The following is a 55,395-nucleotide window of genomic DNA, read 5'->3' on the forward strand; positions in this document are numbered from 1 at the left end:
CCGGTCGCCCTCTCCTCGATCGTGACGACGCTGAGCGCGCCGACGGTGTCGCAGCTGACGTACGACCATGTCCGGGCCCTCGTCCACGAGGTGCTCGTGGTGCCCGACCGGGAGGCCGTGCGAGGCTGCCTCGACCTCGCCGAGCACGCCAAGGTCTGGGCCGAGCCCGCGGCGGGCTGCCTGCTGCCGGCCGCCCGGCACGTCCGGGAGCGGATGGGCCCGGACGTCCGGCTCGGCCTGGTGGTGTGCGGCGGCAACGCGGCGGTCGCCGACGTCATGTCCTGGGCGGACCGGTTCGGACTGCGCTGACACGCGCCCCGGTCCCGGCCGTCGCGGTATGGGGAGATCCGGTCGGACAGCCGGGCATCTCCCGCGGATCAGGGGTACCAGAGGGGTCTACGTCCCGATGTCGTCCTCGGAGGGCCGAATTCGTGAACGCGTTGGTGCACAAGAGTCTGGTGGTGCAGTTGCAGGCGCACGGCACGGAGCGCTTCCCCGTGCTGGCGCACTTGGAGTACGACGCCGACGACCCGTTCGCCGTCACGGTCGTCTTCGCCCACGACGGGCGGGTGCTCGCCCGGTGGAAGGTGGACCGGGGCATGCTCGGCGAGGGGCTGACGAAGCCGGTCGGCGTCGGCGACGTCCGCTTCCGCCCCGTCGCGGACGGCCCGTCGGAGGAGCTGTGCATGGAGTTCTACGGCGACGCCCACGCCGACGGGGGCCGGCAGCACGCGGCGGTGTTCATGTGGGCGTCCGCCGTCGCGGCCTTCCTGAGGGAGACCCATGCCGTGGTGGCGCCGGGCGAGGAGGAGGCCGGTGTCGACGACTTCCTCGCGGAGGTGCTCGCGGGGAGCTGAGCCGGGGCCGCTCGTTCGGATCACGCCGGGCCGCGGGCCCTGGCACAGTGCCTCACCGGGTGGTGTGGCGGCGCCGGGTCCACAGGGGCAGCGCGAACCAGCACAGCAGATACCAGGCCACCACCCCGGCGACCAGCCAGGACACGAACCCGCCGTGCGTCGCCACCCTGAGGATCAGCAGCAGGGAGGAGGTCATGGTGGCGAGCAGCAGGAGGAGACCGACGAAGGTCAGCCGTGAGGCCCAGGCCACGGCCTGGGGCTTGACCCGGCGCCCGGAGACCAGGCGGTGCAGGGACACCGGGCCGGTGAGCGCGCCGGTCGTCGCGGCGCCGAGGACGACGGTGACGACGTAGATCACCTGGTCCGTGTGGCTCAGGTGGTCGTACTTCGGCTGGAACACGACGGTGAGCAGGAAGCCGAAGAGGATCTGCACACCCGTCTGGGCCACCCGCACCTCCTGGATGAGCTCCGCCCATCTGCGGTCGGCCCGCTCCTCCTCGGTCTCGTGGCGCCCCCAGCGCCCCGCGTCACCGCCTCCCGTCACCGCCATTCCGCCTCCCGGCTTCCGGCCCCCGGGGCCGGCCCGCGTCCCGGGCCGGCCCCTGTGTCATGCGGGTTCCCCGGCGAGCGGTCCCCGACCCGCCGCTACCAGCGGGTCTCCACCTCGTCCTTGATCCGGCGCTCGTAGAGGTCCCGGATCGCCGCGAGGGTCTCCTCGCCCAGCGGGGGCAGCTTCGCGGCGGCGGCGTTCGCGCGTGCCTGCTCCGGCGAGCGGGCGCCCGGGATGACCGTGGTGACGCCGGGCTGCTGGATGATCCAGCGCAGCGCGAGCTGGGCCGGGGTCCACCCCTCGGGGGCGAGCGCGGCGAACTCGGCCGCGGCCTCCACGCCCGTGGCGAAGTCGACGCCGGAGAAGGTCTCGCCCTGGTCGAAGGCCTCGCCGTGCCGGTTGAAGGTGCGGTGGTCGTCGGCGGCGAAGACGGTGTCCTTGGTGTACTTGCCCGACAGCAGCCCGGACGCGAGCGGGACCCGGGCGATGATGCCGACGCCCGCCTCCCGCGCCGCGGGCAGCACCTCGCGCAGCGGCTTCATGCGGAACGGGTTGAGGATGATCTGCACGCTCGCCACGTTCGGCCGGGCGATCGCCGTCAGCGCCTCGGCGCAGGTCTCCACGCTGACGCCGTAGGCGGCGATCCGCTCCTCCTCCACCAGGGTGTCCAGCGCGTCGAACACCGCGTCGCTGGAGTACACGGAGGTGGGCGGGCAGTGCAGCTGCACCAGGTCGATGCGGTCGACGCCCAGGTTGCGCCGCGAACGGTCGTTCCAGGCGCGGAAGTTGTCCAGGACGTAGTTCTCCGGAACCTGCTCGACGCGCCGGCCCATCTTGGTGGCGACCAGCACGTGGTGGTCCGGCCGGCTGCCGAGGAAGGTCGCGATGGCCGACTCGCTGCGCCCGTCGCCGTAGACGTCGGCCGTGTCGAAGAAGGTCACCCCCGACTCGGCGGCCGCCTCCAGTACGGAGACGGCTTCCTTGTCGTCCACGTCGCCCCAGTCGGCGCCCAGTTGCCAGGTGCCGAGCCCGACGACCGACGCGTGCTGGTGCGACCTGCCGAATTCACGTTCGTCCATGGCGACAGTCTGTCATCAGCCGTCAGCCCGCGCGGAGCGGGCCGCTCCGGGTGCTCACCCGGGCAGGGGCGCCGGCGGCGACCGCGGGGGCCGGCCCCCATACGTGCCGAACGGGCTATCCGGCGGCCGCCGTGCGGCACTCCGGGTGGCCCCAGCCCTGGTCGTTGCGGGCGATGGACTCGCCGGCCGCGTAGGAGCGGCCGCACGCGCAGCGGCCGGGGAACTTCGCCTTGATCGTGCGGGACGACGCGCCGCCGGCGCGCGGCCGCGCCGCCTTGGTCCCGTTCGCGCGGCGGCGCGGGGCGGCGGACGCGGGGGCGGTGGCCGGCGGCTCCGGCGAGCCGAGGGCGCTGCCCGCGGACTGCTGTGCGCTCGCCGCCTGGCTGGCCGCCCGGTCGGCGAAGTCGTTCAGCGGGTCGCCGTCGACCTGGTGGGCGGGTACGTAGCGGAAGTCGACCGAGCGGCCCTGGAGCAGCTCGTCGATCCGCACGACCAGTTCCCGGTTGGCGACCGGCTTGCCCGCGGCCGTCTTCCAGCCGTTGCGCTTCCAGCCGGGCAGCCAGGTGGTCACGGCCTTCATCGCGTACTGCGAGTCCATCCGCACCTCGAGCGGCACGTCCGCGTCGGTCGCCGTCAACAGCCGCTCCAGCGCGGTGAGTTCGGCGACGTTGTTGGTGGCGGTACCGAGCGCTCCCGCCTCCCAGCGGGCGGGGGTCCGGGCGTCGTCCGAGACGACCCACGCCCAGCCCGCCGGACCCGGATTTCCCTTCGACGCCCCGTCGCAGGCGGCCACCACACGTTCACGCATGGGCCCGATCATGCCACGCCGGCCGGGCCCTCCGGACCGCCGCCTAGGACACGTCCGCGGCCTGCGGCTTCTCCCCCTGCGTCGTGGTGATGTCGATCACCGAGAAGTTCGCACCCTGCGGATCGGTGAGCGCCGCGAACCGGCCGAAGGGGCTGTCGTGCGGGCCGAAGCGCAGCACGCCGCCCCGCCCGGTCGCGGCGGCGACCGCCTCGTCGCAGTTCGCGACGGTGAAGTAGACGTTGACGTACGACGGCACCTCGGGCGGGAAGTCCTCCGTCATCGTCATCCGGCCGAGGACGGTCTCGCCGCCCACGTCGAACAGCCGGAAGTCGATCGCCTCGTCCTGGAGCTGTTTGGCGGTGTAGCCGAAGACGGCGGAGAGGAAGGTGTCGGCCTTCGCGGGCTCGCGGGTGAAGACCTCCGCCCAGCAGTAGGCGCCGGGCACCGCGGTCGCCTCGAAGCCCTCGTGGGTGCCGCCCTGCCAGACACCGAACACGGCGCCGCTGGGCTCCCGGGCCAGGCACATGGTGCCGAAGTCGCCGACCTGCATGGGCTCCATCAGCACCTCGCCGCCCTTGTCGCGGATCCTGCGGACGGTGGCGGCGGCGTCCGGCGAGGCGAAGTACAGGCACCACTGCGACTGCCCCTCCTGCCCGGGCATGGGCGGTACGACGGCGGCCACCGCCTTGCCGTCCGCGTAGGCCTGGGTGTAGTTGCCGTACTCCGACGAGGACTCGCCGAAGGTCCAGCCGAGGACGTCGGCGTAGAAGCTCTTGGCCCCCTCGAGGTCGCTGAACATCGCATCGGCCCAGCAGGGGGTTCCCTCGGGTCGTACCGCCATGGCCGCCGCCCTCTCCCGTTCGGTGATGTGTCCCGCCTTCACGCTAGTGACTCCCGGGACCGGTCGCGCGCTGAGCGGGCTCGCCTGTTCCACACTGGGACGGACAGAGGTGTACCGGACAGGGGTGGACCGGGCGGCCTTCGGCGGACGGGGCGCGACATGGCGGACGGCGGAATGACGGACGGCACGATGCGGGCGTGGACGGTGACCGGGCCCCGGCCGGTGGAGGAGGGCCCTCTGCGGCTGACGGCGAAGCCGGTTCCCGTGCCGGGGGACGACGAGCTGCTGGTGCACGTGCGGGCGTGCGGCGTGTGCCGCACCGATCTGCACGTGACCGAGGGTGATCTGCCGGTGCACAGGGCCGGGATCACACCCGGCCACGAGGTCGTGGGCGTGGTCGCGGGTCGGGGGCGGGCGGTGAACGGCTTCGCGCCCGGCGACCGGGTGGGCGTGGCCTGGCTGCGCCGCACCGACGGCACCTGCGCGTACTGTCTGCGCGGTGCCGAGAACCTGTGCCCGGACTCCCGGTACACCGGCTGGGACGCCGACGGCGGCTACGCCGAATACACGACCGTCCCGGCCGCCTTCGCCTACCGGCTGCCCGGCGAGGTCGACGACGTCGCGCTCGCGCCCCTGCTCTGCGCGGGCATCATCGGCTACCGGGCGCTGCGCCGGGCCGCCCTGCCGCCCGGCGGGCGCCTAGGCCTGTACGGGTTCGGCGGCAGCGCCCACCTGTGCGCGCAGGTGGCACTCGCGGAGGGCGCCAGGGTGCACGTCATGACCCGCGGGGCGGCCGCGCGGCGACTCGCGCTGGAGCTGGGCGCGGCCTCGGCCCAGGACGCGTACGCGGTGCCGCCCGAGCCGCTGGACAGCGCGATCCTGTTCGCCCCCGTGGGCGATCTGGTGCCCGTGGCGCTGCGGGCCCTCGACCGCGGCGGTGTCCTGTCCGTGGCCGGCATCCACCTGAGCGACACACCGCCGCTGCGCTACGAGAGCGAGCTCTTCTACGAGAAGGAGCTGCGCAGCGTCACCTCGAACACACGCGAGGACGGCCGGGACTTCCTCGCCCTGGCCGCCCGGCACGGGGTGCGCGCCACCACGCACACCTATCCGCTCTCCCGGGCCCCGCAGGCACTGGAGGACCTCAAGGCCGGCCGCTTCGACGGGGCCGCGGTGCTGGTGAACGACCTGCCCTGACCGAGGGCCCGCACCTCGCGCCCGGCCCGTGCGCTGGATGTCGGGGCCGGTCCACTCCCCCGGATGGGTGGACCGGCCCCGTCGCCCGCCGTCACTCGCCCGCGTACGCCCTTTCCAGGGCGGCGATGTCGAGCTTGCGCATGGCGAGCATCGCCCGCGTGGTGCGGGCCGCCTTCTCGGCGTCGGGGTCGCCGATCATGTCGATGAGCCTGTCCGGGATCACCTGCCAGGAGACGCCGTACTTGTCCTTGAGCCAGCCGCAGGGGCCGGGCTCGCCGCCGTTCTCGGTGAGCTTGGTCCAGTAGTGGTCGATCTCCTCCTGGTTCTCGCAGTGGATCTGGAAGGAGATCGACTCGTTGAAGGTGAACTGGGGCCCGCCGTTCAGCGCCACGAACTTCTGGCCGTTGGCCACGAAGTCGACCGCGATCACCGATCCGGCCGGGCCGGGCCCGGCCTCGGTGTAGCGGCCGATCCGCCCGACGGCGGAGTTCTTGAAGATCGATACGTAGTGGTGGGCGGCTTCCTCGGCCTGGCCGTCGAACCAGAGACAGGTGGTGAATCCTTCGGTGGCCACGGGTTCCTCCTGGGGTGTGCGACGCGGTCATGTGTATCGACCCGCCCGCGTCGCGAAACTCATCGGCGGTTCCGGAAGAAGTCCGCGGCCGCTTCGGCGGGCCGGAACCAGTGCCGCGGCAGGCAACGGCCGCCGGTGAAGGAGCGGCGTCGGCACTAGCATCGCCCGCATGACGACGTCACCGCCCGCCGGCGGCATCCGGCCCTTCCGGCTCAGCGTCCCGCAGAGCGATCTGGACGACCTCCACGACCGCCTCGACCGCACCCGCTGGCCGGACGAGCTGCCGGGCGCGGGCTGGGACTACGGCGTTCCCGTCGACTACCTGCGCGAGCTCGTGCGGTACTGGCGGCACGAGTACGACTGGCGGGCGGCCGAGGCGCTGCTGAACCGGTGGCCGCAGTTCACGACCACGATCGACGGGGCGGACGTGCACTTCGTCCACGTCCGCTCCCCGGAGCCGGACGCCACCGCGCTGGTGGTCACGCACGGCTGGCCGGGCTCGATCGTCGAGTTCCTCGACATCGTGGGCCCGCTCACGGACCCGGCCGCCCACGGCGGCGACCCGGCCGACGCCTTCCACGTCGTGCTGCCGACCATTCCGGGCTTCGGACTGTCCGGGCCCACCACCGAGCGGGGCTGGGAGGCCGGACGGGTCGCCGACGCGTGGGCCGAGCTGATGCGGCGGCTCGGCTACGAGCGGTTCGGCGCGCAGGGCGGCGACTGGGGCGCGATGATCTCGCGCGAGCTGGGCCGCGCCCACCCCGGCCGGGTGATCGGCGTGCACCTGAATCTGCTGCCGGGCGCGCAGCAGTCCACCGAACCGACCGGGGAGGAGCTGGCCGGGCTCGGCTCGGAGGAGCGGGAGCGGACGCTCGCGTCGTGGCGGCGCTGGGAGGCCTGGCAGCGGGAGGGCACCGGCTACGCGATCCTGCACGCGACCCGCCCGCAGACCCTGGCGTACGCGCTGACCGACTCGCCGGTCGGCCAACTCGCCTGGATCGTCGAGAAGTTCCGCGAGTGGACGGACTCCGAGGAGCTGCCCGAGGAGGCCGTCGACCGGGACCGGCTGCTCACCGACGTGATGCTGTACTGGCTGACCGGGACGGCCGGTTCGTCCGCGCGGATCTACTACGAGCGGGCGCACGCCTCCGGCCGCGCCGCCGCGCCCGCCGAGCCGTCGACCGCGCCGACCGCGCTCGCCGTCTTCCCGGCCGAGCTGCAACTGCCGTTGCGGCACCGGGCGGAGCGCACCGAGAACATCGTGCGGTGGACGCGGTTCGACCGGGGCGGGCACTTCGCGGCGATGGAGGAGCCGGACCTGCTGGTCGCGGATGTGCGCGCGTTCTTCCGGCAGTTGCGCGAGAAGGGCTGACCGGCCGCTCTGCCGGTGGCGAATCTGCCACGGGCAGAGAAACCGCACGCGGCGACGGCTCCGGGCCGACAGTGGGGTCGACGGCATCCGTGCCACGACAAGGAGATCCGATGACCCCACCGACCGCGCTGCTCTCACCCGGCGCGCTCGCGCCGCGCGCCGAGGAGCACGACACCCCGCCCAGCCGGTTCGACGACGACCTCGCGGCCGGGCTGCTCGCCCAGCGGATCGTGTTCCTGGGCACCCAGGTCGACGAGGTGTCGGCCAACCGGGTGTGCGCCCAGCTGCTGCTGTTGTCGGCCGAGGACCCGCACACCGACATCGCCCTGTACATCAACAGCCCCGGCGGATCCGTCACCGCCGGGCTGGCCGTCTACGACACGATGCGGCTCATCCCGAACGACGTGTCGACACTGGCGATGGGATTCGCCGCCAGCATGGGCCAGTTCCTGCTCGCGGTGGGCGCGCGCGGCAAGCGGTTCGCGCTGCCGAACGCGCGGATCATGATGCACCAGCCGTCGGCGGGCATCGGCGGCACCACCGCGGACATCGAGATCCAGGCGGAGAACCTGGAGCACACCAAGCGGACCATCGAGCGGATCACCGCCGAGCACACCGGGCAGAGCGAGGAGACGATCTCGCGGGACGGCGACCGGGACCGCTGGTTCACCGCCGAACAGGCCAGGGAGTACGGGATGGTGGACCGGGTGGTGGAGTCGCTCGCCGACATCCGCCCGGCCAACTCGCGCCGACGGATGGGGTTGTGACATGGGGTCGTACACGGTTCCGTACGTGGTCGAGCGGACCGCGCAGGGTGAGCGGTCCTACGACGTGTTCAGCAGGCTGCTGAACGAACGCATCGTCTTCCTCGGCACCGAGATCGACGACGGTGTCGCGGGCGTCGTCATCGCCCAGCTGCTCCACCTGGAGTCGGCGGCCCCGGACCAGGAGATCGCGATCTACCTCAACTCGCCCGGAGGATCGTTCACTTCGCTGATGGCCATCTACGACACGATGACGTTCGTGCAGGCGCCGATCTCCACGTTCTGCGTGGGGCAGGCGGCCTCGACCGCGGCGGTGCTGCTGGCGGGCGGGGACCCGGGGCGGCGGTTCGTACTGGAACACGCCCGGGTGCTGCTGGGGCAGCCGGCCACCGGCGGCCGGCAGGGCACGGTCTCCGATCTGGCGCTCCAGGCCAGGGAGATGAGCCGGATCCGCTCCCAGGTCGAGGAGGTGCTGTCCCGGCACACCGGTCACGACGCGGCGACTCTGCGCGCGGACATGGACCGCGACAAGGTGTTCACCGCCGAGGAGGCGGTGGCGTACGGGCTGGCCGACGAGGTGCTGAGCCGGCGCCTCGCACGGGTCTGACCCGCGCGGGCAGGCGCCTCGCACGGGTCTGACCCGCGCGGGCAGGCATCTCGCACGGGTCCGGCTCGCGACTCCGAGGCGCCCGCCCGGGTGCGGCCGTCAGGCGGCCAGGCACAGTCCGTCGTGACGGGGGGCGGACGGGCCGCGGCCGCGCACGGCGCCGCTTCGCGCGGTCCGCGCCAGCTCGTCCTGGGCGAGTGAGAGCAGGTCGCCGAGGCCGAAGCCGAGCGCCTGCGCCGCGGCCGCGAGGACCTCCGAGGAGGCCTCCTTGCGGCCGCGCTCGATCTCCGACAGATACGGCATCGAGATCCGCGCCGCGTCCGCGACGTCCTTGAGTGTGCGCTCCTGCGCCCGCCGCTCGCGGCGCAGGACGTCGCCGACGAGATCGCGCCAGAGAGGTTCCCTGGGCGCGGCCGCCGGGGCGCTGCCCTGGGCGGGACGTCCGGATGCCGGACGGGACGGCCCCGGGCGCGCGGCCGGCGGGCGCAGGGGGATGACACGGGCTTGGTTCGGCGCTCGTTCGCTCATCCCCTCAGCGTAGAAGTCCCGGACACGGGCGGAGGGGAGGGAGGTTGCGCCCTGGGTGAATTCGCGGCCAGAACTCCCACCTCGTACCGGCGAATTCGCGCCGCCCGGCACACGAAGGGCATGCGCCGGGTCACTCCGGGTATCCGCAGCTCCAACGGCCCGGCAGGCAGGGAGCGGAGCACGACCCCCGAGGCCGGCGGCGCGCATACATTCCGGCGGGCCGGGTACCCGGGGGTCGCGCAACCGCTCGGTGCCGCCGGCGCCGGAACAGACGTACGCAGGCCGACGAGGCAGAGGGCGAGCCGTGACTTACGTGGGAGAGGCGATGGACACCACCGTGATCCGGTCCGGGGCAGCGGTCGAGCAGACCCAGCAGGCCGTGACGGGTGGCGAACCGCTGCCGGGGGTGGCGGATCCGCGGTCGGTCGCTCCGCGTGACGCGCGCGAGCTGTCCCGCCACTTCTTCCGGCGTCTGACGGAACTCGACGAGGGCACGCACGAGTACCAGTACGCCCGCAACACGCTCATCGAGATGAACATGTCGCTGGTGCGGTTCGCGGCCGGCCGGTTCCGCAACCGCGGCGACGACATGGAGGACATCGTCCAGACCGGGATGATTGGCCTGATCAAGGCCATCGACCGGTTCGAGCTGTCGCGCGAGGTGGAGTTCACCTCCTTCGCCCTGCCCTACATCGTCGGCGAGATCAAGCGGTTCTTCCGCGACACCACGTGGGCGGTGCACGTGCCGCGGCGGCTTCAGGAGCTGCGGGTGGAACTGGCCCGGGCGCGCGAGGAGCTGTCCAGCCGCCTGGACCGTGACCCGACGGTGGGCGAACTCGCCACGCTCATGAACATCTCCGAGGACCAGGTGGTCGAGGCCCAGATCGCCTCCAACGGCTACAACTCCGCGTCGCTGGACGCCGCTCTCACCGGTGAAGGACCCGAGGACGGCGAGGCGGTGCTCGCCGACTTCATCGGCGTGGAGGAGGACGGGATCAGGCTGGTCGAGGACTTCCACTCCCTCGCGCCGCTGGTGGCCGGGCTCAGTGAACGCGACCGGCAGATCATCCATCTGCGGTTCGTGGAGGAGGCCACCCAGGCGGAGATCGGCGAACGGCTCGGCTGCTCGCAGATGCACGTGTCCCGGCTGATCAAGCGGATCATCACCCAGTTGCGCCAGGGCATGCTCGGCGAACTGGGCTGCGCCTGACGCCTCCTGCCGTACCCCCGCCAGACCCCGGGGGCCGCCCGCGCGGGCCGCGCGCCGGTCACTCGCCGCCGAGTTCGACCAGCGCGCGGACCCGCTTGCCCACCGGGACGCGTTCCACGGTCACTTCCCGCGCCAGCGCGTGCACGATCTCCAGGCCGTGCCGGCCCACGCGCCGCGGATCCCGAGGGAAGCGCCGGGGCAGTACGGCGCTGCTGTCGTACACGCACACGTTCACCGCGCTGTCCGTACCCTCCAGTTCCAGGATGTACGGCCCGTCGCTGTGCCGGTCGGCGTTGGTGACCAGTTCGCTGACCACCAGCAGGAGCGCGTCGCCGCAACGGCGGCCGATCTCGGCGCACCACTCGGTCCTGAGCTGGTCCAGGAAGTGCGCGGCGAAGGAACGCGCCTCGGCGATGCAACCCGGTTCGCCGGTGTAGTGCGTCGCCCGCCGGAGCGGTTCCACGGGAACGTCGAAGCCAGTCGCTATCACTGCCCCGTCCAGTTGGTCGGTCATGCGTGTCTCTCTCGGAAGCCGGCCAGGCCGGACACTGCTGCATGTGTGCTGTTACCCCGAGCCGCGCCCGGCAGTCCCCGCCCGCCGGCCGACGCGGACGGACCTTCCGGCAGGCGCGGCGCCGGGGCCCTGCATAGCGTTGCGGTGTGAGCCCCGTGAGCCCCCCGGTCCCGTCCGCGGCCCGCCACGGCTGGGCACAGGCCCTGGCCACAGTACTGGCCGCGGTGGCGGGCATGGGTGTGGTCGCCGCGCTCGGGCTGTGGGCGGCCGGCGCGGCGGGCCTCCCCGACAACGCCTTCCCCCGGGTGGTCGCCGCGACCCTGGTGACGGCGGTCGGCGGCAGCGTGGAGCTGTCGGGCGACGCGGGCGACCTCGCCCGGACCCACGCGGGCATCACGGTGATGCCGCTGTCGGTCACGCTAGCCGGCGCGCTCGTCTTCGCCGCGGGCTTTCTGCGTCCGCTGCGCCACCGTGCGGTGGCCGGGACGCGGGAACTGGCTGGGTGGGCCGCCCGGATCGCCCTCCTGTGGCTGCTCGCGCTGATCGGTCTGGCGCTGGGCGCCCGGCAGACCTTCGCCATCGACCTGGGCGACGGGGTGCTCGGCGTCATCGGCGGCCTGTTCGGCGCCGCGCCGGAGGTCGGCTTCGCCGCGCGGGAGACGCCGACCGTGGTCTTCGGGCTGCTGTGGCTGGCGGGCGTGCTGGTGCTGGCCCTGCTGGTGGCACCCGGGGCACCGTTGCCTTCGCGGCTGCTGCGATGGCGGGAGTCGGTGCGTCCGGCGGCGTACGCCATGGTGGCCCTGCTGCTCGCGTGCGTGGCCGTGGGACTGGTCGTCGCACTCGTGACGGCGGGCACCCGCGGGCGCCCTGCGGAGCACTTCGCCGTGATCCTGCTCGGGCTGCCGAACGTGGTCTGGCCGGTGTTCACCATCGGCCTGGGGGCCACCTGGGACGGCCGGGTGGACGGCCCGTTCGGACTGCCGATGCCGCACCTGCTCGACGAGGTGCTGCGCACCCCGGACGTCTCCACGCTCAACCTGGGCACGCTCGCCGAGCACGACGGGCGGGTGTGGTGGCTGGTGGCCGTGGACGCGGTGCTGCTGCTGGGTGCCGCGTTCCTGATGGCGGCGCGTTCCCCGGCCGGGACGCCGGCCTGGCGGCACGCCCTGCGCATGGCCGTCGCCCTGGTGCTGACGGTCCTGACGATCTGTGTCGTGGGCCGGATCTCCGCGCACTACGGTCTGTCGCTCCTCGGCATCGGCGAGGTGGGCGGCAACCTCTCCGGAGAGCTGCTGCTGCGTCCCCGGTTCTGGAGCGCGCTGGGTCTCGCCGCCCTGTGGGGTCTGGTCACGGGCTTCCTGGGGGCTCTGCCGGCGCACCGGTCACGTCACCGGGCGGTCAGACCATCGGCATGACGAGCGCGGGCAGGGTCCGGTGCATGCGCAGGGCGTCCACCGACTCGGCGAGCAGTTCGTACTCCGTGGTCTCGTCACTGGCGGCGATCCGCACCAGCCTTCCCTCGGTCAACTCCTCGGCCGCGATCTCCTGTTGAGTCACGTCGGCGCACCAGGCCCGCAGGATGCCGGGGACGTCGGGCACGGACTCCGGCACCGGGACCAGAGCGCCCGGCGGGACATGGGGGGTGTCGGGGCCGGGGTCGAGCCGCTCGGCGATCCAGGAGGCGCGGTCGCGCAGCCACCACAGGGCCAGGGCCAGGGTGGGCGCCCGGTAGGTGCCGAGCGGTACGCCGATGCGGCGGCCGTCGCACACCCCGTACGCGGTGACGTGGCACAGGAATTCGTCGTGCACTGCTCCTCCCCCGTAGCGTCGCCGGCCCGGCCGGCCGGCCCGCCTCGCCCTGCGTACGGCTTTTATGCGGTGAAGTGCCCCTGAATTCGAGTATGTTCACTACTGAACCACTGTCACCACGACTTTCCAGCCAGTCTCCTGGCATATTCATCACGCCAGGTGGCCGAAAGCGCGACAGTCCGTGACCGCGCGGGCATGACCCGCGCGGTAATCGACCCCGGCGGCACCCGCGCGGCAGGGTGGTCCCATCGGGTCGCCGATCACCGGGACCCGGGCTCCGACCAGCGTTCACGACCTCGATGGAGGCTGATTCAGCATGTCCGCACAGTCCGACCGGTACACGATCGCCGTCACCCGCTACTTCGAGGCCTGGAACGCGCCGGACGCCCAGGCCCGGGCGAAGGCGGTGGCCGACGCCTGGACCCCGGACGGCAGCTACACCGATCCTCTGGCCGACGCCGGCGGCCACGAGGAGATCACCGCCGTCATCACCGCCGCCCGCGAGCAGTTCCCCGGGTTCGCCTTCCGGCTCACCTGCGCCGTCGACGGGCACCACGACACGGCGCGCTTCACCTGGGAGCTGGTGAGCGGGGCCGGGGGTACCCCCTCCGGGGGAGGCTCCGCGCCGGTCGCCGGGTCCGACGTGGTCACCCTGGACGGCGACGGCAGGATCCGGACCGTCCTCGGCTTCCTCGACCGGGTGCCCGCCGGGGCATGAGGCGACCGGGTGCCCGCCGGGGCATGAGGGCCGGCCCCGACGGAGCGTCCGCCGGGGCCGGTACGAGCGCGCGTCCGGCCCGTGTCGTGGGCCGGAGGTGTCCTGGGCCCTGTCGTCAAACTCCCGCCTGCCACGCGACGCCTGGCACGCCCTCCCCCAAGCTCTTCGAGCAGGGGGGACCCCCAGCCGCGTTGCCGAACCGCCCGCGCGGCCCGCCCGTCGGGCGGACGACGGGAACGTGACGACAGGACCTACGGCGCGACGACCGCGTCGATGCGCGCCAGCTCCTCCGCGTCGAAGTGCAGGGACCGCGTCGCGGCGACGCTGTCCTCCAGCTGCCGCGGGCTGCTCGCGCCGACCAGGGCCGAGGTGACCCGTCCGCCGCGCAGCACCCAGGCCAGCGCCATCTGCGCCAGGGACTGCCCACGGGACTTGGCGATCTCGTCCAGCGCGCGCAGCCTGCCCACCAGCTCGCCGGTCAGCGCGGCGGAGTCGAGGAAGGGGCTGTCGCTCGCCGCCCGGGAGTCCTCGGGGATGCCGTCGAGGTAACGGGCGGTGAGCAGGCCCTGCTCCAGCGGGGAGTAGGCGATGGAGCCGACCTGAAGCTCGTCCAGGGCGTCCAGGAGGCCCTCGTGCTCGGGGCGCCGGTCCAGCATCGAGTAGCGGGTCTGGTGGATCAGCAGCGGGGTGCCCAGTTCGCCCAGGATCCGGGCGGCCTCACGGGTCTGCTCCGGGGAGTAGTTGGAGACGCCGACGTAGAGCGCCTTGCCCTGCTGGACCGCCGAGTGCAGGGCACCCATGGTCTCCTCCAGCGGGGTGTCCGGGTCGGGGCGGTGCGAGTAGAAGATGTCGACGTACTCCAGGCCCATCCGCTTCAGGCTCTGGTCGAGCGAGGACAGCAGGTACTTGCGGGAACCCCATTCGCCGTACGGGCCGGGCCACATCAGGTAGCCGGCCTTGGTGGAGATCACCAACTCGTCGCGGTACGGCGTGAAGTCGGCGCGGAGCGCGTCGCCGAGGGCGGACTCGGCGGCGCCGGGCGGCGGGCCGTAGTTGTTGGCCAGGTCGAAGTGGGTGACGCCGAGGTCGAAGGCGCGGCGCAGGATGGCGCGCTGGGTGTCGACCGGGCGGTCCGGGCCGAAGTTGTGCCACAGGCCGAGCGACAGCGCGGGGAGCTTCAGGCCACTGCGTCCGGTGCGCCGGTAGGGCATGTCCGCGTAGCGGTCGGGGTGGGCGGTGAACAACGCGACTCCATCAGGGTTGGCACGGGGGTGAACGGTTCCGGCGGAACCGGTGTCCCCACTCTCGCGCGCCCCATGGGCAGCGGTCCAACAGGAGAATCCGATGGGATTCAACGGTTAGGCTGCTCAATCATGGAACTGCGTCATCTCCAGCACTTCGTCGCGGTCGCCGAGGACCGGCACTTCACACGGGCGGCGGAACGCCTGATGGTCTCCCAGTCGGGGCTCTCGGCGTCGATCCGGGCGCTGGAGCGGGAGTTGCAGACCTCCCTGTTCGTGCGCACCACGCGCCGGGTGACGCTCACGGAGGCCGGGCGCGCGCTGCTCGGCGAGGCGCAGCGGATCCTGACGCAGGTGCGGGCGGCGCACGAGGCGGTGGCGGCGGTGCAGGGCGTGCTGCGCGGCACGCTCTCGCTGGGCACCGAGCAGTGCATCGCCGGGGTGCATGTGGCCGGGCTGCTCGCCGCGTTCCGGCGGCGGCATCCGGATGTGGAGATACGGCTGCGGCAGACGGGTTCGGGCGCGCTGGCGGAGGAGGTCGCGGCCGGCCGGCTCGACCTGGCGTTCGCCTACCGGACCCGCGCGGACACCGACCAGTTGCGCTCGGTGTCCCTGGCCGGCGAGCCGATGACGGTGCTGTGCCACCCGGGTCACCGTCTCGCGTCGGCCGAGGCCGTCCTGACGCCGCGGGACCTGGACGGCGAGGTCTTCGTCGACTTCCACCCGGACTGGGGGCCGCGCCGGACCACCGACGCCGCCTTCGCCGCCGCGGGCGTCCGGCGCACGGTGGCCCTGGAGGTCAACGACGTGCACAGCCTGCTCGACCTGGTCGACGAGAACCTGGGCATCGCCGTCGTCCCCCGGCACTTCCGGCACAAGCGGCCCTCGCTCACCGCGCTGCCGCTCAAGGGCGCCGCGGAGACGGAGTACGAGACCGTCGCCCTGCTGCCGTCCGAACAGGCCACCAGCCCGGCGGCCCGCGCCCTGATCACCCTGCTCGGGCCGGAAGAGCCCGGCACCGTCTGACGGAGTCCGGGTTCCGGGCGCGGGACGGGGAGCGATGCGCCAAGGTGGACGTATGCACGCGAAGGACATCCTCATCGAGGGCTACGGCCGCATCCGCGAAGAGGTCCATGCCGTCGTCGACGGCCTGCCGGCCGCGTGGCTCAACGCCCGTCCCGCCTCCGACGCCAACTCCGTGACCTGGCTCGTCTGGCACCTCACGCGCGTGCAGGACGACCATGTCGCCGACGCCTTCGGTCTCGACCAGGTGTGGCTGGCGCGGGACTGGCAGAAGCACTTCGGCCTCCCCCTGAACCGCCGCGACACCGGCTACGGGCACAGTCCGGCGCAGGTCGCGGAGGTCCGGGTCGACTCCGGTGAGCTGCTGACCGGCTACTACGACGCCGTGCACGAGCAGACCCTGACGGCCCTGCGCCAACTCACCGCCAAGGATCTGGAAAGCGTCGTCGACGAGGGCTGGGACCCCCCGGTCACGCTGGGCGTGCGCCTGGTCAGCGTCCTGTCCGACGATCTCCAGCACGCCGGACAGGCCGCCTACGTCAGGGGGCTGCTTCAGAGCGCGGACTCGTAGCCCGGCAGCACCACGTCGCGGATCAGGCTCACCCGCTCGTCGAAGGGGATGAACGCGCTCTTGACGGCGTTGACCGTGACCGTGCGCAGGTCCTCGACCGTCCAGCCCGCCTGCTCGACCAGCAGGGACATCTCGCGGGTCATCGTCGTGCCGGACACCAGGCGGTTGTCGGTGTTGAGGGTGACCCGGAAGCCGAGGTCCTTCAGCTCCGTGATGGGGTGCTCGGCGATCGAGGTGGCCGCGCCGGTCTGGAGGTTGGAGGTGGGGCACATCTCCAGGGCGATCCGGCGGTCGCGCACCCAGCCGGCCAGCCGGCCCAGCTTGCCGTCGACGATGTCCTCGGTGATGCGCACGCCGTGCCCGATGCGCAGGGCGCCGCACACCTGGAGGGCCTGGTGGATGCTGGGCAGGCCGTGCGCCTCGCCGGCGTGGATGGTGAACGGCACGCTCTCGCGGCGCAGATGCTCGAACGCGTCCAGGTGGTCGGCGGGCGGGAAGCCGTCCTCGGCGCCGGCGATGTCGAAGCCGACGACACCGGCGTCGCGGTGGGCGACCGCCAGGTCGGCGATCTCACGGGTGCGGTCGAACATCCGCATGCCGCACAGCAGGGTGCCGACCCGGACGGGCGTGCCCTGGGCCGCCGCCTTGGCCATGCCCGCCGCGAGGCCCTCCTGGACGGTCTCCACGACCTCGGAGAGGGTCAGCCCGCCGTTGACCATCAGTTCGGGGGCGTAGCGGACCTCGCCGTAGACGACGCCGTCCTCGGCCAGGTCCAGGACGTACTCCTCGGCGGTGCGCAGCAGGCCCTCGCGGGTCTGCATCACGGCGAGGGTGTGCTCGAAGGTGGCTATGTAGCGGACCAGGTCGCCGGAGTTGGCCGCGTCGTAGTACCAGGCGGCGAGCTCGGCGGGGTCGTTGGTGGGCAGGGTGTGGCCGACCGCGTCCGCGAGTTCGACGACGGTGGCGGGGCGCAGGCCGCCGTCGAGGTGGTCGTGCAGCACGGCCTTGGGGAGCCGGCGGAGGGTGTCGGTGTCGATGCGGGGCGCGGTCATGGGGCGTTTCCTAGGGCAGTCGAGCGGTGGTGGTGGTGGTCGGCGGGTCAGTCGGCGTCGGGGGCGGGCTGGAGCAGGTCCCAGCGGTTGCCGTACAGGTCCTCGAAGACGGCGACCGTGCCGTACGGCTCCCGGCGCGGCTCCTCCAGGAAGGTCACGCCCGCCGCCCGCATCCGGGCGTGGTCGCGGGCGAAGTCGCCGGTGTGCAGGAAGAACCCGACGCGCCCGCCGGTCTGGTCGCCCACCCGGGCGCGCTGGGGTCCGGTCCGGGCGCGGGCCAGCAGCAGGGCGGTCCCGGTCCCGTCGCCGGGTTCGACGACGACCCAGCGGGAGCCGTCCGGGCGCGGGGCGTCCTCGGCGAGACGGAAGCCGAGCGCTCCGGTGTAGAAGCGGATCGCCTCGTCGTAGTCGTCGACGACGAGGGTGATCAGGGCGATGCGTCTCATCGGAGCCTTTCGGAGCGGGCGATCGTCGGGTGAGGTTATACGTAAAACTTCTTGGGCGCCAGTCATCCCGGGCTTCGGTCGGCAGGGGTTGTGAACTGCTGGCGTTTGACAGTGGCTGGGCGTGTTCTGGTGCATATGAGTGTGCGTGGCGTGCGTGAAGGCGCGCGGTCTTTGGATGCGACCGGGAGTTCTGGTTTCGAATGCGTGACCTTTGACCGGGGGTGGTCGTTGGGTGCGGTGACGGGTTCGTCGGCATCGGGTGGGGGGGTGGGCGGGCTGCGCGAGGTGGCGGCGCCGTTCGTGGTGCCCGGCCCGTCCGGGGTGGCGATCCGCTCCAGCCTCAAGGCCCTGACCGGGCAGGACGAGACGGTCCTGCGCCAGGTCGGCGCTCTGCTCGGCTCGCTGGCCTCCCGCGACCTGAAGGCGCGCTGCGCGGCGGGGTCGGCCCATGACGGTGAGCAGTGGGCGCGGCGCAAGCGGGCGTTGACCGGCGTGTCGTCTTCGCGGTGGGCGGGCAGTATCACCAAGTCCTCGCACGATCCGGGCTTTGGCCCGGCGCGGTCAGCTCGCCCACATTCAAGGTCTGCGGGCAGGCGTCGAGACGATCAGGCACCGGCTCGCACAGCCCATCGGGGCCAAGGGTGTCAAGGGGGCGCCGGGCGGTTACCGCTCCCGGCAGGAGCGGTTTGCCAAGTCCCGGCGGCTGCGCGTGCTTGAGGACCGGCTGGAGCAGGTACGGGCCGACTGGCAGGTACGGGCCGACTGGGAGGCCGGACGGGTGCGGGTGGTGCGCGGCGGCAAGAAGCTGCTCCGCACCCGGCACCACCTCCAGGCCGCCGGGCTGACCGAGGCGCAGTGGCGGCCGCGATGGGAGGCCGAGAGGTGGTTCCTGCAGGCCGAGGGTGAGTCCGGCAAGCGGTACGGCAACGAAACGATCCGCATCACCCCCGGCGGTGAGGTGAGCATCCGGCTTCCGGCGCCGCTGGCCGGGCTGGCCAACGCGCCGCACGGCCGGTACGTGCTCGCCTGCCGGGCCGTCTTCCGCCACCGCGGTGAGCAGTGGGCCGACCGCATCGCCGTGAACCGGGCAGTGGCCTACCGCATCCACTACGACACCGACCGTAACCGCTGGTACGTGACCGCTTGCTGGCCGAACTCGCCGGTCAGGACTGTGCCCTTGGAGACTGCTCGTGCGGGTGGGCTGGTCGGGGTGGACATGAACGCCGACCACCTGGCCGCCTGGCGCCTGGATGAGCACGGCAACCCCGTCGGCGAACCCCGCCGCTTCGACTACCAGCTGGACGGCACCGCACACCACCGCGACGCACAGGTGCGCCATGCGCTGATTCGTCTGCTGCACTGGACGGCGCGGCGCGGTCTGGCCCTTGCGGTCGAGGACCTGGACTTCGCCGCCGAGAAGACCCGGGAGAAGCACGGACGCCGCAAACGGTTCCGCAAACTGATCTCCGGGATGCCCACCGCCCACCTGCGGGCGCGGCTGGTGTCGATGGCGGCCGAGCTGGGCGTCACGGTCGTCGCCGTCGACCCGGCCTACACCAGCCGCTGGGGCGCCCAGCACTGGCAAAGGCCCCTGACCACCACAACGCGCAAGACCACGCGGCACGACGCTGCCGCCGTGGCGATCGGACGACGCGCCCTGGGACACCCGATCAGGCGTCGGACGGCACCGCCCCCACTGCACCGGAGCGATGCGGTGGGGCATCGGACCGCCCTGGCCGTATCGGGCAGCCCGGGGCGTGAGGGGCCCCGCCCCCGCATTCCCGGACCACGGACAGGATCCGCCGGCGCCGGACGCGGAGCGAAAGCGGGCGACCAGTGTGCCCACAACCGTTCGGGGCACATGGCTGAGCACGAGTCCTGGCACCAGGACTCACTCCCGCTCAGTCTCTAGGAACGGTTCAGCGGGAGGTGTCGCCCTGGGCGACCTCGACCCGGTGATGGAAGTCGATCATGCCGGTCGCCGAGGCGGCGAAGGAGACCGCGGCGCAGGCCATCAGCAGCGCGGCGATCCGGGTCGCGGCGCGGCGCGTGACGTGCGGGGCGGCCAGGAGGGCCTTGACGCGGTGCGGGACCGGGCCGGAGGTGGCGGCGGGCGCGAACTCCGGGCGCACGGAGCGGGCGTCCTGGCCTGCCAGGGCGGCGCGCGCGATGGCGCGGGCGGTCAGCCGGCGGTCTCCGACGGCCGCGGCCGCGGCCTCGTCGGCGGCGCGCTCGGCCGCGAGGCGGATCGCCCCGCGGACGCGTCGCAGCGCGGGATGGCAGTGGGCGGCGAGCTCGGCGGCGGCCAGGAAGTAGTGGTGCCCGCCCCGGTTGTGGGCCCGCTCGTGGGCGAACAGCGCCTCGCGCTCGGCCGCGTCGAGGGTGCGGAGCATCGCGGTGGTGACGACGATGCGGTGCGGGCGGCCGGGCAGCGCGTAGGCGTCCGGGTGCGGGGAGTCCACCACGCACAGATCGCCCGCGGCGGGCCTTCGGCCGGCCTCCGTGTGCGCGCTGCGGAAGGCGCGGAACTCCCTGAGCGCGGCGCGCCCGAGCGTCCACGCGCATACGGCGAGCACCCCGACGGAGATCGCGGCCGCCGGGACGACCACCAGGTCGGAGGCGGTGGGCAGTGGGTGGACGAGTTCGCCCAGCGCCGCGACGAGGGGCAGCTTGAGCAGGCCGGTGAGGACGAAGGCGCCGAGCGCGGCGAGGGAGCAGCCGGCGAGCACGACCGCGAAGAGGGTGATCATCCACAGCGCGGTGACGGGGGCGAGGCGGTCGAGCGCGCGCCGGGCCAGCGCCGGCGCGGCGAACGGCAGCAGCAGGGGCAGGAGCAGGAGCAGGGCCGCGGTCATCGCTCACCTGGTTCGAGCAGGTCGCGCAGGACGCGCTCGTCGTCGGGGCTGAGCTGGGCGACGAAGCGGGCGAGGACCGTCTCGCGGTCGGTGTCGCGGTCGAGCTCGGTGTGCATGCGGCGGGCGGTCAGCCCGTGCGCGTCCTGGACCGGGTAGTAGGCGTACCCGCGCCCCTGGCGGCGGCGCTCGACCACGCCCTTGTCGTGCAGCCGGGTCAGGATGGTGGTGACCGTGGTGCGGGCCAGGCCGGCGCCGAGGCCCAGCTGGACCTGGCCGGGGGTCCGGGGCGCGCCGGCCGCCCACAGGACGGCCATGACGCTGGCTTCGAGCTCGCCGGCCGGCCTGCGTTCGTCCTTGTCGTCGTCGGTCATGGGTACTTCCTCACCCCGTCGTCGCCCACAGTCGTAGATCGTCTACATGATTGTAGTCAGTCTGGCGCCGTGATCCGCTCGCGGCCTCGCCGCCCGCCCATTATGGAAGGAGCCGCCGGGAACGGCCGCGGGGATGCGCGCACCCGCCCTGGTGCGCTCCGGCAGCCCGCCGCGCGACCGGACCGCCGGCACCAGCGTACGAAAGGGGGCGAACCAGACGTGAACGGCGGGCGGAATCGGCACGGCGAACGCGGTAAGGATCCGGGGAGGCCCTCCGTCACCGCCGGCGGGGCGCCGATCCACACCCCGGCAAGGAGTTGAGCGCAATGTCCGAGCGGCCCAGGCCCGCCGAGACGCCGGCCCGGCAGAACGTCACCTTCCCGAGCGCGGGAGCCACCGCGCACGGCTACCTCGCGCTGCCCCCGTCGGGAAGCGGTCCGGGCGTCCTCGTCATCCAGGAGTGGTGGGGGCTGACGGACCACATCGCCGACGTGGCCGACCGGCTCGCCGCCGAAGGCTTCGTCGCCCTGGCGCCCGACCTGTACGGCGGCAGCGTGGCGCACGACGCCGACGAGGCCCTGCGGATGATGAAGGCCCTGCCGGTCTCCCGCGGTGTCGAACTGCTCTCCGGCGCCGTCGGCCACCTGCTGTCCCTGCCCGAGGTCACCTCCGGCACGGTCGGCGCGGTCGGCTTCTGCATGGGCGGCGGGTTCGTGCTGTACCTCGCGGCGGTCGAGCCGCGGGTGAGCGCGGCCGTGCCGTTCTACGGCGTCGTCCGCGGCGAGCTGCCCGACTTCTCCGGGCTGCGCGCCCAGCTCCTCGGCCACTACGGGGAGCAGGACCGGAGTATCCCGCCGGAGCAGGTCGAGGAGCTGGGCGAGACGATCCGGCGGCAGTCGGGCGTCACCGCGGACTTCCGCATGTACCCGGCCGGCCACGCCTTCTTCAACGACCGCCGCCCCTGCCACGAGCCAGGATCGGCGGACCGCGCCTGGCAGAGCACCGTGGCGTTCCTGCACCGGCAGCTGGACTGACCGGGACCGGATCGCGGCCGGGGCCGGCGGGCGCGGGAGAACGCTCAGTCGGTCCCGGCGTGCAGCGCGTCGAGACGGGCCATCTCCTCGTCGGTGAGGCGGAGGGCGCCCGCGGCCACGTTCTCCACGAGGTGGTCGGGGTTGCCGGTGCCGGGGATGGCCAGCACGTGCGGGCCCTGCTGGAGGGTCCAGGCGATCCGGACCTGCGCGGGTGTCGCCTCGTGGGCCTTCGCGACGGCCGCGACCTCCTCGTCGTGCGCACCGTCCGCCGCCCCCTGGGAGCCGCCCTCGCCCGCGATGGCGAAGAACGGCACGAAGGCGATGCCCTCCTCGCCGCAGACCCGCAGCAGTTCGTCGGTGCCGGGATCGTGGAGATCGAGCCCGAAGCGGTTCTGCACGCACACCACCGGCGCGATGGCCCGGGCCTCTTCGAGGTGGCGCGGCTCCACGTCGGAGACACCGAGGTGGCGGATCAGGCCCTCCTCGCGCAGTTCGGCGAGCGCGCCGAAGTGCTCGGCGATGGAGTCCTGCCCCATCCGGCGCAGGTTCACCACGTCCAGGTGGTCGCGGCCGAGCTGACGCAGGTTCTCCTCGACGTGGCCGCGCAGGTCGTCGGGGCGCGCGGACGGACCCCACTCCCCCGAGCAGTTCCGGAACGGACCGACCTTCGTGACGACGACCAGGCCGTCCGGGTACGGCGAAAGGGCGCTGTTGATCAGCTCGTTGGCGGAGCGCCGGGCAGAGAAATAGAAGGCCGCCGTGTCGATGTGGTTCACACCGAGCTCGACCGCCCGGCGCAGGACGGCGATGGAGCGGGTCCGGTCGCTCGGTGTGCCGAGGTGGAAGGCGGCGCTGCCCGTCAGCCGCATCGCGCCCAGGCCGATGCGGTGGACGGGCAGGTCGCCGAGTTTCCAGGTGCCCGCGGCGTCGGCGGTGATCGTTTCGGAGGTCATCGGCGGAGTCTCGCACACCCGCGTGCCGCGGTCCCGTGCGCCGTACGGGCGGCTGTCAGGGATATGTGTGGGTGTTCAGCGCGTCCACGGCGGCCGCGGGGCCGCCCAGGTCGTAGCGGTCCACGGCGAGAAAGTTGGGCTTCTTTCGTGCGGCGGGCGCGCAGAACCGCTGGGCGCGGTCGGCGAGTTTGACGTTGTCGGTCTGTGCCGTGGCGGCGATCGTGCTGTCGCGGAAGTGGTTCATCACGAACAGCGGCCGGAAGCCCGGTTCGGTGCGCGTCAGCGGGATGTTGAGGTCGGCGCCGTACCAGCGGCTGTGGCAGGACCAGTCGGACGCGCCGAGGCCCGGCCCCATCGACCAGTAATTCTCGACCGTCCACTCGCGCTGGTACATCACGCCGAAACCGTCCCGGGCCAGGCCCGCGGCCTCGTCGGCGGAGCGGCTGTGGTCGGTGAAGATCAGCAGTCGGTCGTTCGCCGCGATCAGATCGGCCATCCTGGGCCAGCCGCCGTCGCGCACTCCGGTCCGGTCGGGCCGGTAGAGCACTTCGGACAGGCCCCGGACTCGGGCGAGTTCGGCGCGAAGGACGCCCGGATCGACGTAGTCCTCCAGGAACACGGTGACGAACTGGTCGGGGTGCGCCTCCAGGAAGTCCACCATGCGCTGGAGGTCCACCCACAGGGCGACCGGCCTGCTGACCAGGGTGCAGCTGTTGTGGCAGAGGATCGCGCCGTCCGGGGTCTGGTGGATGTCCAGCATGAACCCCCGTACTCCGTCGGCGAGTTGCTGGTCGATGCCACGGCTCTGGTTGGGGAAGAGGTTGACGAACGGCGGGGCGAAGCCGCCGTCGACTCCGTTGGCGTAGGCGTTGTGGGCGGTGAGGAAGGTGACCTGGTCGAGGGTGCGCCGGTCCGCCGGCGGCATGGGCCGGGTGTTGGGTGTCACCGGGGTGAGGTACCAGCGGGCCGGATCGCCCGCGGGCCCGATGGCCAACGGGGCCGGGTAGTTGGCGCCGGACGGCTTGGCGGCGACGGTCAAGTAGCGTTCGGCGCCGGGCGACTTGAACCAGTACTGATCGTCCCCGGCCGGTGCGGTCTCCCAGGCCGCCTCCGGGTCGGTACAGGCGACGGTGCGCGCCTGGTCGCCCGAGCGGCCGAGGCAGGTACCGGTCAGGTCGGCGTTCTCCAGGACGTACGACGGCCCGTTCGCCCTCAGGTTCCACTGCTGGTGGTCCTCGTCGCCCCTGGGGTTGTGCTGTTCCACGGCGCCGGCACCGGCGGCCGCCGCGGCCAGACCGGTCGTGACGCTCTGGACGTAGTACGCCCCGGCGGCCGGAACCTGTGCCGTGGCGCTCGCGGAAGCGGGAGCGGGGGGCGCCACGGCGGCGGCGAGCGCCGCGGTCGTGGCGAGCAGCGCGTGGGGGGTGCGCATGGCGGTGTGCCCTTCGTCCGGACGGTGGCCGTACCCCGGAGGTGCGCCCCGGCGGCCGATGACACCGTCGGCCAGGATGGTCAGGTGCATGACACTACGCTCGGCGGCCGGACGTCAGCGGAACAGGTCGGCATCCGGCGCGACGTCGAGGACCCGGCGAGCACGGCCGCACCCCCGCGAGGCCGGACGGAGCCGGTCCTCGTGCGCATGCGCCGGTGGTACCGGGCACGGTGTGGGGGGGCGGCCGCGGTGGGGGGTTGGGGGCACTCAACCGCAATGGCCTGTACCAGTCAAGGGTATAGACCAGTCAGATTCCTTGCTCCGGCGGGCCGGAGACGGCGCGTCCGTACCCGGCGCCGGCCGCGACGGCTCATGCGCCGGGCATCAGTCCCCGGCCGGATGCAGGAACGGCCGCACCTCGATGGGGAGGGTGGTGGCCAGGCCTGCCTTCCGGCCCCACTCCAGGGCCGCGTCCAGGTCGGGCGCCTTGATGAGGCACAGGCCGCCCAGGTACTCGTCGCCCTGGGTGTAGGGGCCGTCGGTGACCCGCACCTCACCGCCCCCGGGACGCAGGACGACGGCGGTCTCCGGGCCGTGCAGCCCGCCGGCGAAGACCCAGGCGCCCGCCTCGCGCAGTTCCTGGTGGAAGCCCTCGACGTCGTGCATGATCCGCGCGAGCGCCTCGGCCGAGGGCGGCTCGCCCTCGGCCGGCTGGATCACGCTGAGCAGGTAGTACTTCATGACGTTCTCCTTGGCGTCGTGCCGTCGTCCCACCTCGTACACGAACGGCGGGCCACCGCACCGGCACCTCGCCCGACGGCCGCGGCGGAATCCTTTCCCCGGCCGTCACGGTGCGACAGCCCCGGCCACGCGATCGGCCCACGGAAAGCACCGGACACGCATCCGCGAGAGCCGTCCCGGTGGAAGTCATGTGGAGGTGATCCGGAGAGTCACAAGGCACCGACACACGAGGGACAGAGGCCGATGAACGGTGACTACAGGGGCGACAGGCCGCGCTGCCTGGTGACGGGCGCCACGGGATACATCGGCGGCCGGCTGGTCCCCGAACTGCTCGACGCCGGCCACCGGGTGCGCTGCCTGGCCCGCTCCCCCGGCAAGCTGCGCGACCATCCGTGGGCGGCTCGCACGGAGGTCGTGCGCGGGGACGTCACCGACCCGGAGTCGGTCGCCGCGGCCCTGCGGGACGTCGACGTCGCCTACTACCTGGTGCACGCCCTCGGCACCGGCAAGAACTTCGAGGAGACCGACCGCCGGGCCGCGCGTGTCTTCGGGGAACGGGCCCGGGCCGCGGGCGTGCGGCGCGTCGTCTACCTCGGCGGCCTGACCCCCACGGGCGTGCCGCGGCAGGAACTGTCCCCGCATCTGCGCTCGCGTGCGGAGGTCGGTCGCATCCTGCTGGCCTCGGGTGTGCCGACCACCGTCCTGCGCGCCGCCGTCATCATCGGCTCCGGCTCCGCCTCCTTCGAGATGCTGCGCTACCTCACCGAGCGCCTGCCCGTGATGGTCACCCCCAGCTGGGTGGGCACCCGCATCCAGCCGATCGCCGTGCGCGACGTGCTGCGCGTCCTGGTGGGCAGCGCGCGGATGCCCGCCGAGGTGAACCGGGCCTTCGACATCGGCGGGCCGGACGTCCTGACGTACCGGGACATGATGCTGCGGTACGCGGCGGTGGCGGGCCTGCCCCGCCGGGTCATCGTCCCCGTACCGGTGCTCACCCCCCGTCTGTCCAGTCACTGGATCGGCCTGGTCACCCCCGTCCCGGCGGCCATCGCGCGGCCGCTCGCCGAGTCGCTGCGCCACGAGGTGGTCTGCCGCGAACACGACATCCTGCGGTACGTGCCCGACCCTCCCGGGCATCCGATCGGCTTCGACGAGGCGGTGCGGCTGGCCCTGCGCCGGGTCCGCGACGCGCAGGTGACGACCCGGTGGTCGTCCGCGTCGGTGCCCGGAGCGCCCAGCGATCCCCTGCCCACCGACCCCGGCTGGGCCGGCGGCAGCCTCTACACGGACCGGCGGGAACGCACGGTGGACGCCCCGCCCGAGGCCCTGTGGCGGGTCGTCGAGGGCATCGGCGGCGACCACGGCTGGTACTCCTTCCCCCTCGCCTGGGCGCTGCGCGGCGGCCTCGACCGGCTGGCTGGCGGAGTCGGGCTGCGCCGCGGCCGCCGTGACGCGCAGCGGCTGCGGGCCGGGGACTCGCTCGACTTCTGGCGCGTGGAGGAGATCGAGCCGGGACGGCTGCTCCGGCTGCGGGCCGAGATGCGGCTGCCGGGTCTGGCCTGGCTGGAGATGCGCGTCGGCACCGACGCCCGGGGCCGCACGCTGTACCGCCAGCGCGCGGTGTTCCATCCGCACGGGCTGCTGGGGCACGCCTACTGGTGGAGTGTCTCGCCCTTCCACGCGCTCGTGTTCGGCGGGATGGCACGCAACATCGCCGGCGCGGCGGCCGAGCAGGCCCGGCTCACCCAGGCGGGGGAACGCACCTCCGTGCGCTGACCCCCGCATCCGCCGGTCGCTCCGCGCCTGAAGCGATCCGGAGCAATCCGGAGCGATCCGGAGCGATCCGTCCGCCTTCCCGTCCCCTCCACGGAGACCCCACATGAACGTCTCGGTCGTCCTGTTCACCGCCGACCTGCGGGTGCACGACCACCCGCCGCTGCGCGCCGCCCTCGACGGCTCCCGGCACGTCGTCCCGCTGTTCGTCCGCGACCGCGCCGTGGACGGGGCCGGCTTCGCCGCCCCGAACCGGCTGGCCTTCCTCGCCGACTGCCTCCACGGCCTCGACGCGGAACTGCGCCGGCGCGGCGGCCGGCTGGTCGTCCGCGGCGGCGACCTCGTGGACCAGGTGTGCGAGGTGGCCCGCGAGGCGGACGCCGACGAGGTCCACATGGCGTCCGACGTCAGCGGCTTCGCCCACCGCCGCGAGGAGCGCCTGCGGCGCGCGTTGGAGGCGGACGGACGCCGGCTGCACGTGCACGACACGGTGACCACGGCGGTCACGCCCGGCGCGCTGACACCGTCCTCCTCGGACCACTTCGCCGTCTTCACTCCCTACTTCCGGCAGTGGTCGGCGCAGCGGCTGCGCGCTCCGCTCGGCGCCCCCCGCACCGTCCGCGTGCCGGACGGCGTCACCTCCGAGGAGCTGCCTTCCCGGCCGGCCGCCGCGGACCTGTCGGCGGGACTGGCGCCGGGCGGCGAGGCGGAGGGCCGCAAGCGGTTGGCGGCCTGGCTGAGCTCCGGCGTCGGCGCCTACGAGGAGCGCCACGACGACCTGGCCGTCGACGCCACGTCCCGGCTCTCCCCCCACCTGCACTTCGGCACCCTCTCCCCGGTCGAGCTCGTGCACCGGGCGCGCGGCGCGGGCGGTCCGGGCGCGGAGGCCTTCGTACGGCAGGTCGCCTGGCGCGACTTCCACCGCCAGGTGCTGGCGGCGCGGCCCGCCGCGGCGAGCGCCGACTACCGCACGAAGCACGACCGGTGGCGGTCCGAACGGTCCGCGCGCGAGGACGTCGAGGCGTGGCGGGAGGGCCGCACCGGCTACCCGATCGTCGACGCGGCCATGCGACAGCTGCTGCACGAGGGCTGGATGCACAACCGGGGCCGCCTGCTGACCGCGAGCTTCCTCACCAAGACCCTGTACGTCGACTGGCGGGTGGGCGCGCGGCACTTCCTGCGGTACCTGGTCGACGGCGACATCGCCAACAACCAGCTCAACTGGCAGTGGATGGCGGGCACCGGCACGGACACCCGGCCCAACCGGGTGCTCAACCCCGTCACCCAGTCCAGGCGCTACGACCCCGACGGCACGTACGTACGCCGCTGGGTGCCCGAACTCGCCGGGCTGGACGGGCCGGCCGTGCACGAGCCGTGGAAGCTCCAGGGTCCGGCGCGGGCCGCCCTCGACTATCCGGACCCGGTCGTGGAACTGTCCGAGGGGCTGGCCCGCTTCAAGCGTGCCCGTGGACGCGAGTGAGGATCCGCGCCCGGCGGGAAAACGACGCAGGATCGATGCAAGTTGAGGAGGGCACGGCGGGGATCACACGATGGCGGCACGGGGGCGAGTCCCGGGAACCGTCACAGGAGCCGTCGTCATGACACCGCATCCGACCTCCGTCCCGACCGGCACCGCGCGTCCCGCTGACGCTGCCGCGTCGGCTTCCGCTCGCGCTACGGACCGTCTCGCGGAAGTGCCCGCGCGGGCGCCCGACGAGGAGCTCGCGCGCGGCCTGGTGGCGGGCGACGACGCCTGCCTGGCCGCCGCCTACCACCGCTGGTCGGCCCTGGTCCACACGCTGGCCTGGCGGTCCCTGGGGGACCCCGAGGAGGCGGAGGACGTGACCCAGCAGGTCTTCCTCGGCGTCTGGCGGGGCAGGCACGGCTACCGGCCCGAACGCGGCCCGCTCGCCGGGTGGATCGTCGGCATCACCCGGCGCAGGATCGCCGACGCGCTGTCCGCCCGGACCCGTCGCGGGGAGCTGGTCGCGGCCGCCGGGGCGGCCCTGGGCACCGCCGATCCGTCCTGCGGCCGGCCGGAGGCCGCCCTGGACCGCGTGCTGGTCCGGTACGAGCTGGACCGGCTCCCGACCGCCCAGCGGCGCGTGCTGCGCCTGGCCTTCTTCGAGGACCTGACCCAGACGCAGATCGCGGCGCGTACGGGCTGGCCGCTGGGCACCGTCAAGAGCCACGCCCGCCGGGGCCTGCGTCAGTTGCGCCGCCGCCTGGAGCAGCAGGCGTGCGGTGAGGACCGGCATGCGATGCACGAACGGTGCGAGAAGTCGGGACCGGTCCGCGCGTGAGCGGACCGGGCTCTCCCCGGGTCAGTGACCGGGCACCAGCCAGGGGTCCTGGGGAAGCGGACTGCCGGTCTCCACGAGGGACTTGAGATTGGACAGGACCGCCGGCCAGCCGGCCGAGACGTCGGCGAGTTCGCCCTCGTCGTTGAGGTCCTCGTGGGTGACGGTGAGGCGGACGATGTCCCCGTGCGGCCGGATGTCGAAGGTGACCCGGGAGTGCCTGTCCGGCCGCTCCGCGTCCTCGGGCGCGGCCCAGGTCGTCACCAGGCGGGTGGGGCGGTCGGCCTCGACCACCGTGCCGACCACGTCGGCGACGCCCGAACCGTCGGTGCGGACATGCTCCCAGCGGGAGCCGGGCCGCCAGTCGGAGACATTGCTGTGGCCCCAGTACACGGCGGTCAGATCGGCGTCCGTGAGGGCGTCCCAGGCCGTTTCGGGCGTGCTCTCGATATAGATGACGTACACATAGCTCGGCGGGTGGGCCATGGCTTCCTCGGCTCGTCGCTTCACGGCGCTCAACACGCTCGGACGCGGGCGCTCGAACTTGTCGACCAACCGCTCCTGTCCATCCCCGAGTCACCGTCCATCCCCGAGTCACCCGCGTGATTCCGCACTCCAGTCGCGCGGGCAGTCACCTGCACGTCAAGCCGGGGCGGTGGAACCGATCGGTGTGGCTCCGGTTCCAGCGGGCATTCGAAGTTCGCGGGGGTCACGACGCAGAGGGGCGGAAGATGGAGATCACGGGCATCATCAGTGCCATCGTCATCGGCTTGATCATCGGTGTCCTGGGACGGCTCGTCGTTCCCGGCCGCCAGCACATAGGCGTTCTCTGGACGATCCTCATCGGCATCGTGGCCGCCCTGATCGGCGCGGCGATCGCCTCCGCGCTCGGTGTCGCCGACACCAAGGGGGTCGACTGGATCGAGTGGCTCATCCAGATCGCCCTCGCCGCGGTGGGTGTCGCCGCGCTGGACCGGGCGAAGGCGGGTCACCGCTGAGCCGGCGCCCCCGCTCGGACCGGGAGACGGCTCACGGCTCGTACACGTACGGCGTCGTGGTGGTGAGCGCGACGAAGCCGAGGCGCTCGAGGATGGGGCGGCTCTCGCTGGAGGCGTCGACCTGGAGGTAGCGGTAGCCGCGGTCGGCGGCGGCACGGGCGCGATGAGCGACGAGGGCACGATAGATGCCGCGGCCCCGCCAGCCCTCTGCGGTACCGCCGCCCCACAGGCCCGCGAACGGTGTCCCGGGCACCAGCTCCATACGCGCCGCGCTCACCGGCACGCCACCGGCGAGGGCGACGACGGCGACGAGCGTGTCCGGCTCGGCGGCGAGCCGGGCGAGGAGGCGGTGGCGCAGACGGGAGCCGTCCGTACCGAACGCCTGCTCGTGCACGCCGACCAGCAGGTCGACACCCGCCTCGTCGGTGACCGTGCGCAGGCGAACGCCCTCGGGCGGCTCGGCGTCGAGGTGCAGATCGGCGATCTCGCCGACCATCAGCGTCTCCCGCGGCTCGGGGGCGAAGCCGGCGGCCAGCAGACGCCGCCCGAGGTCCGCGGGGCGGTCGTGCCCGTACACCTTCCACTCGAAGGCGAGGCCTGACTCGCCGTAGCGGACCGTCTGCTCGGCGATCGCGGCGTCCACGGAGGCCTCGTCGAGGTCCGACCACAGCACGCCGTTCCAGTCCTGCTCCGAGCCGACTTGGCGCACCACCTTCCCGACGCGCTCCACGCGCATGCCGGGGCCGTCGGGGCGAGCGCCCTCGCGCAGGTCCCGGTCGTACAGGGCGAGTACCGCAACGTGATCCATAAGCCGACTGGAACAGATCACGGACGTCCACGGCAACAGGTTTTCGGTGCGGGACCCGCCCCCAGGGGGGCCGCACCGGGTGGAGGCCCACCGGTCAGGTCCGGTGGGCCTCCACCGCGGTCGCGGGGCCGCTTCAGCGGTACGCGCCGGGCCGGAAACGCCGGTACAGGACGGCTCCGCCGAGCACCAGGGCCGCCCCCGCGGCCACCACCGGCACGGTCTGATCCGCGCCGGTGTGGGCGAGCGTCACCTGCGTCTGAGGCACGGCCGCGGGCTCGGGGTCGGGGTCGGTCACGGGCCTCGGCTGCTGCTGCGGCTCGGACCGCACGGGCGGCGCGGGCGTCGGGGCGACATGGTGGCCCGGGGTGTTCGTGGACGTGTTGCCGGAGGCCGCGTTGCCGATGCCCCCCACGTTCACGCTGTTGCCGGTGACGTTCACCGGAACGTGCACGGGCAGCTGGATGGTGTTGCCGGAGACCACACCCGGGGAATCCTGTGCGCTCGCCTCTGCCGCCGCACCGTAGGCTGCCGGCGTCCGGTCCCTCCCGTCGGACGCGTTGGCGCACCGGTTGCCCGCCGCGGGGTTGAGAAGCCCCACCACGTCCACGGTGTTCCCGCACACGTTCACCGGAACGTCCACCGGCAGCTGGATGGTGTTGCCGGAGAGCACACCGGGCGAGCCGGCCGCGGTACCCTCCGCCGCGGCGCCGCCGTCCGCCGCGAAGGCGGACACCGGCATGGCCATCGCCATCGCGCCGGAGGCGGCGGCCACGGCGATCACACTGTTCCGGGTGACCCGTTTCATAGGTTCCCTGCCTTCCAGACATGGTCGCGGGCGCTCACCCGCACCCCGTAAAACGCTGGTGAAGGATTCGGGGTTATGGCCTGTCGCCCTTTCACCCCATCGGGGGGCCTGTTATCGAACGATGCGCGAAGCCGCCGGCGCCGGGCGTCGGGTCCCGGTGCGGCGACCGTGCGGCCGGCCGCCGGGAGGCGGCGTCCGGAGGGGCCGCCTAGGGTGGGCGAAGGCCTGTTCCCGGTCCGCGGCGGAGCGTTGCTGGAGGCGTCCATGCCGGCCAAACTGTCGACGCGGCGCACGGCCCGGCGCGGCGCGTGCGCCGGGGCCGTCACGCTCGTCGTCCTCGGCGCGGGACTGCCCGCGGGGGCCGGCAGCGACACGCCGGGTGGCCTGAGCCGCTTCTACCGCCAGAAGGTGACGTGGTCGGCGTGCGAGGCGGGCGCCCCGCCGGACCTGCAGTGCGGCAGGGTCACCGTTCCCCTCGACTACGCGCGCCCCGGCGCCGGCACCCTCGACCTCGCCCTGGCCCGCTACCGGGCCACCGGCCCCTCCCGGGGCTCGGTGCTGCTCGACTTCGGCGGCCCCGGCGTCGCGGGCGTGCCCGGACTGACCACCGACGGCAGACGGTTCATGGACCTGACCAACGGCTACGACGTGGTCGCGTTCGACCCGCGGGGCGTCGGCAGGTCCTCCCCGGTCGGCTGCGGCCTGGGCACGGACGACCGGGCCGCGCAGACGACCGGCGGGAACGGGAACCTCGGCGACCCGAAGGTCGCCCGCGAGAAGATCACGGGGTGGCAGCGGATGGCCGCCGAGTGTGCCCGGCGCTCGGGCCCGGTCCAGGCACACATGGGCACCGTCGACGCGGCCCGGGACCTGGACGTGATCCGTCAGGCGCTCGGCGACGACCTGCTCGACTACCTGGGCTTCTCCTACGGCACCCGGCTCGGCGCGGTGTACGCGGCGCTGTTCCCCGGCAAGGTCGGCAGGATGGCCCTCGACGGGGTGGACACCCTGACCGAGCCGCTGGCGGAGCAGGGGCTGGTCGCCGCCGAGGCGCAGCAGACGGCGCTCGACGACTTCCTCGACTGGTGCGTGCAGGACCTCGCCTGCCCGCTGGGCGTCGACCGCCGCGCGGCCGGTGACCAGATGGTCCAGCTCGTCCGCTCGCTCGACGCGAACCCGGTGCCGAACGGGTTCGGCGGCCGGCTGTCGGGCCAGGACCTCGCCCGGGCGGTCGGGCAGGCGCTCTACAGCAGGCGGTTGTGGCCCACCCTGGAACGGGCGATGGCCTCCCTGGTGCAGGACGGCGACACGCACGGCATCGAGGCCTTCACCTTGGGCGGTGGCACCCTGCCGGGACGGCGGGGCGCGCCGCGTCCGGCGGACGGTGGCCTGGTCGGCTCCGCCGGGATACCGCCGGACAACCAGCCCGCCGCGACCATGGCGGTCAACTGCGCCGACGACCCCGACCGGCCCGGCGCCGCGCAGCTCACCAGGGACCTCGGGCGTCTGAGCGCCGAGTACGAGCAGGCCTCGCCGGTTTTCGGCCGCGCGAGGCTGAACGAGCTGCTGATGTGCTACGGCCGCCCCAAGGGCACCGGTTTCATCCGCGAGAAGGTGAAGAACGTCGACACGGCGAGGATGCTGCTGGTCGGTACCCGCGGCGACCCGGCGACCCCGTACCGCTGGACGCCGGAGACGGCGCGGCGGCTCGGCCCGTCCGCCGTGGTGCTCGACAACCGGGCCGACGGGCACACCGGGTACCTGTCCTCCCGGTGCGTGCACAAGAAGGTCAACGACTTCCTGCTGTACGGCTCCCTGCCGGCCGACGGCAGCTCGTGCGGCGCGGACCGGGAGCCGGACGCGAGCGGTTGACGGGGCTCAGCCCGTGACGATCCGGGGCTGGTACAGGTCCAGCCAGACGGCCAGGTCGAGGGTCCGCTCCAGGCCGCGTCGCGCCGCCTGGTTGCCGCCGAGGGGGGTGTCGCTGTGCGCGAGGCGGCGCAGCCGTTCCTGATCCACGAGGTCGAAGACCGGGTGCCCCGGCCGGCCGAGCAGGTCCTTGGCGTGGTCCTGGAGGGCGAGGGCGTACTTGGGGTCCTGGGTGGACGGGTAGGGGCTCTTGACCCTGTCGTAGACGGACTTGGGCAGCAGGTCCGCGGTCGCCTCCCGCAGCAGGCTCTTCTCCCGGCCGTCGAAGGACTTCAGGGCCCAGGGCGCGTTGTAGACGTACTCGACCAGGCGGTGGTCGCAGTAAGGGACGCGGACCTCCAGGCCGACCGCCATGCTCATCCGGTCCTTGCGGTCGAGCAGGGCCCGGACGAAGCGGGTCAGGTGGAGGTGGCAGATCTGCCGCATCCGGAACTCGAAGTCGCTCTCGCCGTCGAGGCGGCTGACGGCGCCGATGGCGGTGCGGTAGCCGTCGGCGACGTAGGCGCGCAGGTCGAGGGCACGGGCGAGGTCGGGGCGCAGGACACCGGCGTCGTCGCCGAAGTCGCGCTGGAAGCGCACCAGCCAGGGGAAGGTGTCGGCGCGGCGCGCCTCCTCGTCGAAGAAGTGCTGGTAGCCGCCGAAGACCTCGTCGGCGGACTCGCCGGACAGGGCGACGGTGGAGTGGTCCCGGATGCTGCGGAACAGCAGGTACAGGGAGGAGTCCATGTCGCCGAAGCCCATCGGCAGGTCGCGGGCGCGGACCACCTTCCGGCGGATCTCCGGGTCGGCGAGGGTGTGCGCGTCGAGCACGATGTCCTGGTGGTCGGTGTCGGCGGCGCGCGCCACGTCGTGCACGAACGGCGTGTCGGGGGTGGCGCGCAGGTCGTCCGCGACGAAGTGGTCGCTCTGTCCGACGAAGTCGACGGCGAAGCTGCGCACCTTCTCGCCCTGCTCGGCCAGGCGGCGGGCGGCCAGCGCGGTCATGGCGGAGGAGTCCAGGCCGCCGGAGAGCAGGGTGCAGCGGGGTACGTCGGCCACGAGCTGGCGGCGCACGATGTCGTCCAGCAGGGTGCGCACCGTGGCGACGGTGGTGTCGCGGTCGTCTGGGTGGGGCAGGGTCCGCAGCCGCCAGTAGACACGGGTGCGCAGGCCGGTGCGGCCGACGGTGACGACGGTTCCGGGCTCGACCTCGCGCATGCCGTCCCAGACGGCGTGGCCCGGGGTCTTGACGAAGGTGAACAGCTCGCGCAGGCCGTCCAGGGTGACCCGGGGGCGGACCATGGGGTTGGCGAGGATGGCCTTGGGCTCGGAGCCGAAGAGGACGCCGTCGGGGGTGGGGTGGTAGTAGAAGGGCTTGATGCCCATCCGGTCGCGGATCATGACGAGTTCGTCGTGGCGGCCGTCCCAGATCGCGAAGGCGTACATGCCGTTGAGGCGCTCGGCCACGGCGTCGCCCCACTCCAGGTAGCCGCGCAGGACGACCTCGGTGTCGGAGTCGGTGGTGAAGCGGTGGCCGCGCGCGGCCAATTCGGCGCGCAGCCCGGTGAAGTTGTAGGCCTCGCCGGAGTAGACGAGCGCCACCGTGCCGTCGGGGGTGCCGGCGGTCATGGGCTGCCGGCCGCCGGGCAGGTCGATGATCGCGAGCCTGCGGTGCCCGAGAGCGGCCGGCCCCTCGGTCCAGGTGCCGCGGTCGTCGGGGCCGCGGCAGGCCATCGTCTCGGTCATGGCTCGCAGGGTCGCGGCCTCGGCGCGCAGGTCGCGGTCGTAGGAGACCCAGCCGGTGATGCCGCACATCCGCTACCTCCTGCCCTCCGGCCCGCCGGAAGGGATCGCTCACCCGCACGGAGCCGGGTGAGCGCCCGACGCCCGGGCGAACCAGTTGCATCGAGCATCTATATGACGAGCGTGTGCCACCGGGGCGGAGGCGGTCAACGCGGCCTTCACCCGGTTGCCACCGTGACCCGCTCGTTCCGGCCGCACTTTGCTCCCGGAACATCGCGGAAGGGGCCTCGCACCAGGGGCGGAGCACCGGGAACCGGTCAAGGGCAAAGACTTCTCCAATGTGCGCGAACGGGGCGGCACCGGCCCGGGCGGCCCACATGTCGGACGGCCGCTAGCGGGGCACGCCGCAGGCCCTGCGACGCCTATGGCCCCTTACCAGCGAAAGACCCCGCGCGCGAGCCGAGTTGCCCCGAATGCCTGAAGTGCGAATCGGACCTATCGTGCTGTCATGGAGCACGAGCTGAGTCCCTCGATCCTCACCGAGCTGCGGCGTCCGCGCCCCTACCCGGCGGTGTCGGTGCTGACGCCGACACACCGCCGCGAGCCGGACAACGCGCAGGATCCGGTCCGGCTGCGCAACGTCGTGGCCGAGGCCAAGCGGCAGCTGGAGACCAACCCTCAGGTCACCCGGGAGCAGCGCAACGACGTCGTCCGGCAGCTCGACCAGGCCCTCGCCGAGGTGGACCTGACGTACGCCGAGGACGGACTGGCGATCTTCGCGGCCCCGGGCGAGCACCAGGTGTGGTCGCTGTCCCGTACCGTCCCGGAGCGCGTGGTCCTCTCGGACACCTTCCTGACCCGCAACCTGGTCTCCGCGCGGACCGCCGAGCGCCCGTTCTGGATACTGTCCGTCTCCGCGGACCGCGTGACGCTGTGGACCGGCGGCGTCGACCGCGTCACGGAGGACCACACCGGCGGCTTCCCGCTGACCAGGAAACTCGTCGAGAACTTCGACGCCGAACGCCGGATGCAGATCGGCGACGCGCCGAGCACGTTCCGGGACCAGAGCACCCGCCAGTTCCTGCGGGAGGCGGACAGCGCGATGAGCGCGGTCCTGCGCGAGCACCCGCGCCGGCTGTACATCACGGGCGAGCCGGCCGCGCTGTCCGCCCTGGAGGAGGTCGGCAGCGTCGCCAAGTGCGGGGTGCCCGTCCAGCACGGCGGCCTGGCGCACGCCACCCCAGAGGCCGTCTGGCGTGCCATCGGACCCATCCACGGCGAGGAGACGCGGGGCGACAGCGAGGCGGTGGCCCGGGAACTGGAGGGGGCCCGTGGGCGCAAGGAGTACGCGGCCGGTGTCGACGAGGTCTGGCAGACCGCGCGGGAGGGCCGGATCCGGCTGCTGGCCGTCGAGGAGAACTACCGCGTGACGGTGCGCGACTCCGCCGGCGGCCATCTGGTTCCGGCGGAGAGCGAGGAGCCGGGCGCCCGCGAGGACATCGTGGACGAGATCGTCGAGCAGTGCCTGGAGACGGGCGCCGACGTGCGCTTCGTCCCCGACGGCACCCTGGGCGACGCGCAGGGGATCGCCGGAGTGCTGCGCTACTGACGCCGGACACGCCGGACGCGGGCACGGCCGTGCCGGGCACGGGCACCGGGGCGCCTCCGGGGAGGCCCGGTGCCCGGCGCGGCCGGCCCGCCGGGGTCAGACCGTGCCGAAGAGGGTGCTGAGACCGCGGTCGACGGCCGCGGCGAGGTCCTCCTGGCCGGCCGGGACCACCGCGTAGCTGCGCAGCAGGAAGCGGCGCAGCGCCGGGGTGTCGAACTGGAGCAGGGCCAGGCCGGAGGGCGAGTGCAGTTCCAGCACCGTACGGGACCCTCCGCACGGCCACAGGTGCACGTCTCCGGCTCCGGCCTGCCCTTCGAGTCCTTCCTCCAGCAGGGCGCGGGCGAAGGTCCACGAGACCGCCGCGCCGTCGAGGGAGGCCTCGGGCGGGAAGTCCACGTGCACGGCCAGCGGGTCGGTGGAGACATAGCGCAGGGTGGCGGGCACGGGGAGTTCCCGCCCGTCCGCGGTGATCAGGCGGGCGCGGGCGGACTGTTCGAGAGTGGTGTCCATGATCGGTCTCCCCTGCGGGTCGTCAGGTCGGCCGGTTGTGCCGTTGTCCTTAGGAGCCCGGAGGGGCCGTTCGCATTACGCATGACCCGCCACCAATCCATGTGACCTGTGTCACTCCTTCGACGATCGGCCTCGGGCGACCGACCGGGAGGGAACACACGACCGTAGAACACACGCTTGAACGTCCGGGCATCACCTCCGGACGACCGCCAAATCACGTACGTCGTCTACGCCTTGGCCGCCGGGGCGGCTACACCGAAAGTGCCGGTCAGCCACCAGGGGAAGACTGTGGCATATGCCAGGTGCACCCTCGTGTCGCGTCTTGCCAAATCCCTTACGGGGCGCCGTCGGCTGTGCAACAGTCGTAGCGGTCCTCCCACCGCCTCGGCCGTACCGTCCCCGTATCGGAGTGCGCCATGCCGCCCCACGTGTCCGCGGACCGCTCCCCCGCCCAGCCACCAGGGCGCGGGCCGGTCGACGCGCTGATTTCACAGGCGCGCCGGCTCAGGGGCGAGGTGGACGCCGTACGGCGGGACGCGCAGGGCGACGCCTCGGATCCGCGGGGCCGGTGGGAGCGTGCGCTGTGCGATCTGGCGCTGCGCCAACTCAACGATCTGGACGAACACCTGGCGCAGTTACGGGACGGTCCGCCCCCGGTGCCCGCGGCATCGGGGGCGGAACCCGGTTCACGGGCCGCCCCAGCGCGCGGCCCGCTGCTCAGCCGGGTCGGCAGCGCCGAGTGGAACCTGCTCACGGACGAGGCCGCCTGGTCGGGCGAGCTGTTCCTGATCCTCGGCCGCGACCCTGCCGTTCCCCCGCTCACCCTCGACGAACTGCCCTCCGTGGTGCTGGACGAGGACCGGCCCCGGCTGACCGCCATGGTCACCGACTGCCTGGTCGACGCCAAGCCGATCGACGGCGAGTTCCGCATCGTGCGGCCCGACGGAGCCGTCCGCGCGGTGCACATGATGGGCGAGCCCGTGCTCGACGCCGACGGCGGCACCACCTCGATGTGGGCGGTGCTGCGGGACGTCAGCGAACTGCGGCTCAGTCAGTCGGCGGTGCGCGAGACCCGTGACTCGCTGCACCGCCACCGGCGTCGCGCGCAGACCGAGCACCGGCTCGCCGTCGAGCCGCAGGAAGCCGCGCTCCCCCCGTGGCGCGGCTCCCTGCGGCTCCCGCGCAGGGGCCGCCCGAGGCTCGACCTGGCCGCCCACCGCCTGCCGTCCTCGACCGGCACGCCGATCGGGGCCGACTGGTACGACGCGCTGGAGCTGTCCGACGGCGACACCCTGCTCAGCGTCGGCGCACTCACCGGCCGCGGGCCGGGCGTGGCCTCGGGCACGGCGCTGCTGCTGGGCGCCCTGCGCGGCATGGCGATGGCGGGGGCCCGGCCGGGCCAGCTGATGACCTGGCTCGACCAACTGCTGGACGCCACCGTGCAGCCGGCTCTGGGCAGCGCCCTCTGCTGCCGTTACCGGCCCGCCACCCGCACCCTGACCTGGGCGCGGGCAGGACGCCCCGCCCCGCTGCTGTTCCGCGGCGGGACGGGGCGGATCCTGGACGCCCCGGACGGCGTCCTGCTCGGCGCTGCTTCGGGAGCCTCCTACGGGCAGGCCGAGGAGACCCTGGAGACGGGCGACCTCCTCCTGCTGCACACCGACGGACTGGTGCCGCGACGGGAGTCCGCGCGCACCAGCGCAGCCGAGCGTGAGGGACGGACGGCCACCGCACAACGCCTGCTCGACCTGGCCCCGCGGTTCACCGCGGCGCGGCGCGTGCAGGAGTGCGTACGGACGGTCGTGGAGGAGTTCGGCGGAACCGGGCGCGAGGACGACGCCTGCGTGCTGGTCGCCCGAGTGACGTCGTAGCCCGCGTACGGAACCGGGACCCTACGCCGGTGCGCTGCCGGTGTTCCTGCCCTTCGGCTTGGGCAGCGCCAGCCGGATCTCCTCCCTCAACTCGCCGACCTTCGGATAGGTGGCGTACTCGGCGGTGAGCCGGTACATCTCGCGCAGCCGGTCCCAGGTGCGGCGGGAGGAGTTCGATCCCATCGCCATCAGGGCCAGCCGTGCGTACCGGTCCGCCTGCTCGGGGTCGTCCGCGATGAAGCAGGCCGAGGCCATGGACAGATGGTCGAAGATCTTCGACCGCTCGCGTCCGTCGACGCGCAGGGCCAGGGCCTTCTCCGCGTAGTGCTGGGCGTGCGCGGCCGCGTTCGGGTCGTGCTCCGCCAGCGTGCGGTACGCGAGCGCCGTCATGCCGTACAGATCCTCGTCCTTGAAGGTCTGCATCCAGTCGAGCGGCTCCGCGTCGCCGGTGTCCGAGACGAACAGGTCCTCCGCCTGTCCGAGGGTGCGGCGCATCGCCTGGCCCTTGCCCATCGAGGCCTGTGCCCAGGCCTCGATGGTGTGGAACATCGCCTTGGTGCGCGGCTGGAGGCGGTCGCCCGCGCCGGAGTGGGCGAGCTTCATCAGGTCCAGCGCGTCGTCGGGCCGGCCCAGGTGCACCATCTGGCGCGCCGCGCGGGACAGCGCCTCCCCGGCGCGTGGCCGGTCGCCGCCCTCCCTGGCGGCGTGGGCGGCGATGACGAAGTACTTCTGGGCGGTGGGTTCCAGACCGACGTCGTGGGACATCCAGCCGGCGAGGACGGAGAGGTTGGCTGCGACGCCCCACAGGCGCCGCTGGAGGTGGGGTGGGTGGCGGTAGGCGAGCATGCCGCCCACCTCGTTGAGCTGGCCGACCACCGCCTTGCGTTGCAGCCCGCCGCCGCGGGCGGCGTCCCAGGCTCGGAACACCTCCACCGAGCGTTCGAGTTCCTCGATCTCCTGCGACCCGATGGGGGCGGCGTCGTAGCGGTCGAACCCAGCGGGGTCGGCGTGCAGGGGATGGTCGAGGGCGGGGGTTTCGGCCTTGAGTGTCGGATCGGATTGCAGCCAGTCGTGCATGGCGCTGCTGAGTGCGGAGCCCGCGGCGAGCGCGGCGCCCGCGCCCACCAAGCCGCGTCGGTTGAGCATGAGGTCCATTCCCGTGAATTCGGTGAGGACCGCGGCGGTCCGCTCGGGCGCCCACGGCACTCCGTCGGGATGTTCCTCATTCCCGTCGCCCTGCCGTTTCCCTGTACGCCCGTGCCGTACCAGACCGAGGTCCTCGATGGTCACGACACGGCCGAGACGCTCGGTGAACAGGGCCGCCAACACCCGCGGTACGGGATCGCGCGGGATCTCTCCCATGTCGATCCAGCGCCGCACCCGGGAGGTGTCGGTCGCCAGCTGGGGGTGGCCCATGGCCGCCGCCTGCCGGTTGACCAGCCTCGCGAGTTCCCCTTTGGACCAGCCGGCCAGGCCGAACAGGTCCGCGAGACGGGTGTTGGGTTGTCCTGTCACGTCAAGCCCCCAGGTACTCGGCTGAGTTGACAGTAGACCCGCTGCGACTTGCCGGGCGACTATTCGCCAGGGTTCGCCAGGGTGCGCCACATGGTGTGCCAGTGCGCACCGGGTGTCAGGTAGGAACGCGCCACCCCGACCCGGTCGCCGAGGGACATTCCCCAGGGTGCACCCGGGCGTCCGGGCCGGGAGCGCGCTGAAGCATCAGGCACACGAAGGGATCGGTCCCGCCACATGTATGCAGCATCGTCCTCCGTGTCCGCCCCGCCCCGGTCGCCGCGTACCCGTCAGGGCACCGGCGGCCCCCACCTCGACCCCCTGCGTCCGGCGGCCCCCCCGCTCGGTGCCGGCCGGGCGCGGCACGCCGTGGGGCCCGGCACGCAAACGCTGAGCGGGAGACTCGACTTGTCCGGCCCGCAGGGCGCGCAACTGCGCACGGCGATCGCCTCGGTGCACCGGATCTGCCCGGAGTTCGCTCCGGTGCAGGTGCTGCGGCGCAGCGGGCGGTCCGTGCTCCTGGTCGGCACCATCGGGCGCAGCACGGCTGTCGCCAAGTGTTTACTCGACCACTCCCCCGCGTGGGCGGAGCGCTACCGGCACGAAATAGCCGCATACCGCTCGTTCGTCCGGCACCGGCCGCCGGTCCGGGTGCCCCGGCTGATCGCGGCGGACCCGGACAACTGCACGCTGGTGATCGAACGGACGCCGGGGCGGGTGGCCGCCCTGCAACGGCACCCTGTGGAGGCCCCGCCCCGGGCGGACATCGGGGCTGCCCTGGGCGCCATCTGCCGGCTGAACGCCTGGCGGCCGCCGACGGGCACGTTCGACGCCCCGCTGGACTACGCCGCCCGTATCTCCCGGTACCACGAGCTGGGTCTGCTCACCGACCGGGACCTGGGTGACCTGCAGAAGCTGCTGCACGGCATCGCGCACGCCGCGGGCCGCCAGGGCATGGGCCAGTTCTGCCACGGCGACGCGTTGCTCGCGAACGTCCTGCTCTCCCCGGCCGGCCCCGTGCTGGTGGACTGGGAGCACGCGGGCTGGTACCTGCCGGGCTACGACCTGGCGACGCTGTGGTCGGTGCTCGGGGACGCTCCGGCGGCGCGACGGCAGATCAGCCAGCTCGCCCAGTCGGCCGGCCCGGCCACGCGGGACGCGTTCCTGGTGAACCTGATGCTCGTGCTCACCCGGGAGATCCGCACCTACGAGACGGCCGTGCAGCGCTCCATGCACGATACGGCCCCGGCGGCACCGGGCACGGCCCACCCGGGTGCTGCGCCGTCCGGCGCGGAACAGCGGCTGCTGCTGCGGCGGCTCCACGACGACTGCCAACTGGCCCGCCGGGCCGTACGCGCGGCCGTCGGCACTCGCTGACGGGGACAGCGGTCCGCGGGCACCCATCGACCGGGTGCCCGCGGTCCTTTGTCATGCCCTGCCATCTCCGCCGCTCGCCACTTCCCCCTCCCCGGCCCGGTTCTCGTTCAGCTCTTTCGGAGTAGTGGCCGAAGGGGACCATTGGTGTAAGCCACTGACGCCGCGCAGGCCTTGGGGGTGCCGTGCGGAAACTCGCCGACATGCCGCTTGACATGGGGAATCGCCTTGCTGTGCGCATGATTGACGGATCGTCGGACAGCCGGTACCACTGATCCACGCCGGCCCCGCACGCCCCGCTACGCCCGAGCGCCCCAGGAGGCTGCATTGCGAGGATCCGCCATCGACCCCAGACCCGTGCCGGGACGCAGAAGCGCGCGCAGCGCGGCGGGGGTCGTCGCCTCGGCGGCGCTGCTGCTGCCGCTGCTGGGCGCTACCCCGTCCGCGGGCGCCGCCACGGACGACACCGGAAGGCTGCAGCGGGCGTTCGCGTCCGCGTCCGCCGAGTACCACGTGCCGCTCAGCGTCCTGCTGGGCGTGTCCTATCTGCAGTCGCGCTGGGACGGGCACGGCGGCGCCCCGAGCGTGACCGGCGGCTACGGGCCGATGCACCTGACCGACGCGCGCACCGCGCTCGCCGAAGCCCCGCACCACAGTGAGGGCACGGAGGACGCGCGCGGGGACGACGCGCGGCCGGCCCTGCACCCCGAGACGAAGGCGCCGGCTGAATCAGCCGTGCCCGCCCGGCTCAAGACGCTGCCCGAGGCCGCCGGGCTGACCGGGATCCCCGCCGCGCGCCTGCGTGAGGACGAGTCGGCGAACATCGCGGGTGGCGCGGCCCTGCTGGCGGCCGCCCAGAAGAAGCTCGGCGAACCGCTGAGCGCGGATCCGGCCGCCTGGTACGGCGCGGTGGCCCGGTTCTCCGGCGCGGACGACAGCGCGACGGCGGCTGCCTACGCCGACGACGTGTACAACGTGATCCGCTCCGGTGAGCGGCTCACCACCGATTCGGGCCAGCTGGTCGTCCTGGCCGCGCGGCCCGGCGTCGCCCCGCGCACCGACCAGTTGACGCTGACGGCCCTGCCGCAGCGTTCGGCGGAGGGTACGGAGTGCCCGGCCTCGGTGTCCTGCGAGTGGATCCCGGCGCCGTACGAGGAGTTCGGCGGTGACGACTACGGCAACCACGACCTGGGCGACCGGCCGAAGGCGCAGTCCATCCGGTACATCGTCATCCACGACACGGAGGGCGGCTGGGACGGCGTCCTCAATCTGATCCAGGACCCCACCTATGTGTCCTGGAACTACACGCTGCGCTCCACCGACGGGCACATCGCCCAGCATGTGAAGGCCAAGGACGTGGCCTGGCACGCGGGCAACTGGTACATCAACGCCAAGTCGATCGGGCTGGAGCACGAAGGTTTCCTCGCCTCGCCGGACGCCTGGTACACGGAGGCGATGTACCGGTCCTCGGCGCGCCTGGTGAAGTACCTCGCGAGCAAGTACGACATCCCGCTGGACCGGCAGCACATCCTCGGCCACGACACCGTGCCGGGGCCGACCTCCGCGAGCATCCCGGGCATGCACACCGACCCGGGCCCGTACTGGGACTGGCAGCACTACTTCAAGCTGCTGGGCCGCCCGTTCGAGCCGTCCGCGGGCAAGAACGGCGGCCTGGTGACGATCCGCCCCGACTACGCGACGAACCGGCCCGAGTACACGGGCTGCGTCACCAGCGGCCGGCCGTGCGACGCGCACGGCTCCAGCGAGGTGCGGCTGTACTCGCAGCCCGACACCTCCTCGCCGCTGATCAAGGACATCGGTCTCAGGCCGGACGGCAGCCCGTCGACGATCGACGTGAACGACGTGGCCTCGCGGGTGGAGACCGGGCAGCAGTACGCGGTCGCCGGCCGGCAGGGCGACTGGACGGCGATCTGGTACCTGGGCCACAAGGCCTGGTTCCAGAACCCGGCGAAGCAGCCGGCGGCGGTGGACGCGGCCGGAACGGTGGTGACGCCGAAGGCCGGGCTGGACAGCGTGCCGGTGTACGGCAGGGCCTACCCGGAGGCGGGGGCCTATCCGGCGGGCGTGCCCGTCCAGGCGGTGTCGCCGCTGCCGTACAAGCTGCTCGCGGGCCAGAAGTACGTGGTGGGCGACCTGCAGCCGGGTGAGTACTACTACTCGGCCACCTTCACCACGGCGTCGCACCGGGTGGTGGTCGGCAAGGACACGTATTACCAGATCCAGTTCGGCCACCGGGTCGCGTTCGTGCGGGCCGCGGACGTACGGGTGGAGCCGTCGTCCCGGTAGCGGGCCGAGGTCGTCCGTCGTACGAGAACGTGGGGGGCCGGTCCCGTGGGGGCGGGCCCTTTCGCGTGGCGCCTGGTCAGCCCTGCTGGAACAGCTCCGCGGGCAGCGGCTTGAGCAGGGCGTACAGGTCGTCGGTGATCGGCCGGTCCCAGGCGGCGATGGTGACCAGGACGCCGTCGCTGCGGTCGAACTGCACGCAGGAGATACGGCTCTCGGAGAGCTTCAGCCGGCGCACGATCAGGAGGTTGTCGCCCTGGAGCACGGGCATGTCCTCGCTTCCGACGACGGTGACCTCCTCGTCGTTCTCCAGGGCCAGCAGCAGCTGCGCCACCTCGAAGGGCACCTCGCCCTCGGTGACCTCGCGGGCGACCGAGCCCTCGGGCAGATTGCCGATGATCATCGCGGTGCCGCGGCCGCCGAACAGGTCGTAACGCAGGAACACGCCCTGGCAGGTGCCGTCGGGCGCGGGCAGCAGACCGGCGCCCAGGTTGCCGGGCCAGTCGCCCGGGTCCATGGCCAGGACGTCGAAGTCGGGCCCGGCGGGCGTGGCGTTGCGGCGGCGGAGGAACGACATGCCGCCATGGTACGTGCCCCGGCCTGCCACGTGGCGTGAGGGCGGCCACCGGCCGGGGGTGGAATCACCCGGTGCCGTCCACGCGGTGCCGCGCGTGGTGGCGGTGCGCCGCCTCGGCCCGTCGGGCTGGTCGGGAAGGCGATCAGCGGCGGGGGCGGGGGCCCGCTGTGTCTACGGTGTGAGCGGGCCCCACCGTGTCTGCGGTGCGGCCCGCCTTCTTGGTCCAGTGCAGTACGGGCATGGTGGGAGTTCGGGCGACGGGCGGGTCGGTGCCGGCGTCGCTCGGCGGGCCGGGTCGCACGGCGTGGGCGAGGAGGGCGCACGGCGGGAGCGAGGAACGCGGGTCGGCGGCGCGGGCGGGTCCCCAGCCTCCCGCTCGGTTCGTTCCCGGCGGTCGGTCGGCGGGGTGCCACGGTGGCCGTCGTGGCGGAGGTGGTCGGGGCGAGGCCCGGAGCGAACCGCCGCGCGTCCCGGCCCGGCGAGGCCGGCCTCGTGCTGACAGCAGGGAAACCGGTCGCCGTGACCAGGTGGTGCAGCCGTCACCCCCTCCTTCGGCGACGGCTGCGGCGACAGCGACGCCGCCCGGGCACGGGAGCGTGCCGCGACTCCTCGTCCCCCTCCACCACGCCCGCGCCCCCTGCGACAGGAACCCGTCGTACTGCCCGGTGCCCAGCGCCCCTTCGACGCGACAGCGCCACCGGCCGAGGACGCCACCCGGCCGCGTCACCCGAGCGGCCGCCGTCACTCCTCCGGCGGGGACGGGGGGATCACCGCGATCGGGCTCGCCGCGTGCAGCAGGACCGCCTGGGTGACGGAGCCCATCATGCGGGCCGGTGCCAGCAGGCGCCGGCGGTGGCGGCCGACCACGACAAGTCCGGCGTCGCGGGAGGCGGCGACCAGCAGGCCGGCCGCGTCGCCGGGCGCCACATGGAGCTCGGCGGGCACGTCGGGGTGGCGGGCGCGGTGCGGGGCGAGGAAGCCCTCGGTCAGGGTCCGGGTCTCGCTCTCCACGGCGTCCTGGTCGACCATGAGCGTGGTGACTTCCGCCGGGGCCACCCAGGCCGGGGGCGGCCACGGGTAGGCGGCGAGCACCTGGAGCCGGGCCCCGCGCAGGGCGGCCTCCGTGAAGGCGAAGTCGAGCAGGGCGCCGTCGGGGCTGTCGACGTTGACGCCGACGACCACGCGTGGCCCCGGGCCGGCCGCCGTCTCGCCGTGGACCTCGCGGCCGGGCCGGGGCACCACGACGACCGGACACTCGGCGTCGCGGGCCGCGGCCAGGCTGCTGGAGCCGAGCAGCAGGCTGGCGAAGCCGCCTCGCCCCCGTGAGCCGAGCACCAACAGCTGGGCAGTGGAGCCGAGTTCGGGCAGCAGCGCGCCCGGAAGCCCGTCAAAACCGGCGTACTCGACCTCGGTCCCGGAGGTGCGCTCGCCCAGGTGGGCGCGTGCCTGGTCGAGCACCGGATCGCCGTCGTCGCCGGGCGGTCCGGCGACGAGGACGTCGGGCTGCGCCAGGGCCGCGTACTGGCGGACGTGTACCGCCCGCAGGGGCGCCCCGCGCCGCCGGGCGGCGTCGAGGGCCCAGTCCAGGGCGCGCAGACTGTCGTCGGAGCCGTCGACGGCGGCGACGACCGGTGGGGTGCTCATGAGTTCCTCTCCTCCGGATGGCGACCTCCCCGCGGGCCCGGCGCCGCTCGGCCGCCGGCCCCCGCGGGGCTTTCAAGGTCCCCTGTCCCCGAACACGAGGGAAACACCCCCTGTCCGCGTCCGGTCAGGTGAGATCGAACTCCCCGTGCCGCGCCCCTGACATGAACGCGCCCCACTCCGCGGGGGTGAAGATCAGGGACGGGCTTTGCGGGCTGCCGCCGTTGCGCATCGCGATGAATCCCTCGACGAAGGCGATCTGGACATCTCCCAGCCCGCCGCTGCTGGACTGCCACTGCGCGCTGCTGAGATCCAGTTCCGGCTTGTCCCATCCCGCGAGCGGGTGCTGCTGGACAGTGCTCTCGGCCACGTCCGTGCTCCTCCCCAATCGTCGTCCGCGGGTCAGCCTAGCCATCGAGTCCCGGCGTCAACAGGCCACGTGAGGGGGACTTTTCAGGAGGGGCGTCAGGCCCTGTCGGGGAGCCGTGTGCGGATGTGCAGGTGGCCGTCGAGCGGGTGGTCGGGCGGCGCCGCCGGCAGGAGCCCGGACTGCTCGTAGCCGCATTTCCGCGCGACCCGGCAGGAGGCCGTGTTGTCCACCTGGTGCAGCAGCTCCAGCCGGGCCGGCCCCCGGTCCGCGAACAGGGCGAAGGTCCAGTCGGTCAGGGCCAGCAGGGCCCGGGGGGCCACTCCCCTGCCGCGCGCGTGCGCTGCGGTCCAGTAGCCCACTTCGGCGGACGGGGCACCGGGGCGGAGGCCCTTGACGACGGCGTGGCCCACCAACCGCTCGCGTGCCTCGGGCCCCTCCCGGTCCTCGTGCCCCTCGGGGCCCGGGGCCTCCAGGACGGCGAACGCGAAACGGTCCCCCGTCTCCCAGTCCCGTTGTCGCTCCCGGATCCACCGGTCCGCGCCGGTCTCGTCATCCACGGCCGGACCCGCCCAGCGGCGCAGTGTCTCGTCCCGGTACGCCGCGACCAGGTCGGCGGCGTCCGCCGCGCGCCAGGGGCGCAGAGTCAGCGCGGGGGTGCCGGGGGTGGCCTCCGCCGACGGGTACGCCGTCACCGCGCACCGAACCGGTCGCGCAGTTCCCTCTTGAGGATCTTCCCGCTGGCGTTGCGCGGCAGTTCGTCCACGAAGATCACTTTCTTGGGAGTCTTGAACGACGCCAGCTTCTCGCGGGCGTGGGCGATCAGTTCGGCCTCGGTGACCTCGCCGCAGGGGACGACGAATGCGGTGACGGCCTCGATCCACCGCTCGTCGGGAAGGCCGACCACGGCCGCCTCGGCGACCTGCGGATGAGCGTACAGAACGTCCTCGACCTGGCGCGAAGCCACCAGTACGCCACCGGAGTTGATGACGTCCTTCACCCGGTCGACGACCGTGTGGTAGCCGTGCGCATCGCGCACGGCGAGGTCGCCGGAGCGGAACCAGCCCTCGCGGAACGCCTCCGCGGTCTCCTCGGGCCTGTCCCAGTAGCCCTGGCACAGCTGCGGTGAGCGGTAGACGATTTCGCCGGGCGTGCCGTCGGGGACGTCCTTGCCCTCCTCGTCGACGACGCGGGCGTCCACGAAGAGCACCGGCCGGCCGCAGGAGTCCATGCGGCCCTTGTGCTCGTCGGGTCCGAGCACCATGGCCAGGGGACCGATCTCGCTCTGGCCGAAGCAGTTGTAGAAGGCGAGTCCCGGCAGGCGTTCCCGGAGGCGCTCCAGGACCGGCACCGGCATGATCGACGCGCCGTAGTACGCCTTGCGCAGTCCGCCGAGGTCGCGGGTGGCGAAGTCGGGGCGGTTGGCCAGCCCGATCCAGACCGTGGGCGGGGCGAACAGGCTGTCCGCGCGCCCGGCCTCGACCAGGTCGAGGATCCGGTCGCCGTCGGGCGCGTCGAGGACGATGTTCGTCGCGCCCACGGCGAGGTACGGCAGCAGGAACACGTGCATCTGCGCCGAGTGGTAGAGGGGCAGCGCGTGGACGGGGCGGTCCCCCGCGCTGAGGTCGAGTGCGGTGATCGCGCTCAGGTACTCGTGGACCAGTGCCCGGTGCGTCATCATCGCGCCCTTGGGCAGGGCGGTGGTGCCCGAGGTGTACAGCAGCTGCACGAGGTCCTCGGAGCGCGGCTCGGGACCGTCGTACGGCGGCGTGGACGGCAGCCGGGCGAGCAGCGAGTCCCCGGCGTCACGCAGGGGCAACGCCCGCACAGCGGCCGGGAGTCGTCCGGCCGGATCCGGGTCCGTGAGGACCAGGGCGCTGCCGGACTGGCCGACGATGTACGCGAGGTCGTCGCCGGTGAGGCTCTGGTTGACGGGCACGTGCACCAGGCCCGCGCGGGCGCAGGCGAGGAAGCCGATCAGGTAGGCGTCGGAGTTGTGACCGTAGGCGGCGACCCGGTCGCCGGGGGCGAGGCCCTGGCCGAGCAGGACGTTCGCCGCGCGGGAGACGGCGTCGTCGAGTTCGGCGTACGTCCAGGAGCGCTCGCCGTACTCGACGGCGACGCGTGCCGGGGTGCGGCGGGCGCTGCGCCGCAGGACTCCGTCGACCGTGCTGCCGTGTCCAGGCGTCATGACAGATGATCCTGGGTCCGGCGCGGCGAGAGGTCAAGAACCGCCTTGATACCGCCCCCCTGGGGCTAATTGACATGCTGTCAGATAGCTCCAGCAGCGCACGCGCCGTTGACACAGCCCCCGCCTGACACGAAAGTTTCACCGCACACGACCATCCCCGAAAGATACTTTCAGACGGTGGGCGGGAGGCCTCATGACGAGCGACGACGCGGCAGGCAGAGCAGCGGGCGGGCTGACCCGCCGCCAACTTGGCTTGGGAACACTGGCGTTGGGCGGGGCTATCGCGCTCGCGGCCCTGCCCGCCGGCCCGGCCGCGGCCGCCCCGGCGAACGGCAGCCCCACCCTGCGGCACGGATCCCCCGAGCGGGCCGGCCTGCTCGCCGCCCCGCTGCGCCAACTCGTCGAGGACGCCGAGGCGTTCCTCGGCCCGTCCCCCACACATCCCTGGTACGCGGGTGCCGTGCTGCTCGCCGGGCGCGGCGGAACCGTGGCGCTGCACGAGCCGATCGGCATGGCGGTGCGCTACTCGGCGTACGACGAGAAGACCGACACCGCCGTGGAGTTCCCGGCGGACCGGCGGATCCCGATGACCCGGGACACCGTCTTCGACCTGGCCTCGGTCTCCAAGCTGTTCACCTCGATGCTCGCGGTGCAGGAACTCGAACGGGGCACGCTGGAGCTGGAGGGCCGGGTCGCGTCCTACCTCCCGGAGTTCGGGCGCGCGGGCAAGCAGGACGTCACCATCCGCCAACTCCTCACCCACACCTCGGGATTCCGGGCCTGGATCCCGCTGTACGACGCGCCGACGTACGAGCGGAAGCTGGAACTCGTCTGGAACGAGGCACCGATCAACCCGCCCGGCACCGCGTACCTGTACTCGGACCTGAACATGATCTCCATGCAACTGGTCCTGGAGGCGGTCACCGGGCGCGCCCTGGACACCCTGCTGCACGAGCGGATCACCGGGCCGCTGGGCCTCGACCGCACCCGCTACAATCCGCCCGCCTCCTGGAAGCCGCGGATCGCGGCCACCGAGGACGCCCGCAAGCCCTGGTCGGGCCTGGACCGCGGTCTGGTGTGGGGCGAGGTGCACGACGAGAACGCCTTCAGCCTCGGAGGTGTGGCCGGGCACGCGGGCGTGTTCTCGTGCGCGTGGGACCTCGCGGTCCTGGGCCGTACGCTGCTCAACGGCGGCGCGTACGGGCGTACCCGCATCCTGCGGCCCGAGTCGGTGGAGCTGATGTTCACCGACTTCAACACCGCCTTTCCCGGCAACGAGCACGGCCTGGGCTTCGAGCTCCACCAGCACTGGTACATGGGCGCGATGGCCACTCCGCGCACCGCGGGGCACACCGGCTTCACGGGCACCTCGCTGGTCCTCGATCCGACCACCGACTCGTTCCTGGTCGTCCTCGGCAACTCCGTGCACCCGGTGCGCAACTGGCGCTCCGGCTCCGCTCCGCGCGTCGCCACCGGCAACGACCTGGCACGGGCCGTACCGGTCCGACCGACGCGAGGCCGCACGGCGTGGTTCTCCGGGATGGCGAGCGCCACGACGGCGACTCTGGCCCTCCCCGTGCTCGACACCTCCGCGGGCGGCGCCCGGCTGCGGTGCGACCTGTGGTGGGACACCGAGCCCGGGTCGGACGTGCTCGTCCTGGAGTGCACGACGGACGGGGGCGCCACCTGGCAGCCGGTGCCGTTCACCACCACGCGCCGGGGCGAGGAGCCGCAGCCGCACCCCACGGGCACCGCCACCGGCTACTCGGGCCGTGTCTGGCACGGGCTCACGGCCGGCCTCCCGGCGGCCGGACGGCTGACCCTGCGCTGGCGGTACACGACCGACCGCCTGTACGTGGGCCGCGGCGCCTACGTCGACGCCCAGCGGGTCGAGACCGGCCGCGCCGTCCTGTTCGACGAGGCGCGCCCGGCGGACTCGGCCCGGGTCGAGGCGAAGGGCTGGACGGCGTCCGCGGACTGAGGAGATCGACACCCGGTCGAATTCGATCAATTCCAGCATTCCCGTCCCCGGGAAACCGTCGACAACGGAAATAGAACACCTCATTCCCCTGCCTTTCTTTCAGGTTTCTCTCAGATCCCGGCCCGGACGGGGCCGGCACCGTCGGGGTCTTCCTGCTGGACGGCACGGACGGCGTGGACGGCAGCAACCGCGCGATCTACCGGATCAACCACTTCGCCGTCCCCTACGCGGCGATCGGGGCGGCGGGCATCGGCTGGTGCGCGCTGGCCCGGGCCGCCCACACCGCGGCCGCGGGCCTGTCCGGCGCCGGCGCCGGACCCGCGCACCTCGCCTTCCGCGAGGAGGACCTGCTGGTCACCGATGTCGGCGCCAACATCACCCCCCGGGTCGCGGAACTCACCCGGTGGCTGGCGGCCGCCGCGGCCCATCTGCTGGACGGCCCGGTGGCGGTGACGGGCGACCGCCACCACGAGCCGTTCCAACTGCTGCGCGTCCTGGACTCCGTGGCCGCCCTGCTGCCCTTCGGCATGCGCAGCACCCTGTCCGCGGCCAGCTCGACGTCCTCGGGCTCCGAGGTGCCCATGCGGCTGTACTGGGGTGACGCCGACGGCTCCCCCGGGGTGACCGGCCTGACCCTGAGCGGCGAACTGCCCGATCTCGGCGAGCTGTCCCCGCAGGCGCGCAGCTATCACGACCTGCTCATCGAGAACTGGACCGCGCACGGCGGCGACGCCGTCGTCCGGCATCTGGCCGACGCCCGCGAGCCGTTGGACATCTCGGGGCCCGAAACGCACGCGCGGGCGCTGGAGGTCCTGGAGGCCCTGGACCCCTCGCTGGCGGTCGTCCAGGCCGTCTCCGAGGGCCAGGAGGTGGGCGCCGACCGGATCAACCAGGCCCTGCGCACGCCCGGGATCAGCACCGGAGCGCTCGCCGTCCTCGCGGGGAAGGCGCTGACGGACCCGGACACCGGAATGGAGGCCCTGGCGCCCCTGATGTCGAGCCCCGTCGTCTCCCAGGCCTTCCGCGACCAGCTCTTCGACGATCTGCTCCACGGGCGGACGGACGTGGCCCGCCGCGACTTCGAGAACATGAGCGCCGCCCTCACCTCCACCGGGCGGAGCCTGGATCCCCTGGACGAGGTCCTGGCCGGCGTCTGTACCTGGCGGCCGAGCGGGGCGCGGAGATCCTCGCCGTGGACGACGAGGACGGCGCCCTGGCCTGGAAGGCGCCCGCACGGCTGCCGGCTCCGGTCCTGGCGTCGCCGCTGCCGTTGGAGGAGCACCTGGTGGTCGCGGACGGGAGGGGACGGTGAGATGCCTGGCGGCCGCCGACGGCTCCGCCGTGTGGGAGGCCCGGCTCGGCGCGCCGGTGGTGGCGCCGCCGGTCCGGGCGCTCGACACGGTGATCGTCGGGGACGTCGCGGGCACGGTCCACTGCCTGGGCGCCGCGGCCGGCGAGCCGGTCCGGCGCGCGCACCACGGGGAGCGGGAGGAGTTCTTCGCACTGTGCTCCGACGGGGCCGCGGTGTACGCGGGCGGCTGGAGCGGCCGGCTTCATCTGCTGGACGCCGCGGACGGCGCGTCGCTGCGGAGCTTCGACCTCGGCGGCCAGATCCTGGCCACGGCCTGCTCCCCCGGTGGCCGCAGCGTTCACGCCGCCTCGTCCGGCGGAACCTGCACACACTGCCCGCCGCGGCGGCGAACAGCACCGCGGTCCGGTAGCAGGAGGTACGGGGCGCGGGTCTCCACGGTGCGGGGGCGCCGCTCTCCACCGTGCGGGGGGGCGGGTCTCCATCGTGCGGGGGCGTAGGCCTTCGCCATGCGGGGGCGCGGGTCTTCGCCATGCGGGGGCGTGGCCTCGGCGGCCCGGTGGCGGCGCGCGCCAGGTAGTCCGGGCCGCCCCGGCCGATGACGCCGCCGGCCGGCGCGGCGGGCAGTCCGCCACCGTGCGGCCGCAGGCAGGCGGCGGCCTGGGCACACCCCTCGCAGGTGGCGAGGTGCCGGGTGAGGTCCTCGGGGGTCTCGGCGGCGGACGCGGGACGCGTGACCGCGTCCAGCAGCCCCGCGTAGCCGCGGCACTCCGCGCCCCTCGGACATACGGGCGGGGGCACCGCTCTCCCCACCACGCCAGGGCGCGAGGCACCGCTCTCCCACCACGCAGGACACGGGGCACCGCTCTCCCCACCACGCAGGACACGGGGCTCCGCCGCTCTCCCCACCACGCCAGGGCGCGAGGCACCGCTCTCCCCACCACGCAGGACGCGAGGCACCGCTCTCCACCGCGCGGGGACACGGAAGCGCCGGTCCTCACCGCGCCGGGCGTGCGAGGGCGAGGGGCCCGCGTCCTCAGGCGTGCCGGCCTTCGAGTACCGCCATGGCGGCGTTGTGCCCGGGCACTCCGCTGACCCCGCCGCCGCGTACCGCGCCCGCGCCGCACAGCAGCACGTTGGCGTGCCGGGTCTCCACGCCCCAGCGGCCGGTGCCCTCCTGGGCGTACGGCCAGCTCAGCGCCCGGTGGAAGATGTTGCCGCCGGGCAGGCCCAGGTCCCGCTCCAGGTCCAGCGGGGTCTTCGCCTCGATGCAGGGCCGTCCGTCGGCGTCGCCGGCCAGGCAGTCGGCGAGCGGTTCGGCGAGGTGCGCGTCGAGCTGCGCGAGGGTCGACTTCAGCAGCTCCCCGCGTACGGTGTCGTTGTCCCGGGCGAAGAGCCGGGCGGGCGTGTGCAGGCCGAACAGGGTGAGCGTCTGGTAGCCCTGTTCGACCAGGGCGGGGCCGAGGATGGTCGGGTCGGTCAGGGAATGGCAGTAGATCTCGGAGGGCGGCGCGGCGGGCAGCTCGCCCGCGGCGGCCCGCGCGTGGGCGTCGGCGAGCTGCCGGTACCCCTCGGCGATGTGGAAGGTCCCGGCGAAGGCCTCGCGCGGGTCGACGGCGGTGTCGCGGAGCCTGGGCAGCCGCTTGAGCAGCATGTTCACCTTCAACTGGGCGCCCTCGGCGGGCTCCGGCGGCTCCTCGCCGGTCAATGCGGCCAGGGCCTGCGGGGAGGCGTTCACCAGCACGTGCCGGGCGCCGACGGTGGCCTCGCCGTCCCGGGTGCGGTACGTGACTTCCGCGGCGCGTCCGTCGCTCGCCACCCGGGTCACCTCGTGGCCGGTGGCGATGACGGCGCCGGCCCTGCGGGCCGCGGCGGCGAGGGCGTCGGTCAGGGCGCCCATGCCGCCGACCGGTACGTCCCAGTCGCCGGTGCCGCCGCCGATCACGTGGTACAGGAAGCAGCGGTTCTGTGCCAGGGACGGGTCGTGCGCGTCGGCGAAGGTGCCGATGAGGGCGTCGGTGAGGACCACTCCGCGTACGAGGTCGTCGGCGAAGCGGTCCTCGACGGCGACGCCGATCGGCTCCTCGAACAGGATCCGCCAGGCCTCCTCGTCGTCGACGCGGCGGCGCAGTTCCTCGCGGGTGGGCAGGGGCTCGGTGAGCGTGGGGAAGACGCTGCGGGCGAGGCGGCCGGTCATGCCGTAGAAGCGCTGCCAGGCCTCCCACTCGCGGTCGGAGCCGGTGAGCCGGGCGAACGCCTCGCGGGTCCGCTCCTCGCCGCCGCCCACGAGCAGTCCGGTGGGCCGCCCCGCGCGTTCGACGGGCGTGTACGAGGAGATCGTGCGGGTACGCAGCCGGAAGTCCAGGCCCAGGTCCTGGACGATCTTTTGGGGCAGCAGGCTGACCAGGTAGGAGTAGCGGGACAGCCGTGCGTCCACGCCGGCGAACGGGCGGGTGGAGACGGCGGCGCCCCCGGTGTGGTCCAGCCGCTCCAGCACGAGCACCGACCGTCCGGCCCGGGCCAGGTAGGCGGCGGCGACCAGTCCGTTGTGCCCGCCGCCGACGATGACGGCGTCGTACGTCCCGTGTCCCTCGTGTGCGCTCATGGTTCTTCGTAACACGCGGTGATCCACTTCGGCCAGGGCGCGGCCCGCTCCGGATCCGGGAC

52 protein-coding genes and 1 pseudogene (1 of these 53 only partly in view) are annotated in these 55,395 nt (G+C 73.3%); 24 read left to right on the forward strand and 29 right to left on the reverse strand.

Annotated elements, in window-relative coordinates:
* Together ACWC91_RS15020 and ACWC91_RS15025 are read left to right on the forward strand one after the other, a co-directional pair.
* Positions 1-309, forward strand: partial view of a threonine/serine dehydratase gene (locus ACWC91_RS15020; protein ID WP_225079255.1) — the 3' end only. 651 nt of this gene lie to the left of the window's left edge; 309 of the gene's 960 nt are visible here — the last part of the coding sequence; its start codon lies off the left edge, out of view; its stop codon occupies positions 307-309.
* Positions 310-431: 122 nt separating this feature from the next.
* Positions 432-857, forward strand: coding sequence for an SsgA family sporulation/cell division regulator (locus ACWC91_RS15025; protein WP_225079254.1), 426 nt, complete (start codon positions 432-434; stop codon positions 855-857).
* Positions 858-909: 52 nt separating this feature from the next.
* Here the strand turns inward: ACWC91_RS15025 and ACWC91_RS15030 are convergent, their stop codons facing one another.
* From ACWC91_RS15030 to ACWC91_RS15045, 4 genes are all read right to left on the reverse strand, one after another.
* Positions 910-1,407, reverse strand: coding sequence for a DUF6328 family protein (locus ACWC91_RS15030; RefSeq protein WP_281157532.1), 498 nt, complete (start codon positions 1,405-1,407; stop codon positions 910-912).
* 95 nt (positions 1,408-1,502) lie between these two features.
* The gene (locus tag ACWC91_RS15035; protein ID WP_281157534.1) at positions 1,503-2,486 is read right to left on the reverse strand and encodes an aldo/keto reductase; all 984 of its coding nucleotides are present in this window, start codon (positions 2,484-2,486) and stop codon (positions 1,503-1,505) included.
* 115 nt (positions 2,487-2,601) lie between these two features.
* Positions 2,602-3,306 carry a ribonuclease H family protein gene (locus tag ACWC91_RS15040; protein ID WP_225079251.1) on the reverse strand — a complete coding sequence of 235 codons (705 nt, stop codon included), beginning with the start codon at positions 3,304-3,306 and terminating at the stop codon, positions 2,602-2,604.
* Between the two features lie 31 nt (positions 3,307-3,337).
* A complete protein-coding gene (locus ACWC91_RS15045; protein ID WP_450643548.1) occupies positions 3,338-4,135 on the reverse strand; it encodes a VOC family protein in 798 nt (265 codons plus the stop codon).
* 189 nt (positions 4,136-4,324) lie between these two features.
* On the opposite strand from ACWC91_RS15045, the gene ACWC91_RS15050 reads away from it, so the two are divergent.
* On the forward strand, positions 4,325-5,332 hold the full coding sequence (locus ACWC91_RS15050) for a zinc-binding alcohol dehydrogenase family protein (RefSeq protein WP_225079303.1): 1,008 nt from the start codon (positions 4,325-4,327) through the stop codon (positions 5,330-5,332).
* A 91-nt stretch (positions 5,333-5,423) separates the two neighbouring features.
* On the opposite strand, the gene ACWC91_RS15055 is transcribed toward ACWC91_RS15050, so the two are convergent.
* Positions 5,424-5,906 carry a VOC family protein gene (locus tag ACWC91_RS15055; RefSeq protein WP_225079250.1) on the reverse strand — a complete coding sequence of 161 codons (483 nt, stop codon included), beginning with the start codon at positions 5,904-5,906 and terminating at the stop codon, positions 5,424-5,426.
* Between the two features lie 169 nt (positions 5,907-6,075).
* Here ACWC91_RS15055 and ACWC91_RS15060 point away from each other — a divergent pair, with 169 nt between their 5' ends.
* The 3 genes from ACWC91_RS15060 to ACWC91_RS15070 all read left to right on the forward strand — a co-directional run bounded on the left by ACWC91_RS15060 (position 6,076) and on the right by ACWC91_RS15070 (position 8,649).
* Positions 6,076-7,278 carry an epoxide hydrolase family protein gene (locus ACWC91_RS15060; protein WP_225079249.1) on the forward strand — a complete coding sequence of 401 codons (1,203 nt, stop codon included), beginning with the start codon at positions 6,076-6,078 and terminating at the stop codon, positions 7,276-7,278.
* Between the two features lie 110 nt (positions 7,279-7,388).
* Positions 7,389-8,045, forward strand: coding sequence for a ClpP family protease (locus ACWC91_RS15065; RefSeq protein WP_281155923.1), 657 nt, complete (start codon positions 7,389-7,391; stop codon positions 8,043-8,045).
* 1 nt (position 8,046) lies between these two features.
* Entirely contained in the window at positions 8,047-8,649 is a 603-nt protein-coding gene (locus tag ACWC91_RS15070; RefSeq protein ID WP_225079247.1) for a ClpP family protease, read from the forward strand.
* A 99-nt stretch (positions 8,650-8,748) separates the two neighbouring features.
* On the opposite strand, the gene ACWC91_RS15075 is transcribed toward ACWC91_RS15070, so the two are convergent.
* Positions 8,749-9,177 carry a helix-turn-helix domain-containing protein gene (locus ACWC91_RS15075; RefSeq protein WP_225079246.1) on the reverse strand — a complete coding sequence of 143 codons (429 nt, stop codon included), beginning with the start codon at positions 9,175-9,177 and terminating at the stop codon, positions 8,749-8,751.
* A gap of 325 nt (positions 9,178-9,502) precedes the next feature.
* On the opposite strand from ACWC91_RS15075, the gene ACWC91_RS15080 reads away from it, so the two are divergent.
* Positions 9,503-10,387, forward strand: a complete 885-nt coding sequence (locus tag ACWC91_RS15080; RefSeq protein ID WP_225079245.1) for an RNA polymerase sigma factor SigF — start codon at positions 9,503-9,505, stop codon at positions 10,385-10,387.
* Positions 10,388-10,445: 58 nt separating this feature from the next.
* On the opposite strand, the gene ACWC91_RS15085 is transcribed toward ACWC91_RS15080, so the two are convergent.
* The gene (locus ACWC91_RS15085; protein WP_450643543.1) at positions 10,446-10,901 is read right to left on the reverse strand and encodes an ATP-binding protein; all 456 of its coding nucleotides are present in this window, start codon (positions 10,899-10,901) and stop codon (positions 10,446-10,448) included.
* 146 nt (positions 10,902-11,047) lie between these two features.
* On the opposite strand from ACWC91_RS15085, the gene ACWC91_RS15090 reads away from it, so the two are divergent.
* Positions 11,048-12,316, forward strand: coding sequence for a streptophobe family protein (locus ACWC91_RS15090; RefSeq protein WP_450643544.1), 1,269 nt, complete (start codon positions 11,048-11,050; stop codon positions 12,314-12,316).
* Here ACWC91_RS15090 and ACWC91_RS15095 read toward each other — a convergent pair.
* Positions 12,300-12,710 (reverse strand): hypothetical protein, encoded by a 411-nt coding sequence (locus ACWC91_RS15095; RefSeq protein ID WP_450643545.1) that lies wholly within the window; start codon positions 12,708-12,710, stop codon positions 12,300-12,302. The genes ACWC91_RS15090 and ACWC91_RS15095 overlap by 17 nt on opposite strands.
* A 316-nt stretch (positions 12,711-13,026) precedes the next feature.
* Between ACWC91_RS15095 and ACWC91_RS15100 the strand changes: the two genes are divergently transcribed.
* Positions 13,027-13,428, forward strand: a complete 402-nt coding sequence (locus ACWC91_RS15100) for a nuclear transport factor 2 family protein (protein WP_450643546.1) — start codon at positions 13,027-13,029, stop codon at positions 13,426-13,428.
* 251 nt (positions 13,429-13,679) lie between these two features.
* Here the strand turns inward: ACWC91_RS15100 and mgrA are convergent, their stop codons facing one another.
* Positions 13,680-14,672 carry an L-glyceraldehyde 3-phosphate reductase gene (gene mgrA / locus ACWC91_RS15105; RefSeq protein ID WP_450643547.1) on the reverse strand — a complete coding sequence of 331 codons (993 nt, stop codon included), beginning with the start codon at positions 14,670-14,672 and terminating at the stop codon, positions 13,680-13,682.
* Positions 14,673-14,801: 129 nt separating this feature from the next.
* Here mgrA and ACWC91_RS15110 point away from each other — a divergent pair, with 129 nt between their 5' ends.
* Both ACWC91_RS15110 and ACWC91_RS15115 read left to right on the forward strand, forming a co-directional pair.
* The gene (locus ACWC91_RS15110) at positions 14,802-15,695 is read left to right on the forward strand and encodes a LysR substrate-binding domain-containing protein (protein WP_225079239.1); all 894 of its coding nucleotides are present in this window, start codon (positions 14,802-14,804) and stop codon (positions 15,693-15,695) included.
* 52 nt (positions 15,696-15,747) lie between these two features.
* Entirely contained in the window at positions 15,748-16,263 is a 516-nt protein-coding gene (locus tag ACWC91_RS15115) for a mycothiol transferase (RefSeq protein WP_225079238.1), read from the forward strand.
* Here the strand turns inward: ACWC91_RS15115 and ACWC91_RS15120 are convergent.
* Both ACWC91_RS15120 and ACWC91_RS15125 read right to left on the reverse strand, forming a co-directional pair.
* Complete coding sequence (locus ACWC91_RS15120; protein ID WP_225079237.1) at positions 16,245-17,315, reverse strand: adenosine deaminase; 1,071 nt, start codon at positions 17,313-17,315, stop codon at positions 16,245-16,247. The genes ACWC91_RS15115 and ACWC91_RS15120 overlap by 19 nt on opposite strands.
* A gap of 47 nt (positions 17,316-17,362) precedes the next feature.
* Positions 17,363-17,761, reverse strand: coding sequence for a VOC family protein (locus tag ACWC91_RS15125; RefSeq protein ID WP_141364379.1), 399 nt, complete (start codon positions 17,759-17,761; stop codon positions 17,363-17,365).
* A 267-nt stretch (positions 17,762-18,028) separates the two neighbouring features.
* Between ACWC91_RS15125 and ACWC91_RS15130 the strand changes: the two are divergent.
* Positions 18,029-19,673 (forward strand): annotated as a pseudogene (locus ACWC91_RS15130) (IS200/IS605 family accessory protein TnpB-related protein).
* A gap of 7 nt (positions 19,674-19,680) precedes the next feature.
* Here ACWC91_RS15130 and ACWC91_RS15135 read toward each other — a convergent pair.
* Both ACWC91_RS15135 and ACWC91_RS15140 read right to left on the reverse strand, forming a co-directional pair.
* Positions 19,681-20,616, reverse strand: a complete 936-nt coding sequence (locus ACWC91_RS15135; protein ID WP_225079236.1) for a M48 family metalloprotease — start codon at positions 20,614-20,616, stop codon at positions 19,681-19,683.
* Positions 20,613-20,987 carry a BlaI/MecI/CopY family transcriptional regulator gene (locus tag ACWC91_RS15140; protein ID WP_450642817.1) on the reverse strand — a complete coding sequence of 125 codons (375 nt, stop codon included), beginning with the start codon at positions 20,985-20,987 and terminating at the stop codon, positions 20,613-20,615. Before ACWC91_RS15140 ends, ACWC91_RS15135 begins: the two co-directional genes overlap by 4 nt.
* 326 nt (positions 20,988-21,313) lie before the next feature.
* Here ACWC91_RS15140 and ACWC91_RS15145 point away from each other — a divergent pair, with 326 nt between their 5' ends.
* Entirely contained in the window at positions 21,314-22,021 is a 708-nt protein-coding gene (locus ACWC91_RS15145; protein ID WP_450642818.1) for a dienelactone hydrolase family protein, read from the forward strand.
* A 44-nt stretch (positions 22,022-22,065) separates the two neighbouring features.
* Here ACWC91_RS15145 and ACWC91_RS15150 read toward each other — a convergent pair whose 3' ends face one another.
* The 3 genes from ACWC91_RS15150 to ACWC91_RS15160 all read right to left on the reverse strand — a co-directional run bounded on the left by ACWC91_RS15150 (position 22,066) and on the right by ACWC91_RS15160 (position 25,147).
* Entirely contained in the window at positions 22,066-22,974 is a 909-nt protein-coding gene (locus tag ACWC91_RS15150; RefSeq protein ID WP_450642819.1) for an oxidoreductase, read from the reverse strand.
* Between the two features lie 55 nt (positions 22,975-23,029).
* A complete protein-coding gene (locus ACWC91_RS15155) occupies positions 23,030-24,406 on the reverse strand; it encodes an RICIN domain-containing protein (protein ID WP_450642843.1) in 1,377 nt (458 codons plus the stop codon).
* Between the two features lie 384 nt (positions 24,407-24,790).
* Positions 24,791-25,147 (reverse strand): YciI family protein, encoded by a 357-nt coding sequence (locus ACWC91_RS15160; RefSeq protein WP_225079232.1) that lies wholly within the window; start codon positions 25,145-25,147, stop codon positions 24,791-24,793.
* A gap of 243 nt (positions 25,148-25,390) precedes the next feature.
* Here ACWC91_RS15160 and ACWC91_RS15165 point away from each other — a divergent pair, with 243 nt between their 5' ends.
* The 3 genes from ACWC91_RS15165 to ACWC91_RS15175 all read left to right on the forward strand — a co-directional run bounded on the left by ACWC91_RS15165 (position 25,391) and on the right by ACWC91_RS15175 (position 29,223).
* Complete coding sequence (locus tag ACWC91_RS15165; RefSeq protein ID WP_450642821.1) at positions 25,391-26,923, forward strand: SDR family oxidoreductase; 1,533 nt, start codon at positions 25,391-25,393, stop codon at positions 26,921-26,923.
* A gap of 103 nt (positions 26,924-27,026) precedes the next feature.
* Positions 27,027-28,400, forward strand: a complete 1,374-nt coding sequence (locus ACWC91_RS15170; protein WP_450642823.1) for a cryptochrome/photolyase family protein — start codon at positions 27,027-27,029, stop codon at positions 28,398-28,400.
* 118 nt (positions 28,401-28,518) lie between these two features.
* Positions 28,519-29,223, forward strand: coding sequence for a sigma-70 family RNA polymerase sigma factor (locus ACWC91_RS15175; protein WP_225079229.1), 705 nt, complete (start codon positions 28,519-28,521; stop codon positions 29,221-29,223).
* Positions 29,224-29,244: 21 nt separating this feature from the next.
* Here ACWC91_RS15175 and ACWC91_RS15180 read toward each other — a convergent pair whose 3' ends face one another.
* Positions 29,245-29,730, reverse strand: a complete 486-nt coding sequence (locus ACWC91_RS15180) for an SRPBCC family protein (protein WP_308043180.1) — start codon at positions 29,728-29,730, stop codon at positions 29,245-29,247.
* A gap of 221 nt (positions 29,731-29,951) precedes the next feature.
* Between ACWC91_RS15180 and ACWC91_RS15185 the strand changes: the two genes are divergently transcribed.
* Complete coding sequence (locus tag ACWC91_RS15185; protein WP_450642825.1) at positions 29,952-30,218, forward strand: GlsB/YeaQ/YmgE family stress response membrane protein; 267 nt, start codon at positions 29,952-29,954, stop codon at positions 30,216-30,218.
* A 31-nt stretch (positions 30,219-30,249) separates the two neighbouring features.
* On the opposite strand, the gene ACWC91_RS15190 is transcribed toward ACWC91_RS15185, so the two are convergent.
* Both ACWC91_RS15190 and ACWC91_RS15195 read right to left on the reverse strand, forming a co-directional pair.
* On the reverse strand, positions 30,250-31,026 hold the full coding sequence (locus ACWC91_RS15190; RefSeq protein ID WP_450642827.1) for a GNAT family N-acetyltransferase: 777 nt from the start codon (positions 31,024-31,026) through the stop codon (positions 30,250-30,252).
* Between the two features lie 133 nt (positions 31,027-31,159).
* Positions 31,160-31,831: a chaplin family protein gene (locus tag ACWC91_RS15195; RefSeq protein WP_450642828.1), complete on the reverse strand. Its 672-nt coding sequence runs from the start codon at positions 31,829-31,831 to the stop codon at positions 31,160-31,162.
* 264 nt (positions 31,832-32,095) lie between these two features.
* Between ACWC91_RS15195 and ACWC91_RS15200 the strand changes: the two genes are divergently transcribed.
* Entirely contained in the window at positions 32,096-33,703 is a 1,608-nt protein-coding gene (locus ACWC91_RS15200; protein ID WP_450642829.1) for an alpha/beta hydrolase, read from the forward strand.
* A 6-nt stretch (positions 33,704-33,709) separates the two neighbouring features.
* Here the strand turns inward: ACWC91_RS15200 and asnB are convergent, their stop codons facing one another.
* Positions 33,710-35,554 carry an asparagine synthase (glutamine-hydrolyzing) gene (gene asnB, locus ACWC91_RS15205; protein WP_225079224.1) on the reverse strand — a complete coding sequence of 615 codons (1,845 nt, stop codon included), beginning with the start codon at positions 35,552-35,554 and terminating at the stop codon, positions 33,710-33,712.
* Positions 35,555-35,990: 436 nt separating this feature from the next.
* Between asnB and ACWC91_RS15210 the strand changes: the two genes are divergently transcribed.
* Entirely contained in the window at positions 35,991-37,091 is a 1,101-nt protein-coding gene (locus ACWC91_RS15210) for a baeRF3 domain-containing protein (RefSeq protein WP_225079223.1), read from the forward strand.
* Positions 37,092-37,187: 96 nt separating this feature from the next.
* Here ACWC91_RS15210 and ACWC91_RS15215 read toward each other — a convergent pair whose 3' ends face one another.
* On the reverse strand, positions 37,188-37,601 hold the full coding sequence (locus ACWC91_RS15215) for an SsgA family sporulation/cell division regulator (protein WP_225079222.1): 414 nt from the start codon (positions 37,599-37,601) through the stop codon (positions 37,188-37,190).
* A 416-nt stretch (positions 37,602-38,017) separates the two neighbouring features.
* Here ACWC91_RS15215 and ACWC91_RS15220 point away from each other — a divergent pair, with 416 nt between their 5' ends.
* Positions 38,018-39,472 carry a PP2C family protein-serine/threonine phosphatase gene (locus ACWC91_RS15220; RefSeq protein ID WP_450642831.1) on the forward strand — a complete coding sequence of 485 codons (1,455 nt, stop codon included), beginning with the start codon at positions 38,018-38,020 and terminating at the stop codon, positions 39,470-39,472.
* 21 nt (positions 39,473-39,493) lie between these two features.
* Here the strand turns inward: ACWC91_RS15220 and ACWC91_RS15225 are convergent, their stop codons facing one another.
* On the reverse strand, positions 39,494-40,987 hold the full coding sequence (locus tag ACWC91_RS15225) for a DNA-binding protein NsdB (protein ID WP_450642832.1): 1,494 nt from the start codon (positions 40,985-40,987) through the stop codon (positions 39,494-39,496).
* A gap of 234 nt (positions 40,988-41,221) precedes the next feature.
* Between ACWC91_RS15225 and ACWC91_RS15230 the strand changes: the two genes are divergently transcribed.
* Positions 41,222-42,361: an aminoglycoside phosphotransferase family protein gene (locus ACWC91_RS15230; protein ID WP_450642834.1), complete on the forward strand. Its 1,140-nt coding sequence runs from the start codon at positions 41,222-41,224 to the stop codon at positions 42,359-42,361.
* Positions 42,362-42,685: 324 nt separating this feature from the next.
* The gene (locus ACWC91_RS15235) at positions 42,686-44,665 is read left to right on the forward strand and encodes an N-acetylmuramoyl-L-alanine amidase (RefSeq protein ID WP_450642835.1); all 1,980 of its coding nucleotides are present in this window, start codon (positions 42,686-42,688) and stop codon (positions 44,663-44,665) included.
* Between the two features lie 76 nt (positions 44,666-44,741).
* Here ACWC91_RS15235 and ACWC91_RS15240 read toward each other — a convergent pair whose 3' ends face one another.
* From ACWC91_RS15240 to ACWC91_RS15260, 5 genes are all read right to left on the reverse strand, one after another.
* On the reverse strand, positions 44,742-45,239 hold the full coding sequence (locus tag ACWC91_RS15240) for a hypothetical protein (protein ID WP_450642836.1): 498 nt from the start codon (positions 45,237-45,239) through the stop codon (positions 44,742-44,744).
* Between the two features lie 741 nt (positions 45,240-45,980).
* Complete coding sequence (locus ACWC91_RS15245; RefSeq protein WP_450642837.1) at positions 45,981-46,883, reverse strand: universal stress protein; 903 nt, start codon at positions 46,881-46,883, stop codon at positions 45,981-45,983.
* 124 nt (positions 46,884-47,007) lie between these two features.
* Positions 47,008-47,250 carry a DUF397 domain-containing protein gene (locus ACWC91_RS15250; RefSeq protein WP_225079216.1) on the reverse strand — a complete coding sequence of 81 codons (243 nt, stop codon included), beginning with the start codon at positions 47,248-47,250 and terminating at the stop codon, positions 47,008-47,010.
* Positions 47,251-47,345: 95 nt separating this feature from the next.
* A complete protein-coding gene (locus ACWC91_RS15255; RefSeq protein WP_450642838.1) occupies positions 47,346-47,942 on the reverse strand; it encodes a GNAT family N-acetyltransferase in 597 nt (198 codons plus the stop codon).
* Positions 47,939-49,438, reverse strand: coding sequence for an acyl-CoA synthetase (locus ACWC91_RS15260; RefSeq protein ID WP_450642840.1), 1,500 nt, complete (start codon positions 49,436-49,438; stop codon positions 47,939-47,941). The genes ACWC91_RS15255 and ACWC91_RS15260 overlap by 4 nt, the downstream gene beginning before the upstream one ends.
* Before the next feature lie 193 nt (positions 49,439-49,631).
* Here ACWC91_RS15260 and ACWC91_RS15265 point away from each other — a divergent pair, with 193 nt between their 5' ends.
* Entirely contained in the window at positions 49,632-51,419 is a 1,788-nt protein-coding gene (locus tag ACWC91_RS15265; RefSeq protein ID WP_450642841.1) for a serine hydrolase, read from the forward strand.
* Between the two features lie 110 nt (positions 51,420-51,529).
* On the opposite strand, the gene ACWC91_RS15270 is transcribed toward ACWC91_RS15265, so the two are convergent.
* A complete protein-coding gene (locus tag ACWC91_RS15270) occupies positions 51,530-52,471 on the reverse strand; it encodes a hypothetical protein (RefSeq protein ID WP_450642842.1) in 942 nt (313 codons plus the stop codon).
* A 289-nt stretch (positions 52,472-52,760) separates the two neighbouring features.
* On the opposite strand from ACWC91_RS15270, the gene ACWC91_RS15275 reads away from it, so the two are divergent.
* Positions 52,761-53,228 (forward strand): YncE family protein, encoded by a 468-nt coding sequence (locus ACWC91_RS15275; protein ID WP_450642844.1) that lies wholly within the window; start codon positions 52,761-52,763, stop codon positions 53,226-53,228.
* A 536-nt stretch (positions 53,229-53,764) separates the two neighbouring features.
* Here ACWC91_RS15275 and ACWC91_RS15280 read toward each other — a convergent pair.
* Positions 53,765-55,333 (reverse strand): phytoene desaturase family protein, encoded by a 1,569-nt coding sequence (locus tag ACWC91_RS15280; RefSeq protein WP_450644772.1) that lies wholly within the window; start codon positions 55,331-55,333, stop codon positions 53,765-53,767.
* Between the last annotated feature and the right edge of the window lie 62 nt (positions 55,334-55,395).

The organism is Streptomyces sp. NPDC001204 (genome assembly GCF_053598035.1).

Bases quoted from the DNA above. Each gene is read 5' to 3' on its own strand.
- ACWC91_RS15080 (WP_225079245.1), top strand. From the start codon at position 9,503: ATGGACACCACCGTGATCCGGTCCGGGGCAGCGGTCGAGCAGACCCAG.
- ACWC91_RS15115 (WP_225079238.1), top strand. From the start codon at position 15,748: ATGCACGCGAAGGACATCCTCATCGAGGGCTACGGCCGCATCCGCGAA.
- asnB (WP_225079224.1), bottom strand. From the start codon at position 35,554: ATGTGCGGCATCACCGGCTGGGTCTCCTACGACCGCGACCTGCGCGCC.
- ACWC91_RS15060 (WP_225079249.1), top strand. From the start codon at position 6,076: ATGACGACGTCACCGCCCGCCGGCGGCATCCGGCCCTTCCGGCTCAGC.
- ACWC91_RS15065 (WP_281155923.1), top strand. From the start codon at position 7,389: ATGACCCCACCGACCGCGCTGCTCTCACCCGGCGCGCTCGCGCCGCGC.
- ACWC91_RS15175 (WP_225079229.1), top strand. From the start codon at position 28,519: ATGACACCGCATCCGACCTCCGTCCCGACCGGCACCGCGCGTCCCGCT.
- ACWC91_RS15215 (WP_225079222.1), bottom strand. From the start codon at position 37,601: ATGGACACCACTCTCGAACAGTCCGCCCGCGCCCGCCTGATCACCGCG.
- ACWC91_RS15240 (WP_450642836.1), bottom strand. From the start codon at position 45,239: ATGTCGTTCCTCCGCCGCCGCAACGCCACGCCCGCCGGGCCCGACTTC.
- ACWC91_RS15110 (WP_225079239.1), top strand. From the start codon at position 14,802: ATGGAACTGCGTCATCTCCAGCACTTCGTCGCGGTCGCCGAGGACCGG.
- ACWC91_RS15035 (WP_281157534.1), bottom strand. From the start codon at position 2,486: ATGGACGAACGTGAATTCGGCAGGTCGCACCAGCACGCGTCGGTCGTC.
- ACWC91_RS15075 (WP_225079246.1), bottom strand. From the start codon at position 9,177: ATGAGCGAACGAGCGCCGAACCAAGCCCGTGTCATCCCCCTGCGCCCG.
- ACWC91_RS15135 (WP_225079236.1), bottom strand. From the start codon at position 20,616: ATGACCGCGGCCCTGCTCCTGCTCCTGCCCCTGCTGCTGCCGTTCGCC.
- ACWC91_RS15030 (WP_281157532.1), bottom strand. From the start codon at position 1,407: ATGGCGGTGACGGGAGGCGGTGACGCGGGGCGCTGGGGGCGCCACGAG.
- ACWC91_RS15155 (WP_450642843.1), bottom strand. From the start codon at position 24,406: ATGCGCACCCCCCACGCGCTGCTCGCCACGACCGCGGCGCTCGCCGCC.
- ACWC91_RS15070 (WP_225079247.1), top strand. From the start codon at position 8,047: ATGGGGTCGTACACGGTTCCGTACGTGGTCGAGCGGACCGCGCAGGGT.
- ACWC91_RS15170 (WP_450642823.1), top strand. From the start codon at position 27,027: ATGAACGTCTCGGTCGTCCTGTTCACCGCCGACCTGCGGGTGCACGAC.
- ACWC91_RS15190 (WP_450642827.1), bottom strand. From the start codon at position 31,026: ATGGATCACGTTGCGGTACTCGCCCTGTACGACCGGGACCTGCGCGAG.
- ACWC91_RS15245 (WP_450642837.1), bottom strand. From the start codon at position 46,883: ATGAGCACCCCACCGGTCGTCGCCGCCGTCGACGGCTCCGACGACAGT.
- ACWC91_RS15185 (WP_450642825.1), top strand. From the start codon at position 29,952: ATGGAGATCACGGGCATCATCAGTGCCATCGTCATCGGCTTGATCATC.
- ACWC91_RS15040 (WP_225079251.1), bottom strand. From the start codon at position 3,306: ATGATCGGGCCCATGCGTGAACGTGTGGTGGCCGCCTGCGACGGGGCG.
- ACWC91_RS15140 (WP_450642817.1), bottom strand. From the start codon at position 20,987: ATGACCGACGACGACAAGGACGAACGCAGGCCGGCCGGCGAGCTCGAA.
- ACWC91_RS15150 (WP_450642819.1), bottom strand. From the start codon at position 22,974: ATGACCTCCGAAACGATCACCGCCGACGCCGCGGGCACCTGGAAACTC.
- ACWC91_RS15165 (WP_450642821.1), top strand. From the start codon at position 25,391: ATGAACGGTGACTACAGGGGCGACAGGCCGCGCTGCCTGGTGACGGGC.
- ACWC91_RS15195 (WP_450642828.1), bottom strand. From the start codon at position 31,831: ATGAAACGGGTCACCCGGAACAGTGTGATCGCCGTGGCCGCCGCCTCC.
- ACWC91_RS15100 (WP_450643546.1), top strand. From the start codon at position 13,027: ATGTCCGCACAGTCCGACCGGTACACGATCGCCGTCACCCGCTACTTC.
- ACWC91_RS15220 (WP_450642831.1), top strand. From the start codon at position 38,018: ATGCCGCCCCACGTGTCCGCGGACCGCTCCCCCGCCCAGCCACCAGGG.
- ACWC91_RS15265 (WP_450642841.1), top strand. From the start codon at position 49,632: ATGACGAGCGACGACGCGGCAGGCAGAGCAGCGGGCGGGCTGACCCGC.
- ACWC91_RS15085 (WP_450643543.1), bottom strand. From the start codon at position 10,901: ATGACCGACCAACTGGACGGGGCAGTGATAGCGACTGGCTTCGACGTT.
- ACWC91_RS15260 (WP_450642840.1), bottom strand. From the start codon at position 49,438: ATGACGCCTGGACACGGCAGCACGGTCGACGGAGTCCTGCGGCGCAGC.
- ACWC91_RS15280 (WP_450644772.1), bottom strand. From the start codon at position 55,333: ATGAGCGCACACGAGGGACACGGGACGTACGACGCCGTCATCGTCGGC.
- ACWC91_RS15045 (WP_450643548.1), bottom strand. From the start codon at position 4,135: ATGGCGGTACGACCCGAGGGAACCCCCTGCTGGGCCGATGCGATGTTC.
- ACWC91_RS15125 (WP_141364379.1), bottom strand. From the start codon at position 17,761: ATGAGACGCATCGCCCTGATCACCCTCGTCGTCGACGACTACGACGAG.
- ACWC91_RS15145 (WP_450642818.1), top strand. From the start codon at position 21,314: ATGTCCGAGCGGCCCAGGCCCGCCGAGACGCCGGCCCGGCAGAACGTC.
- ACWC91_RS15160 (WP_225079232.1), bottom strand. From the start codon at position 25,147: ATGAAGTACTACCTGCTCAGCGTGATCCAGCCGGCCGAGGGCGAGCCG.
- ACWC91_RS15120 (WP_225079237.1), bottom strand. From the start codon at position 17,315: ATGACCGCGCCCCGCATCGACACCGACACCCTCCGCCGGCTCCCCAAG.
- ACWC91_RS15230 (WP_450642834.1), top strand. From the start codon at position 41,222: ATGTATGCAGCATCGTCCTCCGTGTCCGCCCCGCCCCGGTCGCCGCGT.
- ACWC91_RS15200 (WP_450642829.1), top strand. From the start codon at position 32,096: ATGCCGGCCAAACTGTCGACGCGGCGCACGGCCCGGCGCGGCGCGTGC.
- ACWC91_RS15210 (WP_225079223.1), top strand. From the start codon at position 35,991: ATGGAGCACGAGCTGAGTCCCTCGATCCTCACCGAGCTGCGGCGTCCG.
- ACWC91_RS15050 (WP_225079303.1), top strand. From the start codon at position 4,325: ATGCGGGCGTGGACGGTGACCGGGCCCCGGCCGGTGGAGGAGGGCCCT.